This window comes from Lactococcus protaetiae, from assembly GCF_006965445.1.
GTDB lineage: Bacteria > Bacillota > Bacilli > Lactobacillales > Streptococcaceae > Lactococcus > Lactococcus protaetiae.
Window position 1 is genome coordinate 2536102 of record NZ_CP041356.1, and the last position, 57671, is coordinate 2593772.

47 protein-coding genes and 4 pseudogenes (2 of these 51 only partly in view) are annotated in these 57671 nt (G+C 38.5%); 7 read left to right on the forward strand and 44 right to left on the reverse strand.

Going from position 1 to position 57671, the window contains the following annotated elements:
* A protein-coding gene (locus FLP15_RS11995; protein WP_142767300.1) for an XRE family transcriptional regulator crosses the window boundary here: on the forward strand, window positions 1-514 show its 3' portion. 170 nt of this gene lie to the left of the window's left edge; only the last 514 of its 684 coding nucleotides appear in the window; its start codon lies off the left edge, out of view; it ends in the stop codon at window positions 512-514.
* Between the two features lie 337 nt (window positions 515-851).
* Here the strand turns inward: FLP15_RS11995 and FLP15_RS12000 are convergent, their stop codons facing one another.
* The 3 genes from FLP15_RS12000 to FLP15_RS12010 all read right to left on the reverse strand — a co-directional run bounded on the left by FLP15_RS12000 (window position 852) and on the right by FLP15_RS12010 (window position 4828).
* Window positions 852-1142: an MGMT family protein gene (locus FLP15_RS12000; protein WP_142767301.1), complete on the reverse strand. Its 291-nt coding sequence runs from the start codon at window positions 1140-1142 to the stop codon at window positions 852-854.
* Window positions 1143-1146: 4 nt separating this feature from the next.
* On the reverse strand, window positions 1147-3030 hold the full coding sequence (gene pepO, locus FLP15_RS12005) for an endopeptidase PepO (protein ID WP_142767514.1): 1884 nt from the start codon (window positions 3028-3030) through the stop codon (window positions 1147-1149).
* Window positions 3031-3154: 124 nt separating this feature from the next.
* The gene (locus FLP15_RS12010; protein WP_142767302.1) at window positions 3155-4828 is read right to left on the reverse strand and encodes a putative polysaccharide biosynthesis protein; all 1674 of its coding nucleotides are present in this window, start codon (window positions 4826-4828) and stop codon (window positions 3155-3157) included.
* 573 nt (window positions 4829-5401) lie between these two features.
* Between FLP15_RS12010 and FLP15_RS12015 the strand changes: the two are divergent.
* Window positions 5402-6852: pseudogene (locus FLP15_RS12015) on the forward strand (UDP-N-acetylmuramoyl-L-alanyl-D-glutamate--L-lysine ligase).
* A gap of 476 nt (window positions 6853-7328) precedes the next feature.
* Window positions 7329-8531 carry an MFS transporter gene (locus FLP15_RS12020; RefSeq protein ID WP_142767303.1) on the forward strand — a complete coding sequence of 401 codons (1203 nt, stop codon included), beginning with the start codon at window positions 7329-7331 and terminating at the stop codon, window positions 8529-8531.
* A gap of 32 nt (window positions 8532-8563) precedes the next feature.
* On the opposite strand, the gene FLP15_RS12025 is transcribed toward FLP15_RS12020, so the two are convergent.
* Window positions 8564-12001 carry an LPXTG cell wall anchor domain-containing protein gene (locus tag FLP15_RS12025; protein WP_142767304.1) on the reverse strand — a complete coding sequence of 1146 codons (3438 nt, stop codon included), beginning with the start codon at window positions 11999-12001 and terminating at the stop codon, window positions 8564-8566.
* A gap of 210 nt (window positions 12002-12211) precedes the next feature.
* On the opposite strand from FLP15_RS12025, the gene recQ reads away from it, so the two are divergent.
* Window positions 12212-13990, forward strand: a complete 1779-nt coding sequence (gene recQ / locus FLP15_RS12030; protein ID WP_142767305.1) for a DNA helicase RecQ — start codon at window positions 12212-12214, stop codon at window positions 13988-13990.
* Between the two features lie 208 nt (window positions 13991-14198).
* On the opposite strand, the gene yjeM is transcribed toward recQ, so the two are convergent.
* From yjeM to FLP15_RS12145, 27 genes and pseudogenes are all read right to left on the reverse strand, one after another.
* Window positions 14199-15722 (reverse strand): glutamate/gamma-aminobutyrate family transporter YjeM, encoded by a 1524-nt coding sequence (gene yjeM / locus FLP15_RS12035; RefSeq protein ID WP_142767306.1) that lies wholly within the window; start codon window positions 15720-15722, stop codon window positions 14199-14201.
* 897 nt (window positions 15723-16619) lie between these two features.
* Window positions 16620-17861 (reverse strand): peptidase T, encoded by a 1242-nt coding sequence (pepT, locus tag FLP15_RS12040; protein ID WP_142767307.1) that lies wholly within the window; start codon window positions 17859-17861, stop codon window positions 16620-16622.
* Window positions 17858-18424 (reverse strand): histidine phosphatase family protein, encoded by a 567-nt coding sequence (locus tag FLP15_RS12045; RefSeq protein WP_142767308.1) that lies wholly within the window; start codon window positions 18422-18424, stop codon window positions 17858-17860. The genes pepT and FLP15_RS12045 overlap by 4 nt, the downstream gene beginning before the upstream one ends.
* Window position 18425: 1 nt before the next feature.
* On the reverse strand, window positions 18426-19196 hold the full coding sequence (locus tag FLP15_RS12050) for a DUF1803 domain-containing protein (protein WP_142767309.1): 771 nt from the start codon (window positions 19194-19196) through the stop codon (window positions 18426-18428).
* A gap of 538 nt (window positions 19197-19734) precedes the next feature.
* Complete coding sequence (locus tag FLP15_RS12055) at window positions 19735-20679, reverse strand: manganese-dependent inorganic pyrophosphatase (protein ID WP_142767310.1); 945 nt, start codon at window positions 20677-20679, stop codon at window positions 19735-19737.
* A gap of 234 nt (window positions 20680-20913) precedes the next feature.
* Complete coding sequence (locus FLP15_RS12060; RefSeq protein ID WP_142767311.1) at window positions 20914-21225, reverse strand: ArsC/Spx/MgsR family protein; 312 nt, start codon at window positions 21223-21225, stop codon at window positions 20914-20916.
* Window positions 21226-21310: 85 nt separating this feature from the next.
* Entirely contained in the window at window positions 21311-21832 is a 522-nt protein-coding gene (locus FLP15_RS12065; RefSeq protein ID WP_190288303.1) for a helix-turn-helix domain-containing protein, read from the reverse strand.
* A gap of 51 nt (window positions 21833-21883) precedes the next feature.
* Window positions 21884-22873 (reverse strand): hypothetical protein, encoded by a 990-nt coding sequence (locus FLP15_RS12070; protein WP_142767313.1) that lies wholly within the window; start codon window positions 22871-22873, stop codon window positions 21884-21886.
* Between the two features lie 44 nt (window positions 22874-22917).
* A complete protein-coding gene (locus FLP15_RS12075; RefSeq protein ID WP_142766852.1) occupies window positions 22918-23556 on the reverse strand; it encodes a hypothetical protein in 639 nt (212 codons plus the stop codon).
* 5 nt (window positions 23557-23561) lie between these two features.
* On the reverse strand, window positions 23562-24137 hold the full coding sequence (locus FLP15_RS13340; RefSeq protein WP_223804600.1) for an Alp7A family actin-like protein: 576 nt from the start codon (window positions 24135-24137) through the stop codon (window positions 23562-23564).
* A 32-nt stretch (window positions 24138-24169) separates the two neighbouring features.
* Complete coding sequence (locus FLP15_RS13345; RefSeq protein WP_223804601.1) at window positions 24170-24781, reverse strand: ParM/StbA family protein; 612 nt, start codon at window positions 24779-24781, stop codon at window positions 24170-24172.
* A gap of 65 nt (window positions 24782-24846) precedes the next feature.
* Window positions 24847-25662 carry a coiled-coil domain-containing protein gene (locus FLP15_RS12085; protein ID WP_142766853.1) on the reverse strand — a complete coding sequence of 272 codons (816 nt, stop codon included), beginning with the start codon at window positions 25660-25662 and terminating at the stop codon, window positions 24847-24849.
* A gap of 80 nt (window positions 25663-25742) precedes the next feature.
* Window positions 25743-26924, reverse strand: coding sequence for a WxLIP family cell surface protein (locus tag FLP15_RS12090; protein ID WP_142766854.1), 1182 nt, complete (start codon window positions 26922-26924; stop codon window positions 25743-25745).
* Window positions 26925-27062: 138 nt separating this feature from the next.
* A complete protein-coding gene (locus tag FLP15_RS13350) occupies window positions 27063-28100 on the reverse strand; it encodes a hypothetical protein (protein WP_223804647.1) in 1038 nt (345 codons plus the stop codon).
* Window positions 28073-28954, reverse strand: coding sequence for a hypothetical protein (locus FLP15_RS13355; RefSeq protein WP_223804648.1), 882 nt, complete (start codon window positions 28952-28954; stop codon window positions 28073-28075). The genes FLP15_RS13350 and FLP15_RS13355 overlap by 28 nt, the downstream gene beginning before the upstream one ends.
* 56 nt (window positions 28955-29010) lie before the next feature.
* Window positions 29011-30291: a hypothetical protein gene (locus tag FLP15_RS13360; RefSeq protein ID WP_223804649.1), complete on the reverse strand. Its 1281-nt coding sequence runs from the start codon at window positions 30289-30291 to the stop codon at window positions 29011-29013.
* Entirely contained in the window at window positions 30231-31787 is a 1557-nt protein-coding gene (locus tag FLP15_RS13365; RefSeq protein ID WP_223804650.1) for an autotransporter outer membrane beta-barrel domain-containing protein, read from the reverse strand. Before FLP15_RS13365 ends, FLP15_RS13360 begins: the two co-directional genes overlap by 61 nt.
* 229 nt (window positions 31788-32016) lie before the next feature.
* The gene (locus FLP15_RS12100) at window positions 32017-32772 is read right to left on the reverse strand and encodes a WxL domain-containing protein (RefSeq protein ID WP_142766856.1); all 756 of its coding nucleotides are present in this window, start codon (window positions 32770-32772) and stop codon (window positions 32017-32019) included.
* Window positions 32773-32829: 57 nt separating this feature from the next.
* Entirely contained in the window at window positions 32830-33588 is a 759-nt protein-coding gene (locus FLP15_RS12105) for a WxL domain-containing protein (RefSeq protein WP_142766857.1), read from the reverse strand.
* Window positions 33589-33628: 40 nt separating this feature from the next.
* Complete coding sequence (locus FLP15_RS12110) at window positions 33629-34420, reverse strand: WxL domain-containing protein (protein WP_142766858.1); 792 nt, start codon at window positions 34418-34420, stop codon at window positions 33629-33631.
* Between the two features lie 45 nt (window positions 34421-34465).
* On the reverse strand, window positions 34466-35308 hold the full coding sequence (locus FLP15_RS12115; RefSeq protein WP_142766859.1) for a WxL domain-containing protein: 843 nt from the start codon (window positions 35306-35308) through the stop codon (window positions 34466-34468).
* An 85-nt stretch (window positions 35309-35393) separates the two neighbouring features.
* Window positions 35394-35705: an EF2685/EF0750 family sortase-dependent surface protein gene (locus FLP15_RS12120; protein WP_142766860.1), complete on the reverse strand. Its 312-nt coding sequence runs from the start codon at window positions 35703-35705 to the stop codon at window positions 35394-35396.
* A gap of 827 nt (window positions 35706-36532) precedes the next feature.
* Window positions 36533-36760 carry a hypothetical protein gene (locus tag FLP15_RS12125; protein WP_190288304.1) on the reverse strand — a complete coding sequence of 76 codons (228 nt, stop codon included), beginning with the start codon at window positions 36758-36760 and terminating at the stop codon, window positions 36533-36535.
* 80 nt (window positions 36761-36840) lie between these two features.
* Window positions 36841-38172, reverse strand: coding sequence for an esterase/lipase family protein (locus FLP15_RS12130; protein WP_142767315.1), 1332 nt, complete (start codon window positions 38170-38172; stop codon window positions 36841-36843).
* A 58-nt stretch (window positions 38173-38230) separates the two neighbouring features.
* Window positions 38231-39021, reverse strand: a pseudogene (gene pflA / locus FLP15_RS12135) (pyruvate formate-lyase-activating protein).
* Window positions 39022-39552: 531 nt separating this feature from the next.
* On the reverse strand, window positions 39553-40890 hold the full coding sequence (locus FLP15_RS12140; RefSeq protein WP_142767316.1) for a hemolysin family protein: 1338 nt from the start codon (window positions 40888-40890) through the stop codon (window positions 39553-39555).
* Window positions 40891-41416: 526 nt separating this feature from the next.
* Window positions 41417-42529, reverse strand: a complete 1113-nt coding sequence (locus tag FLP15_RS12145; RefSeq protein ID WP_142767317.1) for an AI-2E family transporter — start codon at window positions 42527-42529, stop codon at window positions 41417-41419.
* 433 nt (window positions 42530-42962) lie between these two features.
* Here FLP15_RS12145 and FLP15_RS12840 point away from each other — a divergent pair, with 433 nt between their 5' ends.
* Window positions 42963-43100 carry a hypothetical protein gene (locus tag FLP15_RS12840; protein ID WP_190288305.1) on the forward strand — a complete coding sequence of 46 codons (138 nt, stop codon included), beginning with the start codon at window positions 42963-42965 and terminating at the stop codon, window positions 43098-43100.
* A gap of 302 nt (window positions 43101-43402) precedes the next feature.
* The gene (locus FLP15_RS12150; RefSeq protein WP_142767318.1) at window positions 43403-43843 is read left to right on the forward strand and encodes a GNAT family N-acetyltransferase; all 441 of its coding nucleotides are present in this window, start codon (window positions 43403-43405) and stop codon (window positions 43841-43843) included.
* Between the two features lie 44 nt (window positions 43844-43887).
* Here FLP15_RS12150 and FLP15_RS12155 read toward each other — a convergent pair whose 3' ends face one another.
* The gene (locus FLP15_RS12155; protein ID WP_142767319.1) at window positions 43888-44472 is read right to left on the reverse strand and encodes a uracil-DNA glycosylase family protein; all 585 of its coding nucleotides are present in this window, start codon (window positions 44470-44472) and stop codon (window positions 43888-43890) included.
* A 336-nt stretch (window positions 44473-44808) separates the two neighbouring features.
* Window positions 44809-47631, reverse strand: coding sequence for an excinuclease ABC subunit UvrA (gene uvrA, locus FLP15_RS12160; RefSeq protein WP_142767320.1), 2823 nt, complete (start codon window positions 47629-47631; stop codon window positions 44809-44811).
* A 392-nt stretch (window positions 47632-48023) separates the two neighbouring features.
* On the opposite strand from uvrA, the gene FLP15_RS12165 reads away from it, so the two are divergent.
* Window positions 48024-48323 carry a GIY-YIG nuclease family protein gene (locus FLP15_RS12165; RefSeq protein WP_142767321.1) on the forward strand — a complete coding sequence of 100 codons (300 nt, stop codon included), beginning with the start codon at window positions 48024-48026 and terminating at the stop codon, window positions 48321-48323.
* Here FLP15_RS12165 and FLP15_RS13500 read toward each other — a convergent pair.
* The 11 genes and pseudogenes from FLP15_RS13500 to FLP15_RS12215 all read right to left on the reverse strand — a co-directional run.
* On the reverse strand, window positions 48294-48395 hold the full coding sequence (locus FLP15_RS13500) for a hypothetical protein (RefSeq protein WP_245392055.1): 102 nt from the start codon (window positions 48393-48395) through the stop codon (window positions 48294-48296). The two genes, FLP15_RS12165 and FLP15_RS13500, sit on opposite strands and share 30 nt — an antisense overlap.
* A 262-nt stretch (window positions 48396-48657) precedes the next feature.
* Window positions 48658-49990 (reverse strand): annotated as a pseudogene (locus FLP15_RS12175) (amino acid permease).
* A gap of 627 nt (window positions 49991-50617) precedes the next feature.
* On the reverse strand, window positions 50618-51541 hold the full coding sequence (locus FLP15_RS12180) for a Gfo/Idh/MocA family protein (protein WP_142767323.1): 924 nt from the start codon (window positions 51539-51541) through the stop codon (window positions 50618-50620).
* A 449-nt stretch (window positions 51542-51990) separates the two neighbouring features.
* Window positions 51991-52092 (reverse strand): hypothetical protein, encoded by a 102-nt coding sequence (locus tag FLP15_RS13890; RefSeq protein ID WP_425351496.1) that lies wholly within the window; start codon window positions 52090-52092, stop codon window positions 51991-51993.
* Window positions 52093-52115: 23 nt separating this feature from the next.
* The gene (locus FLP15_RS12185; RefSeq protein ID WP_223804651.1) at window positions 52116-52628 is read right to left on the reverse strand and encodes a thiamine diphosphokinase; all 513 of its coding nucleotides are present in this window, start codon (window positions 52626-52628) and stop codon (window positions 52116-52118) included.
* Entirely contained in the window at window positions 52585-52971 is a 387-nt protein-coding gene (locus FLP15_RS12190) for a nucleoside triphosphate pyrophosphohydrolase family protein (protein ID WP_142767324.1), read from the reverse strand. The genes FLP15_RS12185 and FLP15_RS12190 overlap by 44 nt, the downstream gene beginning before the upstream one ends.
* An 88-nt stretch (window positions 52972-53059) precedes the next feature.
* Entirely contained in the window at window positions 53060-54316 is a 1257-nt protein-coding gene (locus FLP15_RS12195; protein ID WP_190288306.1) for an LPXTG cell wall anchor domain-containing protein, read from the reverse strand.
* A gap of 533 nt (window positions 54317-54849) precedes the next feature.
* Complete coding sequence (locus FLP15_RS12200) at window positions 54850-55287, reverse strand: hypothetical protein (protein ID WP_190288307.1); 438 nt, start codon at window positions 55285-55287, stop codon at window positions 54850-54852.
* Between the two features lie 292 nt (window positions 55288-55579).
* Complete coding sequence (locus tag FLP15_RS12205; protein ID WP_142767326.1) at window positions 55580-56515, reverse strand: ROK family protein; 936 nt, start codon at window positions 56513-56515, stop codon at window positions 55580-55582.
* A 411-nt stretch (window positions 56516-56926) separates the two neighbouring features.
* A complete protein-coding gene (locus FLP15_RS12210; RefSeq protein WP_142767327.1) occupies window positions 56927-57349 on the reverse strand; it encodes a DUF1801 domain-containing protein in 423 nt (140 codons plus the stop codon).
* Window positions 57350-57671: pseudogene (locus FLP15_RS12215) on the reverse strand (6-phospho-beta-glucosidase) (it continues 1152 nt past the right edge of the window).

Genomic DNA, 57671 nt, shown 5'->3' on the forward strand with positions numbered 1-57671 from the left:
ATATCTTCTTGGAAAAGATGATGAATATAGCTACAAAAAAGCTCAATTATTATTTGATGGGCTTGATGAAGAAAGAAAACAAAAGCTATTGGAATACATTCAAGAAAGAATTGATGTGCTCAAAAGCATGGAAGAAACTTTCGTTTCTTTATCAGCTACGCGGTTTGTCTATTGTGGCAACGATACTTGGACGATACAGTCAAATGACCGTACGATTAATTTTCCTGTTAGCCAGCTTCCTGAAGATTATGATGCTGTTTTTGAACTTGTTGGTGGAGCTTTAGAGCCAACTTCCCCTAATGCAACTGGAAATCTGATATTTATCAAGTATGATGAAAATAACCAAGTGAGTGCGGTTCATACTTTTCAACTTGACCATGAACATTATGCTAAACTTCTTACTGGCGATGGCAAAGTGTTCTATCTCAATCGTTCAGATAATACTGAGTATGAAGATGTTCCTGTTACTTGTGGCAAGATTGGTAAAGTCTATCATTCCACATCACTTCTTTAAACTGATTTTTTCTCTACTGTTACCAGAGTTTGCTCTTTCATCTTTGCTAAGAGCATAGGTTTAGTTTGCCTTTAATTTCTCTGTTGACCTAGTGAAACTTGCTCACTCATTTCAAATAAAAAATCCTAGATTAAATTTAGGATTTTTTATTCTTCTTCATCATCACCAGTTATACTGGTTACACCTTAAAATCCGTCAATTCTTTATCCATTCGCTCTACCCCAGCTTCGCTGGCATTCTTGCTACAACCCAAGCGACAAGAATGAAGACTAATCGAACGAACGGAAACCAATTACAGTGCAACGTCAATCCGTTGTCGTCTTTTACGACACATTAGCTATAGTATTACTTTCCCTTGAGCAGAAACCTCTAACCCTTCTGCTCGTAAACGCGCAATTTGCTCGGTGCGTCCTGGTTCTGGTAAGCTAATTACTCCTTTGGATGATATGACACGCCACCATGGAAGCTGATATTTTTTTGACATTGAATGTAGGACACGTGAAACTTGTCTTGCACCGTTAGAAAGTCCCGCAAGTCTTCCCACATCTCTATAACTCATAACGGTTCCTTCTGGTATTTCTGTCAGTACTGACAGAATTTTTTTCGTTGTTTCTGTAAGTTCTGCCATTTAATTACCAGATTTTAACACGTTTTTCAGGAGCTCGATACATTTTATCTTCAGGTTTGATATCGAACGCTTCATAAAATTCTTCAAGATTTGTTGGTGGAATATTTGCACGAAGTTTTGCTGGAGCATGGACATCCATACTAAGTAGCATTTGTTGAAATTCAAGGCTTGCTTTCATACGCCAAATGGCCGCCCATTGACTGAAAAATGCGCCTAAGTCAACATCAGATTCATTTTTTGCTGCCGTCAGTGCCGCCGTAATACCACCCTGGTCTGCAATGTTTTCTGATACAATAAGTTTTCCGTTCGCTGGTCCTGCTTCCGTTTCTACTCCTTCAAAAAGTGCAATCATTTCTTCTTGTTTCTTTTCAAATGCAGAGTAATCTTCTTCCAACCACCATTTGTTCAGATTACCATATTTATCAAACTGCGCTCCATTATTATCAAAAGCGTGTGAAATTTCGTGAGCAATTACTGCGCCAATTCCACCGTAATTTTGTGATGAAGATTGTTCAAGCGAATAAAATGGCGCTTGCAAAATCGCAGCTGGGAAAACAATGGTATTGCTATCTGGGCTGTAGTAAGCATTGACCATATGAGCTGGCATATGCCAGAGTGTTTTATCAACATCTTCAGCGAATTTCTCATAGTGACGAGCTGTCAAAATTTCATCAAATTTGACCGCATTTTCATATAAACTTCCGTCAGTCACTTTGAGCTTTTTATAAATTTCTGGAAGTTTGTCAGGAAAACCGATAAATGGTGTAATTGCATCAAGCTTTTCAATTGCTTTTTCAGCAGTCGCTTGGCTTAACCAAGCGTTGGTACGCAAGCGTTCTTGATAAACTTTTATCATCGCTGAAACCATACGTTTCACGTCTTCTTTTGCAGTTTCACCAAAATATTTTTTACCATAGAAAATCCCAATCACTTGACTAAAATAACTTTCTGTCAAGTCAAGTTGATGTTTTTCTTGACTGCGTGGTTCTTTAACATTTGACAAAAATCGATTGTAAGCAGAACCTAGGATACGCAAGTCTTCTGTCAAAAATGATGTTGCTTTACGCGCAGTTTTCGTCAGCATCCACGCTTTGATAAGTTGCCAATTTTCTTCATTGACAAGTAGATTAAAGTGATCGTAAAAACGATTTTCAAAGACAATAATTTTCTCTGGCTGTGTCCCTACCAGATTTTCGATAAATGGTGCAAAATCAACTGTTGAAAGCCCCTTTACAAAGTTGTCAGTACTGACAGGATTGTATAATTCAGCGTATTTCGCCCATTCTTCAGAAGTATTCGCTGACGGTACTAAAAGCGCATCAAATTTTACCGCGTCAGAAGCAATACGTTCTGCATTTTCAATATCAAATGCCTCCAAAATTTCAGTTGAATTTTTTGTCCAAAAATCTAGTAATTCAGCTTTTCTTGGATGTTCGTCTGCATAATAAGTCGTGTCAGGTAAAATCAGACCTGGACCCGTGAAGCCAAGCGCATGATGCACAGCATCTTTCATATCAGGCTCTACACTAAAAGAAAAAGGCAAAGGAGCTTGTGAATGAAAAACCAAATCTGTCAGTGCTGACAGAAAGTCCTTAAAGTCTGTCAGTTTCAAAACCTTATTCAACTCAGCTTTTACGGCCGTGAAATCCGCTTGATTACGGCTGTCCCAATTTCCTGCTTTATTATAAAACTTGATTGTTTCTAACAGCTCAGCATTGTCCACCGGCAAATTTACTGACAAATCTTTCAAATCTTCTGTCAAATTTTTTTCATTTTGCAAAACCAGCTCATCAAACGCTGAAATGCGTGGCTTATCAGCTGGAATTTCAGCTTGTTCCAACCACTCCGCATTTACCGCTGCAAACAAATCATCTTGAACTCTAACCATAATTTTCTCCATTTTCTTGAATTTTCCATACAATTATATCACAAAAAATTTCTGTCAGTGTACTGACAGAAATTTATTTACTTATAACTTTAATTTCAACAAAGAAAACTACTGACAAAGTTCCTCAAAGATGTAATTTTTTCCTTAAACTTGTACCACGCACTCCAAACCATTTTTCTAGCAGTCCTAGTTTTGCAGCAAACCAAAGATAAGTATAAAAACCTGCACCACCTGCAATAACAGCGATTATCGCTGAACCCGCACGTCCCGGCACTTTACCAAAAACAAAGCCTAAAACAATTTCAACCGCGATAACAACAACAGCCATAAATACAGTTAACAAAGCCGCACCTTGAGCACCACGAATTGTATTTTTGATTGAAAAACGAGTAATCTGATGAAGTTTTCTGATAAAAAGTGAAACACCAAGCAAGAAAGATAAAGTTGTAGCCAAAAGTGGCCCATAACTATGAAAAATTAAAATCATCGGCACCTGCAAAACAACTTTTGCAATCAAAGTAATGATGAAAAATTTCATCGCCATACGTTTATGATCCATCACCGTAAGCGGAGGATAAACGAGCATATAAAGCCCCAACAAGAAACTTTGCAAAATAGCAAAAACAAACAAACTACTTTGTAAACTTGACGGTACCTGATAAAAAATCGTATAAATTGGTTTAGTTAAAAGCGCCATCCCCACAACTGCGGGAAGCATGAAACCAACATAAAGTTGAAAATTATAACCCACCAAAACAGCAAGTTCCCGCCGATTTCCCTGCACATAGTGCTCAGTAATCAATGGGTCAGAAACAGAGCCTAAAGTTAGTGCCACGCCCAGCAAGACCATCGTCAACTTATCTGTATTCGCTGAAAAGTAGCTCATCAATGCCAGTAATTCATTATGACTATAATTTGTTACCCAAGGCATCATATTCATAAATGTCGAGTTATCAATAATCTTGAAAATCTGAATCGCCGAGCCAATCACAATAAACGGAATCGCTGTATGCATTGTCGTTTTCAAAATTTCAAGTGCATTTATCTTAGATTTTGCAGGTCCTGGACGCAAAAGTCTAGTCAAATTACCAGAACGTTGTAAATAAAAGAGAAGCACAGCATAAGACCCCAACATCCCAACAAAAGCTGCTGTTGTTGACTGAGTCACGGCACTTTGCCAATCATGCGAGCCGAGTTTCATGATTGCGAAAGTTGTTGCAAGCATCCAAACAATACGGACCACTTGCTCCAAAAGTTGGCTCATTGCATAAGCCTTAACTTGATTCAATCCTTGGAAATATCCCCTAATCACTGACATTGATGGGAAGATTAAAACAGCAAGTGCAAGACTCTTCATCACTGGAATCAAATCTGCGCTATCTTTACCTCCAACCAAAGTAGAGAGTGGGCCTGAGAGAAAGAACATCAATCCTGCTGCAACAATCCCTAAAAGTGCCATCACACCTAACATCTGGCGAACAAGACGATAAGCCATATTAGGATCATCCAAAGTATTATACCTTGCAACTTCACGCGCCACTGCCGCTGGAATTCCTACTGTTGAAATAAGCAAGAAAAGTGCATAAATATTATAACCCATGCTATAAAGAGAGTTCGCCTCATTCCCGAAACGCCCCATCCATGCATACCACGGAATAATATAAACAACACCCAAAACCTTACCAATCATATCTGCACCAGTACGCCATGCAGTTCCAGAGAGCATTTGGTCTTTCGATTTTGTCGCCGTTTTTATCGGCTTACTATCTGTATCCATTGTTTGTCCTGAATTTTCCATTATTCCATTTTACCCTAAGTTGCCAGTTTTGACAACTTAGGAACCAAATCAATCTATTTCACTTTAACTTAGCAAGTGCGTGCTATCTTCGCCCTTTGGGCTCCGCTGTCCATCCTCGCTACGGTGCTACGTGCTTCGCACGCCGTTCTGAGAACGGTCTCCGCAACTTCGTTGCTCCGCTGTCCGTTTGCTTAACTGCTAAAGCAGTAAGAGCAAAAGGCAAAGCGATAAGGCGAAGTGACAAGCTCTGCTTTCGTTCTACTGCCCTAGGGTCTTGGCGCTTTAGCGATTGCGATTTGAGCTTGTTGCTTTAGCAACTTAGCGAAATCGACAGCGGAGCAAAGTGGAGATAGAGCAAATGGATAACGAAGCTTTGCTACGGTGTGACCTCATATCTTTGATGTTAAGCAGACTGTTGCAGCTTCAGCTGCGTACAGGTCGCTTAGTTGTTACACCTAGAGGTTGTGCCCTAACATTGGTGAGGGAGAAAGACTTCCCCACCAATGAAGTAATCACTTTAAAATTCCACAAATATAAATAATCAGTCACTTATTTTTCTGCTATAATAGTTCTATGATTACTTTAACACAAGTTCTAGAAATACTGAAAAAAGATGCAAATTTCCGGGAAATCTCTGCCGAAAATGAATATTATTATAATTGGAATCAAGACGTCACTTTTGACGCTTTAGCTTATGATAGCCGTAAAGTCAATGAACATACACTTTTCTTTGCCAAAGGTTTGAACTTCAAAAAAGATTATCTGCTTGACTTAAACGCAGCTTTCTACATCTCAGAATTTGACTATGAAGTCGCACTCCCAGCCATCATTGTTACTGATGTCAAACGTGCCATGAGTTTAATCGCGCAAGCTTTTTACGACTATCCACAAAACAAATTAAAGACACTCGCATTAACTGGCACAAAAGGGAAAACCACCTCTGCTTATTTCGCCAAATTCATCCTTGATGAGATGAACGGTGGAAAAACTGCACTTCTATCTACTGCTCAAACCACACTTGATGGAAAAAACTTCTTCAAATCAGAATTAACAACCCTGAAAGTCTTGACTTACTAGAAATGATGGCGAAAGCCGTTGAAAATTCCATGACTCACTTGGTCATGGAAGTCAGCTCACAAGCCTACAAAACAGAGCGAGTCTACGGCTTAACCTTTGATGTTGGTGTCTTTCTCAACATCTCACCTGATCATATCGGCCCAGTCGAACACCCAACCTTAGAAGACTATTTCTTTTGTAAACGTCAACTGTTACACAACTCACGCTACTTTGTCGCAAATGCTGAAATGAATCACTTTGGTATCATCAAAGAAGAACTTGCCGCCCTCGAACTCCCATACACCTTTTACGGAAAAGATACAGAAAATAGAATCCTCGAATCTACAGGTTTACATTTTGAAACGACCGGTAGCATAATCGGTAGCTTTTCCATTCGTCTTCTAGGGCGTTTCAATCAAGAAAATGCTTTAGCAACTGCCCTAGCAACACGCGCACTTGGCGCTTCAACCAGTCAGATTAAAGCTGGTCTTGCCAAAGCTACTGTTCCTGGACGCATGGAATTATTCACAGCAAAAAATGGCGCACACATCTATGTAGATTATGCACACAATGGCATCTCACTTGAAAATCTTGTCAAAGTTGTCGAAGAACACCATAATGGTAAGCTTATCCTTATACTTGGTTCAACAGGTAACAAAGGCGAAAGTCGCCGTCACGATTTTGGAAAAGTTATTGAAAATCACAAACGCCTCGAAGTCATACTAACAACTGATGACTCCAACCGAGAAGACCCCAAAATAATCGCAGAAGAAATCGCAAAACCTGTAACTCGCCCTCTTGATTTTGAGCTTGACCGTGAAACAGCTATAAAACAGGCGATTCAACGCACAAATTCTCCATCAGATGCCGTGATTATTGCAGGAAAAGGAGCTGACAAATTCCAACTCTTAAATGGTAAGCGCGAACCTTACATCGGAGATGCCGAAGCTGCCCAAAAATACATATAATCCTACCAAAAGTTTACAAAGTGATAAGCTCCTGCTTATCGCTTTTTTATCGAAGCAAGTGTATGCTATCTCCGCCCTTCGGGCTGCGCGATAAACATTTGTCCGTTTTCTCTAGTCACTATCTTCGCTTCACCCCGCTGTCCGTTTGATTGCCATTTGGCGTTGCCTCTATTCTTGTCACTTTAGTGACTTAGAGATAGAGGACAAATGTTCATCGGCAATTTAGTGCCTTACAGTCAATGCCTTTTGCTTAGCTGCTTTAGCAGCTAAGCAAAAGGACAGCGAAGCAACGAAGTTTCGTAGACCGTCCGTAGAACGGCGTGTGAAGCATGTAGCATCGACAGCCTTTTTATCGACGCTTCAGCGGCTAGATAAAACGGACAAATGTTTTACGAAACTCCCACTGAATAAGTCTTGACTTCATTGCAAAATGAAACACCTTTCTCACAAAAAAAACAGCCGAACTTCGATTTTTTATGTATAATAAACCCATGACCTCAAAAGCAAAATTTCTCCTCGCAGTTGCCATGCTTTTCTCAGCAGGAAATAGTGTCGCTTCTACCTTTATTAATGTCTTTCTCATGCGAACAACGGACAATAGCATTACCCTTGTCATCTGGCAAAGCATTCTCAACTATCTTATTCTTCTGATTGCTTTTGTTAGTGGCACACGGCTCCTGTCAAAACTCTCTATTACCAAAATATTTCGACTGGGTATTATTGCCCAAGCTCTCTATTATGTCATCATCCTTGTCATGCGCAACAATCTATTACCTTTCATTGTACCTTTGGGCATTTTTTCAGGTCTTGGTCAGGGACTCTACTGGTTCTCACTTAATCTCCTGATTGGTGATATTGTTACCGAAGACAATCAAGCAAAGTTCTTTAGCTACCAGCAGATGATGGGATTTATCTTTGGTATCCTCGTTCCTGCGTTATCAGGCTTTCTGATTGTTCGTATGGGTGGGCTCTCAGGATACTATGTCCTCTTTGCCATTTCTATTTTTCTCTTTTTGTTTGGTATTTTCCTCATCAAAAACATTTCAGGTTTTAAAACTGAAAATAAAATGAATATCTTGGGTGTACTTACACTGAGGGGCAATCGTTACTGGGATTCCAATGCAATTTTAAGTTTTTCGATGGGTTTCAAAGGAGTTCTGAACAGTCTCATCTTTGTCCTCTTTGCCTATCTTATTTTCAAAAACGAAAGCACGATGGGCAACCTCGGTTCATTTCAAGCGATTTTAAGTGCAATCAGTTCACTAATTTTTGCACATATTTTTCAAAAAAGCCATACACGCGCGATGTATTTTATCACGTGCAGTTTAAGTTTTCTAACTTTCGTGCTACTCGCACTTTTTGCCAATCCCATTATGATGATTGCAGGCTACATCATATTTGGTATCATCCAAAGTTGGGGAAGTGCGATTGCTAACGCGATGAACTATAGACTCTCAACCCGTGGCGGAAACGGTTTTTCTCAACGTGAGTATATTGTTGCTAGTGAATTTCCTATTGCCCTTGGACGTGTCTTAGGATTGCTCCTTGCCCTACTACTGACTCAGATTCTACCATCGGCGTTAACCGCTTATCGCTTTCTTTTTATCGCAACGGGTCTCATGTGGATGCTTGAGTTTATCATCATTGATTACAAGGTCAAGTGGTTAAAAAACGACTAAAAAGAGAGAAGAATCTTCTCTCTTTTTTTAGTTTATTTACCTGAATTACGACGTTTTTTAAGCCATGCAGTCAAACCACTAAGTCCAAGTAAAGCCGCACCGAACAGACCTGCTGTTGATGCCATCTCACCAGTTGAGGGAAGATTTTTACCTGTTCCAGTATCAACATTATCACCACCAGTTACGATAGTATCATCATCGCCATTAGTAGTTTCATCATCGACCTCATCATCTCCAGTATCTCCTGATAATTCATCAGCAGTTACGGCAACTGTCATTGTGCCATTACCAGGTAACTGACTTGTTGAAGCGCGAGTTGGAGTTATCTCAACTTCATCTGGACCGAAGTAGAACGCTACATCAAGCCCCTCATGAGCTGTGTCTAAAGCTAAGAGTTCTTCTGTATCAAACTCAAGTGCAGGATTTTCTACTTCTTCAAGCATCCTAGGAGTCTCTCCGTTCCCTGCAAACCGTGATACAGGAGTAGTAATATCAACTGCTTGAATCACACGAGTCACAGAGTCAGCTAAAGTTTCATCAATCGTTTCCTCATCAATATCTGTAAGAGCTAGTGTCGGATCGTTAGAGACTGCGAAATGTCGGAGGTCATCGGACATAGCAAGTCTACCACCGTCTGTATCAATGATTGTTACAGCATTTTCCATATTGATATATTTCGATTCTTTCTCACCTTCAATTTTAACTTCAAAGATCGCATTATATACTCCCTCTTCACCATCGAAAAACGGAACTGTGACATTGATAATCTCAGCATTCAAGTCTGTGTAACCTTTTATCGCTATAGGTGTCGCAGTTGCAAACACATCATTCCAGTCTGCATCTACTGCTTCATCAAGGCTCATTGCAACGCGCTCTGCATCAACATCACTGAACATTGACGAATTAATCGTGACTTTCGCTTCTTTATCGATAACTTTAGACCCTGCATCTTCATCGTTAGGATCTGCAAAAACTGTATACCTAACCGTTACGTCAAACTGCTCATCAAGTTGGAGTTCTTCCATACTAAATCCTGCTGGAAGTTCTAGTTCAAAGTCTCCAGTTGCTTCATGCTCTTCCCATTCTCCCACTCCATCTGTGTCGTGGTATTTACGTTCAACTTGAGGTTGGATGAGTTCTAAAAGTTGTGCTTTAAAGTCTGTGTCATTATCAGCAACTTCATTCTGATTAATATCTACCTCTTCCTCTGTTAAAGTCAATCTATAATCATAGCCTGATACTGTAACTGGAATTTGACCATCCACATCACTTTCAGCGAAGTTTGTAATTCCAAAAGTTCCTGTCAGCGCACTCTGATTCAAACGATAACCAATATCGTAGGTTCCACCAAAGAAGCGGTTAGTATTCATAAACATCTCTAAATCATCGCCATCCAACTCAATCATATCAAGCAAATCTCCTCCTTCGATTTCCTCTACTTCCCCATTGGCAGCAACAATAAAGAGTCTAAAGCCAGAGCTGTAAAGGATCTCTTCAATTACATCTTCCTGACTCATATCCGACAAGTCCTCATGAGATATTGCTGTTGGGTTAAAGCTGATGATAGCAGCAGCCCCATCTTCACCTACTGGGATAACTTGTTGGATAGTATCATCAGAGTCATCAGTTGTTGTTGCAAATTCAAGGGTACGGAAAATTGTAGTGGTCTTTAGACCATTGTAGCTGAAAGTTACTTCATGGTCCGTGCGTATTACACCTGACTCTTCATTCTCTTCCCCTTCTACAACTCTAACTTTGACATCAGCTTCAGATATTCCACTAACGACAAGTCCTGCCGCTTCTTTTAGGGCACTATCATCACTAGAAATAGCATCGAACGCTTCCGCTGTCATAGGAACTACTGCCTCTGAACTAATATCAACGATTGCTATCTCAATTTCTAACTCGCCAGCAGCTGCGTGTGAAGCCCTCATGCCATCTGTCATAAAGCTACGGTCAACATCATACAGAAGATGATTATTTTGATTCAGAATAGAAACTTTAACCTTTCCATCTTCGATATCAGAAGTATCAACATTCAAGCTTCCTTTATCACGACCTTCGTACTCATCTCTACCACCAACTTCGTCTAAATCAAACCTGTTCCACGTTGGTACAAAGTTTGGGTTAAAACTGATTCCTTGATTGTCTGCTGGCTTTAGCTCTGCCCACTCACCATAAACATTGGCACGCTCTAAAATCAATGCTTGGAGTTCTTCAGCATCCATTTCTAGTTCACCTTGTGTTAGCAGAACTCTATTATTTGTTCCATTGAGACGGAAAACAGAAGTCCATGATTGATCCCAATCTCCCCAGTTTTCTGGATTACGTTGATCTTCAAGTGTTTCCCATCCTTGCAAAGGACTCACTGGCCATTCTGCTACAATACGCAATGGAATTGTTTTTTCAGCACCACCAACATTAAATGTTACGTCAATTGCTTCACCGATGTTGCGCTCTCCCGCTTCCCAAGTCGCCCCAAAATCTTTATCAGTCAAAGGTACTGGCGTTCCATCAGCACCAGTAAATTGGAGACGGGCCATATCAGCAATTTGCGCAGCTGTCAATGTTGATGCCTCTGCTGGTGTTATATGAAGTGTATTACCTGGATTCCAGTCTTGGGTAATTTCACCGACAGAAACTGCAACTTCAACCATAGCAGGTGCTGCCTGTAAATTTGGCCTTTCTGGATGAGCAAGGAAATCATTTGTTGTGTCCCATAACATTACTTCATTAGCACTATTTACAAGTTTAATTGTTGCAGTTCCCTCTGTAGCAATATGAGTTGTGTCAACGACAACTTGCGCATTTTCACGGTTATCCACAGATGAATCTACTCCAATATTTACCCAAGATGGATTCCAGTTTTCATCATTCGGTCCAATGCCTGCCCATGTATTTGCTCCCTGCGCTGTAAGCCCTGATGCTGCAAAAATAAGTTCTTCTAACTCTTGTGTGTCGCCAGTGAGTTGTGCGGGAGTGATATCGATTGTTTCTGGTTGATCACCTGCAAATCTGTAAATTGTACCCCAACTTTGACTTGGAGTTGGGAACATCGGATTTTCCGTACTAATCACGCGCCATTGCTGTGTAGGACTTCCCTCACGAGAAAATATAGGAAATTCAGTCGCTGTCATAATCGACTTTTCGTCATTAAACTCCGTACTCACACTCGGCAAGACTAGATTACTCGCAGACATTTCATCAGTTGAGTTTTCTATTTTATTTTCTTCCGAACTATTTTCTGTTGATTCCTCCATTGTTTCTGGAAGTCCAATCTCCTCTGGAAGCTCTGTTTCGGGAGCTTCTACAACTTGTTCAGTGTTGATTTCTGCTTCATTTGTTGTGATAGTATCAGCAACAGCATTCATTGCTGGTGCAAGTGGACTTACCAGTAACGAGGTCGTCGCAGCGGTTGCTGCAAATTTACGGAAAATAGCTTTTTTGTTTCTGCGTTGTTTGTTTGACATAAGTCTTCCTTTCAAAATATGAGAATTGTTTAATTATAGTTTACTTTTTCTCATTTATTTATAATGTAAATTATAACAAAATTAAAAAAAAAAAAAAAACGATATGATTTTAGCCATTATATAACCGTTTTATTGATTTTATTTTTCTCATTTTTTATTTATTTTTATTAAAGTGATTTTTTTATTTTTTTTACGTATAATAGAATGAGTATGAATTTAGAAGAAAAACTCAAAGAAATCTTTGGATATGACAATTTCCGAAAAGGACAAAAACAAATTATTGAGCAGGTGCTTTCCAAACAGGATACGCTTGGTATTTTGCCAACGGGTGCTGGGAAGTCAATTTGCTATCAACTGCCTGCAGTGATACAGTCTGGCGTGACTTTAGTCATCTCGCCTTTGATTAGCTTGATGAAAGACCAAGTAGACCAGCTCAATGTTGCAGGTATTCCAGCGACTTTTATCAATTCAACGATTGACGATTTTGAGTCTAATTTTAGAATGCAACAAGTCGAAAATGGTGCAATCAAATTACTTTTTGTTGCACCTGAACGATTTGGTTTAGACTATTTTAATCATTTTTTACAACATTTACCTATTGACCTTGTGGCTATTGATGAAGCCCACTGTATTTCACAATGGGGACATGATTTTAGACCAAGTTATGTTGAATTTGCCCAGCATTTGCAAGATTTACCCACTCATCCAACGATTTTAGCATTAACAGCCACCGCCACCCCAAGGGTTACCGAAGACATTCAAAATCTCCTCTCTATCACTCCTTACAATACTGTGAAGACTGGATTTCTTCGTAAAAATTTAAGATTTGAAGTGGTTAAAGGTGTCGATAAACGTACTTTCCTAAAAAATTATCTCAAAAATCGAGAAAAGGGTGAGTCGGGTATTATCTATGCCAGTACCAGAAAAGAGGTTGAAGAAATCTGTGAGTGGCTCAATCGCAATAACTTTAAGGCAAGTCGTTATCATGCAGGTCTTAGTGAAAATGAACGAAAAACCAATCAGGAACAATTCATTTATGATGAAATTCCGATTATGGTTGCAACCAATGCGTTTGGAATGGGGATTAATAAGTCCAATGTCCGCTTTGTCATTCATTACAGTATCCCTGCAACGATAGAAAGTTATTATCAAGAGGCAGGACGCGCTGGACGGGACGGTCTTGAATCCGATGCAATCCTCCTTTTTTCACCTAATGATGTCCGAATTCGCAATTTTTTGATTGAGAGAAGTGAAGGTGATGACTCTCATAAAGAGCACGAATATGAGAAACTGCGTCAGATGCAGGCATATACTAGCTCTGAAACTTGTTTACAACGATATATTTTGGAGTATTTTGGCGATGAAGGGCAAGCTTGTGGAAAATGTAGTAATTGTTTAGACGAGCGTGAGGATGTAGATATTACTGTTGAAACTCAAAAAGTGCTCTCTTGTGTGATTCGGATGGGCGAGCGATTTGGGAAAACTGCTGTGGCACAAGTGCTTGTCGGCTCTAAAAATAAAAATCTTGCTAAATGGAATTTTGAAAAATTATCTACTTTTGGTATTATGAAAAACTTCTCTCAAAAAGCTGTGGGTGAGTTGATTGACTTTTTAGCTGCTGAGGGCTTTCTCAATGTGACTGCTGGAAAATTTCCAACACTTATCGTTTCAAATAGGGGAGCAAAGGTGCTTAAAGGTCAGGAAAAAGTTCATCGTCGTGCGACTTTGATTGCAGAAAAGACTGTCATTCATTCTGAAGCGTTTGATGCTGAACTATTTGAGGATTTACGTGTTCTACGATTGGAAATTGCAAAGCGTGAGTCTGTGCCACCATTTATGATTTTTTCTGATGCTAGTTTAAAAGATATGGCTAGACTTCAGCCTATTGATGATACAAACTTTCTTCAAATAAGCGGAGTGGGACCTGTTAAACTTGAAAAATATGGTTTTTTATTTATCAATAAGATTAAAGAATATAAAAAAAGCTGAGGAATTTCTCAGCTTTTTGCTTTTTATCAATTTTTGAAGTGATTACTTCATTGGTGGGGGAATTAGCACGCACTTGCTAAGTTAAATCCAAGCACCAAGGTTTCTTGATATACGCACTAAAAGTGCAAATGATGATGATTGTTGTCTTCCAAAATCTTTCTATAGTTAGTTTAATATGAAAATTTGCAACAAGATGAACACTCAAAGATTATTTACTTATTTTTTTATAACGTTGCATCATGAAGTAAGCAATAATACTGAAAATCACTGGACCACCAACCATTGAAACTACTGAGGTAAGCATATCTGTTAACGCTTTTGAGGTGTGTCTTGCTGCTGGAAGTTCAATGTAATTCACGATAGGTTGAACGATTGTAAAGAAGTTTGCACCAATGACCACAATCAAGACAAGGATTGTTAAAGCTGTTGCAACAAGATGTGATTTGAAAAACTCAATGGGTTTGTGAATCGCTTTATTTTTCTTAAAGAACCAGTAAGCAATTACAATGAGAATGTAAGGCAAGGTCATTGAAACGTTTGCCATGTAGGTCAAAACTTCGAAAAATTTGCTCGCGCCTCCTTGAGAAGTGAGGAAATTTAGTACAACGATTAATGTCACAATGGCAAATTGAACCCACATCGCAAATTTTGGCATTCCATCATCTGAGAGTTTACCAAGCTTGCCAGGCCAGAGCTTTTCTGGTGTTCCTGTAATGATTTGTTTGATTGGGCTATAAGTCAGAGTAAAGAAAGCTCCCATATATGCTAACAACATTGATAAACCAATGTATCGTGCAAAGATGCCACCAAGAATATCTGCGCCTGAGTGAGATAAACCGATCGCTTGCCCGACTGCTTCTCCAAGGCTTTGAAGAAGCATATAGGGTACTGTTCCGAGATTCATGGTTTGCGCCTTGATAGCTGGAAGCCACTGTGAGTAATCCACAAAGAACCCAACGCTAAGAATTGCTACGGAATAGCCAATTGCTATAATAAGTGCTGAAATAATGATGCCTCGAGGGAAATTTTTCTCTGGTTTATCCGTTTGGTCAACCAAGCCTGCAACGGATTCAACTCCACCATAAGCAAAGATTGCAAAAACCAAAAAGGCAATAAATGCAACACTGCTTCCGTCAAATGTAGGGTTGGGTGATGATGTGAAAGAATGAAGGTTAATTGGTGTCGCTGGGTGGCCGTTTGCGATGAGAACAATCACCGCTCCTAAAATCAAAATAACATTCAACGAGAGGACGGCAATTCCCGCGATTGATGTAAATTTCTTTATGGTATCAACCCCTTTTGAAACCATAAATGTGATAAGTGCCATCCAAACAACTGCTGCAATTGAAATCCATAATGGTGATGGGGTATGGGTAGAATTACCAAAAATCAAATTGACAATTGGAATTAATATTTTATTGGCTACTGTTACCATCCAAATAACATAAGAGGCATACCACATAAATGTTCCTACAAATGCAAAGGTAGGGTTGACCGATTCACTCATCCATGAGTAAATCCCTCCCTTTTCATCTTTAAAAGCCGAGCCCATCTCTGTAACCATGAATGCAAACGGCAGGAAAAAAAGCAAGGCTCCAATAATGTACCACGGAATGGCACCATACCCCATTTGGTAGAAAGCAACAGGAATATTCCCGAAGCCGAAAACAGTTGTAAAAATCATCAATGAGAGACCTACAAGTGAGAGTTTACCTTTTGTATCTTTTGACATAAATTTTCCTTTCTTTTTGGACGCTATAGCGTTAGTTTTTTCGTTTGTTATGATACTGACAAGGCTTTTGAAGTGAGTACTTCATTGGTGAAGAATTCTTTTTCCTTCACCAATGTTAGGGCAAAATCTATAGGTGTAATAACTATCTTCGCTTTGCTACGCTGTCGATTTCACTAAGCCACTAAAGTGGCAAGTTCAAATCGCAATCGACCTGTACGCAGCTAAAGCTGCAACAGTCTGCTTAACCTCAAAGATATGAGGTCACATCTCCGTTTCGCTTCGTTATCCATTCGCTCTATCTCCGACCTAAGAGGTCGGGGTATTGCGATTGCGACTAGCCACTTTATAGGATAGCCGTTTGCGCTTCAGCGCTTACGGATATGCTAGTTGTTACATCTAGTGGCGTAGCGAGCATCGACAGCGTAGCCGTAAGGCGGAGATAGCACGCACTTGTTTTGATAAAAAGGACAAATGTTTATCGTGCAGCCCAAAGAGCGGAGATAGCACGAACTTGCTAAGTTAAATTTCTGTCAGTAAATTTTTCGATAGATTTAGTCTGTCAGCACGGTTCTCTAATTAGAACGAATAGATATAATAATTATAGACAGTTACAGAACTATACCAATTTTAGAGATTAGTCTGAAAATTTCACACTAACAACAAAGCAAGCCGCTCAATATGAACTCTCAATTGAGCGCATATTGGGCGACTTGTTGATTGATTAATGTCAGCATTTCCTAGAAATTACTGCTTACAAAGTGCTGTAAGCAGGGATATATTAGTATTCTGACCATTTTAAAATAGAGATAGTACCATGAGCTAATCACGGCGACCACGACTTCATTCACTGACAGCTTTCTGTCAGCATTTTTTTGACTTACAAAAGTCTGTCAGTAATTATTTTACAACTTCGTTATTCAAACGAATGATTTCAAGGAGTGTGTCAACTGCTTTTTCCATTGTTTGAACAGAAACAAATTCAAAACGACCGTGCATATTTTCGCCACCAGCAAAAAGATTTGGTGTTGGCAACCCCATAAATGAGATTTTAGAACCATCTGTTCCACCACGGATAGGTTCAATGATTGGTACAATATCAAGATTTTCCATTGCTTGTTTCGCAATATCAATGATTGACATATCTTTCTCAATCACTTGAGCCATGTTGTAATATTGGTCTTTAATTGTTGGTTTAACACGATTTTGTCCAAGCTCTTTATTCATTTTATCTGCAATTCCTTGCATTAAAGCTTTACGATCATTGAACTTGTCTTCTGCATGGTCACGGATAATATATTGTGCCCGCGCTTCTTCTGGTGTACCATCAAGTTTCAAAAGATGGAAGAAACCTTCACGACCTTCTGTCTTTTCAGGACGATCGTTTTCTGGCAGAGCATTATGGAAGTCAATAGCGAGCTGCAAGGCATTAATCATCGTATTTTTTGCTGTACCAGGGTGAACATTTTTCCCTTGAAACTCAATCACTGCACCCGCTGCCGAGAATGTTTCATACTGAAGTTCACCAAGTGGTCCACCATCAACAGTATAAGCAAAATCAACATTAAAGTCTGGCACGTCAAACTTATCTGCACCAACACCAATCTCTTCATCGGGTCCAAATCCGATACGAATTTCCCCATGTTCAAAATCTGGATTGATATTAATCAAATAATCAGCCAAAGTCATGATTTCAGCAACACCAGATTTATCATCTGAACCTAGAAGTGTTGTTCCGTCTGTGTGAACTAACGTTTGTCCCTTATAGTTTTTCAGGTTTGGAAAATCTTTTGGGTCAAGTGTGAACTGAGTAGCCCCAAGCTTAATCACAGACTCCCCATCATAATTTTCAAGAATTTGTGGATTAACACCTTCAGCATTGAAATCAGCCGTATCCAAATGGGCTAAAAGTCCGATTTTGCGTACTTTTTTATCTGTATTTGCTGGGATAGTCCCTATGATATAACCATTTGACTCAAGATAATGAACATCTTGAACACCAATCGCTTTCATCTCTTCACCCATCTTGTGCGCAAAAGCGACAAGAGCTTGTGTTGAGGGCGTTGTCTCACTGTTTTCGTCTGAACGTGTGTTCACTTTCACGTACTCAATAAAACGTGGTAAAAGTTTTTCGTATTTCATATTGTCGAAATTTTCTCCTTAAATTCTAATTTTTTTGTTTCTTCATTGTAAGTGAAATGAATCATGTCAAGATTATGAATTCCTCCAAGCTCTACTGGACGACGACCCAACAGTCGAATCAGAAGAGACCAAGTACTCGCACCATGACTGACACAAAATATATTTTGCGTATCATCTTGCTGACAAATTTCTATCAGTGCTGACAGCATCCTGTCAGCAACTTCTTCAAAACTTTCTCCTCCGAATTGCTTGAAGAATGTACTTTTATCGCGTACCTCAAGATATTGTGGATGACCCTCAAACTGACCAAAATTCAATTCTTTCAGTCCTTTCAGACGTTCATATTGAACTTTTGGAAACACTAATTCTAATGTATCCGAAGCTCGTTCTTGTGTTGACGTGTAAAAATGATCAAAATTGACAGGAAAATTTGTCATAAAAATTCCCGCTTTTTTTGCGTCAGCACTTCCTTTTTCTGTCAGTGGCGAATCACACCACCCCTGAGTTCTTCCTTGCACATTAAACAAAGTTTCCCCATGGCGCATCATGTAAATATTTTTCACATTAATCTCCCAACGAGATAAAGTTTTCTATCGGAGTTTTTTGTTGGATTTGAGCTTCAATAAAACTTTCAGCATCATCAAAAACAATTTCCGAAATCTCATATTCAACAAAATTCAACAAGCATCTATATTCGCGCTCACCAACTTTTTCAATCATTTCGAATTTCTCAAGTACTTGAACAAAAATATCCTCTTTTGTCTTAACGACATCTTTTCGCATAAATTTTAAAAGAAATGTCGTCATATATTTGAGCGCATATTCTAAATCTACATCACCCATTATCTGATAGATTTCTTTTTCAAAATCCGTCAACGACAATTGCTCAGCCACTTTATAAAAGTAATTTGCCAATGTTGCTGTTTGTAGATTATAACGACTCGCAAAATTCAATTTTACCTTATTAGTCCTGTTTGATAGTGTCTGAATTTGCCATGACAACTCCAGTTTTGTTGCAATTTCACTATCAGATTCTACAAAAAATGGAGCCGTAAACACATTTCTTACTGACAAAGTTTCTTTCAAAACTGACAGATTTCTGTCAGTAAAATCCTTGTCTGAAAACACATGAAAGCCTAGATAATAACGTTTGTCAGCACGTACAATCAATCCAGCATCAATAAAAGTGTCCAACTGTCTATCCAAATTCTTCACGTCAGTAAAATCTTTATGAATCTGACGCAAAGTCGTTTCCTCATGATGTGCTAAATATTCAATCAGAGCTTTAAAAAATGGGCGACGTGTCATCCGATTTTCATTGTAAATTTTTATCATAAAATAGCAAAATACTTCCTAATACTGTTTAACTTTTAACCAAGCAAGTGTCTGCTAAATCCCCACCTCTTTTAGGTGGAGGGATAAGCAACACTAAGCTTTGCTTTCGTTCTACTGCCCTAGGGTCTTGGCGCTTTAGCGCTTAGACTTCAGGGACAGGGTGACCTCATATCTTTGATGTGAGGTTGTGCCCTAACATCAGCGGGAGAGAAAGAATCTCCCACTGATGAAGTAATCACTTCAAACCTAAGGTTTAAAAATTACTTCGCTGCGCTACATTGCCAATGCTCGCTATGCGACTAAAGTCGCTAGTCGCAATCGCAACCTTTGTGTTTCACACAAACCACTTTCTGGGCTTACCATTTCGCCTTGATACTTTAGCAGATTGCGATTTGAACTTGCCACTTTATAGGAGCTAAAGCAGCAACGGATATGCTAGTTGTTACACCTAGGTAAGGGTGTTAGCACGCACTTACTTCGATAAAATAAGCAAACTGATTTTAAAGCGGTTCCAGTATAACGCAGTATAAAACTTCTATTAGGCATTAAAACTTTCAGTCAATTGAGGAACCACTTGTTTCTTACGTGACACTGCACCTTCAAGAAAGGCATGGTCATCCTCTAAAGTAAAGTGGAAAGCAGCTTCAATCTTATCAGCATGAGCGCCCAATTCCACAATTTCTGAATTAGAATTTACAATATCCGTAATCATAAAGACAAAGTCATCATAACCATTTGCTTCCATTGCTGATTTGATTGCTGATTTAAGGTCAACCAAACGAGCCAAAACCTCAGGAATATCAACAGTATTCACTTGAGCAATACGAACCTTAGAACCATTTAGCTCAAAAGTTTTCGCATCGATGTCAATCAATTCTTCTGCAGATTTATTTGCAAGATTTGTTCCAGCTTTAAGCATTGCAAGACCATATTCTTCAAGATTAACACCAGCAATTTTCGCCAATTCTTCTGCAACTTTATGGTCTGTTATATGAGTTGTAGGTGATTTCAAAAGCAAAGTATCAGAAATCAAACCTGAAAGCAAAAGTCCAGCAACCTCTTTAGGAATTTCAACACCAGCCTCAAGGAATTTACGATAAACAATAGATGATGCAGAACCAACAGGCTCAACCGTCATAAACAAAGGCGCTGCTGTATTAAAGTTTGCAACACGGTGATGGTCAACAACACCAAATATTGTCACATCCTCAATATCAGAAATAGACTGTTGGAATTCATTATGGTCAGTCAAAATAACTGTATCCACGCCTTCTTCCTTTGCCGAATTTACCACACGTGGTGCTTCAACACCAAAGTAATCCAAAACAAATTGAGTTTCTTCATTAGGCGTACCAAGAGCAACAACTTCAGTGTTAAGTGTGCCATTTGGACGATGATTACTCAAATATGAGAAACCATAAGATGAACCGATAGCATCAGTATCAGGTTTTTGATGACCAAAAACAAGAATTTTGTCAGACATTTTTCTACCTCATTTTAAAAAATTTTTCCCAAACCACTCCTCCTTATCTCTACCTCCTCATAATGAATGTAGAAATAAATTCTAGTGCTTCAGTTTACCCGAATCAATCAGGCAATATTCCCTTAAATTATACCAAAAATATAACTATTTTGCTCTACTTGCCCTTGTTATTCTCAAAATAAAAAATCAGAGTAAAGCCTCTGATTTTCCATATCACAATTCCCATTTTCCCTCTTACACCTTGATATGTGGCAAAAAAACTCGAATATCATCTTTATGGTAACCAACCAAAATTTTTTTGTCATCAAATATAATAGGTGCTCTCAAAAATTCCGTATGATTTAGGATGAAACGAATAATATCAGATGTCGTAAGTTGCTTAACATGGAAATAATTTCTTGCTGCATTATATGGCTTCATTGACTTTTTAGCTGAGACAATAATTTCATTAAAGCCCCCATCAAAAAGTGATAATATATGCTTTATTATAGCCTCTGAAAGTTCATTCTTTGAAATACTCTCAAACTCAAGTTTATATTTTTCCAACCAAGCAATAGCTTATTTATAGGAGTTTTACCCCACGTTTCCACGCTAAACCTTCATCATGTTTCACTTCCCCATGGTCTCCCGCCTAACCCCTTAACAACCAATCTAAAGTCACCTCTCCCAAATCCGCAATCTGGATAAGGTGTTCCAACGAAGGGACAAATTGATTCCCCTCTATCTCTCTGATAAATCGAGGAGAAACAACGGGCGATAAGGCCACTCCAAACGCAACCTCCGAGAGATTAAGGCGAGTTCTTATCCCCTTAATCTTCCCGCCCAGTTCATTCAAAAGCTCAGGATATGCACAACTTAAAGAAGGATAGGATTGACTCAACGTTTCCAAAGGTAAGGTCGAGCCAGTCCCTCTCGGTTTAGCCGTTCTGACCTCCTCCTTATCCTGAATGGAACCCTTCAAAGCTTCCTCTATCTTCCTTAACAACATAATATCTGGTTTCTTTCTCAAGAATAAAATATCCGATAATAATGCTGCTGGATAACCTATCTCCTCTGAAAGCTTCAAGATAGGAATTCTATAACGACGCATCTCTGCTTTAAAATTCTTTATTCGTTCATTAACTTCTGTTTGTTCCATTATAGTTCCACTCATAACTATCCTTTCTAACGCCCTCTCCTGATCAACACAGCCTTCTCAACTTTTCTACTTCACTGAGTCGGACAACATTTCCTCATAAACGCTTTGAGCAATTTCTTTTGCTTGCTCAAGTCGAGCCAGTGCTTCAAACTGATTTTTCTCCGCAAAGTCCAGAGCGTACTCACTCTTCTTCTTTTCTTCTGACCAACGTTCGATTTTTTCAGCGATAATGACGTAATTTTCTCTATATTCCCTTAGTGCTGCCCTCTTTTGAACCTCCATTTGTTCAAGTTGTTTTATTCTCACCTGCCACTTTTTCATTCCTTCACTAAGATTAGTAGTTTCAGCTTTCAGGTAGACCAGTTCTTTTTGGAGTCCTGGTTGACTATTACTACATTTTTCTTGAAGAAGCGCTTTTTTCTGTAATAGCTTCACATTATGATCTTTTAAGTGTCCATTTTCCTCTTTTAGCTGACTAAGAAGTGTTTTTTGATGGCCGAGCTCCTTCTTTGCTTGATTTAAAGCCAAATGCAAGGAAGAGGTCATTTTTTGATAGCCTTCCAGTGTCGCCCTTGCTTCAACCTTTAGCTGACTTCCGCTCCGTCCACTAAAAATAAGTAGACCTAAAAAGACAAAGAGGACAATAACAAAATCAAAAACAAAAATAAAATCTCCAACATGAAGCAGCGCGAAAAAATTGTGTTGTCCCTCACTCACGCTACCCGCAGTCGCAATCTTTCTCGGAAAAAAGATAAAATGTGTCTGAAGCCGATAATACATTAACCCCATAAAGAGCAAGCTACTTCCAATCAGGCTAATACCCGTAGAAATACAGTAGTAAAGCCATTGTTTACGGATAAATGAAGCAAATCCCATCAATATTGCAGTAAATAATGCAGGAGTTAAAATTGTTAGCACAAAGCCTTGTAACACATAGTCCAAGTAAAAAATACTTTTTATTTCCAGATAGATATAAATGACTTTCAAAAAGAGAGCAACAATCAATAGCCAGTAAAATAAGCCTCTAGATTTTAGAACATTCTTATTTTTCCTCAATACCTCACTCCTCATCTATTTATTCTTTTACTCCCTTCGCATGCTTAGGGCGTTCTTCTCGCTGCTTTCATTCTTTTTGCATGACGAAACAAATCCGCAAGCTGTGCTTTCTCTTCCAGCGCTGACTCTGTAAGACGATCATATTCTTTCTCAATTTGAGTTTTTTCTCTTATGAGTTGCTCTAAAACCTGCTCTTGTTTTTTTCTGTCCTGTTTTAATTTTTGGATTTCTCGCTCAAGCGCAGATACCACTGTCGTTTTTACGCTTGTTTCTTCTTTTACCTTTTTGAAATTATCGACTAACACTGCTTTTTCTTCTGACAGTCGTTTAAGCTCAAGCTCCGTTTCTTGCTTATTTTTAGCAAAATTTTGAGTATTTACAGCGATTTTCGACTCTAATCCTTTATTCGTTGCCTTTAAAAGAGCATTTTCCTTCTCAATTTTATCCAACACCCTAGTATTAGCGATTACTGCCTCTGTTGAAAGCAGATATTCTTTTTCAAGTTGCGCCAATCCCTCCCGCAAAGAAGTATAATCCCCGTTCTTCCTAGCAAGTTGTTGAGCAAAAACTTTATTAAAGTTTAAAGTAACCTTTTTTACTTCCATTAATAAGCTTTCTCGCTCAGTTTCCATTCTTGCAGGCATAGAATTATCCTTTGATTCCTCAACTAATTTATCATCCATAGCAACTAAATCTCTTGTTCAATTTCTTCTCTTAAGCGATTTAACTTTGTTTGCACTTGTTTTAATTGCTCAGAATAGACTGGGTGAGGAGTTTCTTCAGCAGTAGACACGCTAGAAATTGTTCTCACTTCTTCCATTTTCTCTGGTTCTCGAACCTCTCTTGAGCCATTCCAAATGAGAAAAGCATATTTATAAAATCCTCGAACATTCGCTAACTCGGAAGCTTCAATAAAAATTAAACGATTAAAGTATTCCTGACCAATTTCATCCAGTAGAGCCGTTTTATCTACAATATTTGCCCCACCCCCAGTCATGATAATGAAGTCAATGTCTTCAATATCAGGGAAATTTTCTGTTACCAAAGGGGCTACAGTAAATCGGGTATAATCCTCTATTGATTTTTTTACAATAAAGGAGATATCTTTTGAATCGGAGACATTACGATTTGGGCGATAAATATAAGTTCCACTAGAGCTTCCCTCACGAAGGAGTTGCTCAATCGTAAACAGCTTCGTTGAATTAATTTTTCCAGCAATTATTTTAATTAATGTCTGAATCCCCTCAAAGCGTTCAGCCCCCATTGGTGCTGGGTTCAGGCGATTTGATGTATTAATCAGTATAGTGCCGCCCCGATATCTAAAACACCCATACGTCCGTTGACATATTCATCTACAGGATGCATTCCTTCATCATAAGCCAATTCAAACGCAGTTCCCATGTATTGAGGAATAACCAAGATAGAGTCCTCAGAAGGAATTTCAATGATTAACTCTTCCCCATCCACCCGAATATAGTGTCGTCCAATCATCAACTCTTTCAAAATTTGAATTGTTCTACTCTCTTCATGCAGATCTGTAATCGGTACGCCCAATACCAGCTGGACAACAAGTGGCTTAGTACGGGCTTCTTTGTAATCTAAAGCTAGACGTCCCAAAGCAAATTCTAAAATACGCTGTGTTTTTTTCTGTTCAATCCGACCCGAACGAGCATAAGTATCAATCATTTTTTCAGAGAGATGATAAGCCTCTAACTCTGTTCCCCAAACAAATCGATTTTCTCCTGTTTTATCTATAGAATAAACTTGATTTCCTTTTAGTTTCCAGCCTCCCAGTACACCTCGGGTTACATTTTCTGCTGTCAAATAAGAGGCAGGATAGACATATTCCCCTCGGTCACTTTTCATCTTAATTCGTTTATTTCCTAAATCAATAGCAAAAATATTCATCCTTTTTCTCCTTTAGTTCTGAGTCCTTTTCAAAGACTCAAAACTCCTTTACCTGATACAAATTTTTATAAATGACTGACACTTCTCAAGAGAAGATCAATGGTTTGAGCTGCTTCATTGATTTGAGCCGAATAATACTCTATCCGCTCTTTAAGTTGGCTAAGTTTCACTCTAGATTGGGCTTCCTGAGTAGCCGCTTCCTCTTCTGCTTTACTAATCATCTGTAAGGCTTCTGCCTTTGCTTCTTCTAGTAGCTTATCCGCTTCATTTTGAGTTGTAAGTGTGATTTTTTCCCATTCTTCAAGCTGCTTGTTTCTCTGTAATTCCTGCTTATTTTTTTCTTGAGCTATTAATTCACGTTCACTTTCTAGCAAAGCCGTCTTGTAAGCAAAGTGTTCTTGGAGTTCTAATAAAACGTCCGAAACTTCTGATTTAATCTCTAGTTTTTCTCTTGTTAACCGCCTAATCTCAGAGTCTTTTTCTGCAATTTTCTCATCAAAAGTCTTAGAAAGATTGACTTGCTCATCTTTTTCTGCAAGAACCTTTGTTTCAAGGGTTTCTATTTGCTTCTTTTTACCTGTTAATTCATGCTCTAGAGAGGCAACTTGCTGTTTATATTTTAGAAGCTGCTCATTTAAAACTTTTTCAGACTGCGTGTTCTTTTGAGACTGCATTGATTTATTATCTTGCAATTTCACTTGCTTCAATGTTTCATATTGGACCTTAATATCTTCTTTTTCTTGTTCAACTCTTTTTATTTTTTGTTTTAAGGATGTTACCTGTTGAGCAATTTCAGAAATTTGTTGAGTAGTAACTGATGTCCCTCCCTCTGAAGCTTTAGATCCTATCTTTCTTTGAAAAAAACCTTTTTTCTCCACCATTCTCTCCTCTGATATCCATCGTTTTAACCCTAGTAAACTCAAGACTGTGTTCCACAGTCTTGGTTTTTCAAGTTAGTTCATCACTCATCTTTTTCAGAAGCTTCTTTGCTTTCTTCATTCAATTGTGCTTTAATCGCTTCAAGTTGAGCTTGGAGTTCTTCTTTTTCGGAGGGGTGTTCTTCATCGTCTTCATCATCTTTACGGCGTTTCCATAAGAGGAAGAATAGGAAAAGTAGTGCCAAAAGAATCAGGAGAATTCCCAGCCAAATCAACCAGTTTTTATACCAAGGTTCTGGTTTAACCGTGACATCCTTAGCATTTAATTTTCTTGCCGTTTCTCCAGAAATTGTAAAGTCTCGCGTAAATTGCCAGCGATAATCAAATTTCTGCGCTTTACCCGCCGCATCTTTATATGAATATTTTCCATTCGCATCTTTTTGACCATAGACCGTCATGGTTAAACGATACTTCCCTGCCTCAAGACGCTTTCCTTCGCCAATCGCAATAGGATAATCAAAATTAGTATTAGGAGCCATCTGCATCATTTCTTTATTTGCAGTATAGGACAAACTCGTATTACTCAATCCCTTAATCGTTGCTTGCGCATACATTTGATTAAGGTATCCTGCATTTGGATTTTGTAGATTAGCATTAATGACATTTCTATAGTTCACTTGGCCTGGAGCCACAGCGTTCATTTTTAAATCTGGTGCAACCCCTGTTTTATCTTGTTGCATCAAAAGTGCAACGACATACGCATATTTATTTTGAATACTCAAACCTTTAGATTTGGAGTCTGTTGTGCCAGAATCTTTTTCTTTAAACGTAATCCCACCTGCGATAACCCCTTTAAAAGTTTCATCAGGCATCTTAACATTAATTTTTACCTGTTGTGATGATTTTGGAGTAAGGGTAATTTCTTTGGGCATCGTCGCATAGTCTGCAAGATTGTACTTTAAAGTGCGATCTGGCTTAATCTTATTTGGAGAATATTCGATGACGCCATTAATATTCGTTGTGGCACTTGCGATTGCTTCTTCAACAATTACCGTTTTCTCTGTTGAGTTTTTGAGTGTAACGGTCAAAGTCTGAGATTGACCAGGGGTCATTTCTAAATTGAAATACCCACTTTGACCGATTTGATTTTCTGGGAGAACGGGGTTCACCGAGAAGTTAAACTCGTTGGCATAAGCCACTTTACTAATTGCTCCAAGAGTAAAGATTGTCGCAATTAATAACAAAATTTTTCTATAATTTTTCATTATTCCCTCTTTCTAAAAATGTAGCGATACATTCTATTAGTCAATCGTTGTCTTACTATAAATATAAAATAAGTCCGTTGTTCTAAATGGAAATTGCTTTCCATTTAGAACAAAAATACAAATTAACCAATCCTTCTATTAATTGGTGGGTACATCATTGAGAGACCAAGTCAATTGTCCTTCGTAAGTTCCTTTTTCTTGACTCTGTACAGGGATATTCAGTTGAATACCTTGTCCAGTGCCTGAATTCCAATTTTGATTCAAATTGAATGTACCGGTTGTTGGTGCTGTATTTGCGTAAATTTGCATAGCAGCACTTGTAATTTGTTGGCTTCCTGTTCCATTCTTGAAGATAAGATATGGAGCAAGATTATTTCCATTTGTGACCCCTTGCAAATCTTGGGTTTGTGCAACAGTAACGTCCCAAGGTTTAAGCCCTGTTCCTGTGCGAGTATCTGTGACGGTCACATCACTTGAAGGACTTTGTGCCCAAGCAACCAAAGGTTTTGGACTAACATTTAATGTTCCAAAGTCATACATCGTAGGAGTGGTTAAACTAATTGATCCAAAGCTTAAATTAATAGTGATCTCTTTTGATACACCATTGTAAGTATAAGTTACAGGATGGATATTTCCATTTTCATCAATGATTGGATTATCAGCCGTAATGGTTTGTAAAGTACCGACTAAACCTACCGGAGTAGAAATTGTCGGATCTTCTATTGTGCCATCTGCTTTGAAGCCCAAAGCATAAGTCCAATTTCCATCTAAATCGGCTTGATTTTTAAGCGCATTAGCCTCATCCCCTGTCATACTTGTATCATAAGCATTCACAGCAGTCTGATGGTCTGATGAAATAACCGCAGCTTGTGGAACAACAACAATATTACTTTTAGCCGTACTACTGCCCAGTGTCCAAGTCATTGGAACTTCTGCATAAGACTGACCTTGAGCGTTTGTCTCTGAGGAAGTAGGGTCTTGAATCGTCGTACCTGCATTGTTAATTGTTGATAAAGTCCCATCACTCACAGTAATATCGGACATTACTCCTACCCCTTTCAAACCAACAATTTGTTGGAGTTGAGTCTGAGTTAATGAGGAGGCATTTGTTCCTGAACTGGTATTAGGTAGGATATAATTTCCTGCACTCAACGAAGTTGTATTATCTGTGACCACATTTTGAATAATATAACTCCCAAAAGTAGTTTGGTCATTCGAGCCGTTTTGTTGGTTCCCTGTGAAGTAATCTCCCGTAGCAAAATTACGTGTGGCTCCTGTGGTCCCCGCACTGACATCGAAATTAGGATTTGTTTGGGGTAGTTGTTCAAAACATTTCCGTTGTAACCCGATGCCGAACGAGATTTTATATATCCAGGAGCATCAGAATTGAAAGAAAATGGTTGATTATTAGCCACACTACTTAAATCTGGATTATAGTTCATGACATATTTCAATTCAAAACTTGATGTTGGTGTATTTGGATTCACAGATGCCCACGCTTGCATAGCTGTTCCTGGTGTTGGAGTTCCTGTAGTTACACCTGGTAGATTATATTGCCAATTACCTGTTGAACTGTTTAAACCTGTGGTATTGAAAACACGTATCTGTCCAGGAACAACATAACCAATCCAAGTAGGATTCGTTGGACTAGTTCCTGAATTTAATGTGTAATCTCCGAGAAAAGCATAATTATTTTTAGAATCAACGCCTTGGAAATTACCCGGTGTGATATTAAATGCACCTGAACCTGTCGAGGCATTGCCACCATTAAAAGTCAGAACTGGAAAGCCCTTTTGTGATCCCCAATAAGCTCCTGAATAAGTTGTGCTTGGAGAAATTACAGTTCCCGTAGGAATCCATGATAAACTTGCTCCACTTTCACTCATATCCAAATCAGAGAAATTCATCAAACCAGGAGTATTTATATATGGACTAGAAAGTTGTACATTTTTCCCCACAATGAGTTTGGCTCCTGAAATGACAGATGATGTGGAAGTAACCCCAAGTGTAGAGTTATCACTAAGCGTCAAATTGCCCGATGTTGCATAAGTAGAGGCATGATTAGTTGCTGTTGCATTCGCTCCATTTAATAGTCCCCTGATACAGTTGTATTAACTCCTGGCATAACACTAGCGGAACTAAAGTTTACAACTTTCCCAGTAATCATAATTGGGTTCGCAACATTTCCTGACCCATCACCAAATTGAATCGTAGAAACATTACTGCCAGCATTAGCATAAACAGAGGTCAAATTATCGCTTGAAGCACTATTATATATGCTACCAGCAATTGTGGTTCCTTCTCCAATTTTTGTAGTAACATTACGAGCCAATCCACTTGATAAAACGATTGAACGATTTGATGCATAGACATTACCAACTGTAGCACTATCAGCATCAATTAACATATTGATAGTTCCAGCTTTAATATTTGTTGAGTTAGAACCATCTCCATAGATTGTCGCACTAGATAGTTTCGTTGCAGTATTAGCATTCGCTTTAATAGTTAGATTAATCGTATTCGTTGCATCTGTACCACTTTGAACACCTGTTTTGTTATAACCTGGTCCCGCTGAAAGATACGTATTTTGTGACGGAAATTGGAATGTATTACCATTTGGTCCTGTCAAATCAAGTGTCAGTGAGCTATTACCATAAACAACTGAATTACCAGAGTTGAAATTACCGCCACATACTGTTTTAGGACCATCCTGACGTGGAGCATTTGAGAAATCGCCACCATAGATATATACGCTAGAATTTCCAACTGTAACATTATTCCCAGCAAGTGCATAGTTTCCACCTGTATTAGCAGGAATTACGCCATTGTTTACTACCGTTGTCATATTCCCAGAAATATATCTACCGTTCCAAGCTCCTCCTGATAAAAACCAGTCCGTCTGTCCATTATTGAATTGGGCACTAGTATTTCCGTATACAGTACCACCACTGCCATACATGCCTCCTTCAAGTGTATCGGTTACAGCTCCATTATTGAAGTTATAGGAATTACCTATTTGGTTTCCCGACCATCCCGCTCCATATGTCCAACGAGCTGCAGAATTATTTTGTATAAGGTATGAGTCGCCAACTTGCCAATAATTTGAACCATTACCAGCATCGTTACCTCCACCCCCAACAATATCATTAAGATAGTATGAGTTGGCAATATTTGTATTACTGCCATTGTAGTTCACTCCATTTGCTGCTTCAGTAGAGGCAAGAGAGCCATCCCCTTGATCCCCTATTACAACAAATCCTGAACCACCGATACCCGTACGATTTGAGGACGAACGACTACCATCGTCTACTCCGTTCTCACCAGTTGTATTACCTCCTGGTGCAGTTGAACCATCTCCAACTTCCATGATTGTATTGCCTTTGATGAAGCCATATCCACCACCAAGTACAATATTATAATCATAACCTGCGCCAACCAGTCCTGAACGAAGCCAAGTATAAGCGTTGCCGTAAAGTTTCTCTGAAGCGGAAGATTCAGCAGTGGCTGCTGCTGCCGTTGGATTAGCATCATTAGCCGTACCAGATACAGGCATTCTTGTATTATAAAGATAATCTGCACCATAAGCGCCTGCAGCCCCACCCATAAAGGCAGTGCCACTTGTGCCATATCCTGTTTTCGTATAGTTGATGACGTTACCATACACAGTAACAGCATTACTATTACTTCCCCAGCATTATTAGCCCCAGCTATTCCAGCAAAATTGGCATAACCACCAGTAAATTTTGAGGTATCATAATCATTTACAATTGCGGAATTTGTGCTGCCAGATACCCCAACGGTACCATTTTGAACCCCACCATTATACATTTCTTCGCCATTGTATGATCCTAAACCCTTAAAAGTATTGTAGATTGTACCCTTAATTGTTCCGTAACCTGCACCACCATAGTAAGTCCCGTTATAACTTGCACCAGAAATCGTAGAATTCCAATTGTTGTAAACGTCACCATTCACAGTAACAGGATTAGCACTTGTACCAACTCCTGCTCCATACATGTTTGCAATATTACCAGTAAATCCTGTTACCGAGACATTGGTATCTCCACTAATTGTCCCACCAGAAGCATTACCTCCTGTAACAGTCCCCAAACCAGAAGCATTTGTTATAGATACATGAGTACTACCTGAAATATTTCCTCCAGCGTTATTGCCGCCGTAGAAACTCATTGTTCCTGTACCAGTTGAACCTACATAAATATTGGTATCTCCTGTTACACTTGAAGTACCATCTGTACCACCATAAACTGATATACCTGTTCCTGTAAAGTTTGAACCAGGCATAAATGCAATGGGATTTCCTTGAGCATAAAAATTATGATTTCCCGCTGCAACATTGACATTACGAAAAGCGGTTGATGCACCAAAATAGTTATTGGTTGGCGTTGTAATTGTGAAACTTCCCACTGCTGCGACGTTTGGAGAGCTTACCAAGCTATCTGTAGTATTCGCAATAATCGTAATAGATTTTACTTTACCATTCAGACTAGCAAACGTTCCGCCTGTCGTTGTATTTCCCATCGTAGTTGCACTAAGTGTAACGTTACCACCAATGAAAAGCACAAAGTCACTTGAATTATCCGCATTGGAATAAATATATTGTAATGCAGCTTGTACATTAGAATCAGTTACACTTGTATAATTTTGAACAGAAACACCATTTTTTATAACTTCAATCTGCCCTGCAGTAACCCCCGTAAGACCAGCTATACTACTTTGATATCCAAAGCTGGTTCCATTTATCGCCTCTGTTGGCAATTTTATATTTAAAGCTGGGCGACTAGGCTGAGGGATTGTAGTACCTTCAAAATCAGTACTACTAGTGGGAACAACGCTTTTAAGCATGGTACTCATACTAGTATTTGACGTTGTCGCTCCTACTTCTTGAGGTGATAACATCTTCCCAAGAGATGTTGGCGTAACACGTCCGCTACTAAAAGCTTGAGGAATTGCCCCAAGTTCATAGATGGGACCAATGCCAGCAACATTGCAAAAGTCACAAGTTTAAATTTGTTTTTTCTTTGCATGAAATCTCCCTTACTTGTTTCTCACCACTAAACATATTATTAAAAAATTAGTTAGCAGGTGTGTCATCAAGGGTCCATGTAAGGTCTGCTGTATATTTAGCTGCACCCGCTACACCTGCAGGAACTGCGAGTGTTACGGCTGTATCTTTGGTTGCACCATCTTTGCCACCAAAGTCAAGCAAGCTGTTACCTGAACCATGTCCTGCTGTTGCTCCAAGGATTGTGTCTGATTGAACACCTGGTGTCAATACTGTTGACGCTGCTGAAATATCAGCTGGATTTGCTGTACCAGCACCTTGAATTTCTGCATCTCCAAGTGTAACTGTTGCGCCTGTAAGTGTTCCATGACCATTAGCAACAAGTCCTGCATCTGAAGTAGTGAAGTCAGTCATTTGAACTTTTAAGTTCCATCCAGAGAAGGTCCCACGGTTATCCGCTACTTGAACATAGTTTGTACGTGTGGTATCATCATCCAATTTTTGTGCTGCTGCGTTATAAACTTCTGCTTTATTGCTTACTGGATGACTACCAAAATCAAAGCTTGAGGCATAAACAATCGTCAAACCGCTATCTGGCATTGTTGGCCCTCCAGGGTTAACACCATCTGGTTCTGTAGGATTTACAGGAACAGTTGGGTCTTGTGGGTCAACTGGTCCTGTTGTATCAGTACCAGGTGTGAATGTGACTTCACCTTGTGAATTGTAGACTTGTGTTGTTGCAGCACTAGCAATTTGTGGCGCAATAGAAGCTGCCAAAAGTCCAAGTGTGGCTAATGAAATATATTTTACTGCTGATTTAGACATGAAATTGTCCTGCCTTTCTGATATATAAATAAGTTTTTATAGCTTACTCCTCTTGTATTAAGTGGGAGTATTAGTTGGTAAATCAGATAAAATCCAATTTAGTGTTGTTGTATAAGCTGCTGCATCTTTTGGTGTCGTACCGGGGACAAATAGTGTTACATCTGGAGTGAGTCCATCCTTCGTAATACTGGTTTGACTTCCCCAACGAATCACCCAAGTCCCTGCACCTTCACCAGATGTAGCAAGTGCGACTTGCGTTTCTACACCTGGAATTAAGCGGAGTACTTCTTGAGCTTTGGGAGCAGATGTTCCATTTGTAGATGCTGGAACTGGATTTCTCAAAGAAATCGCAGAGCCGTTAAGCGTTTTATATTTCTGAGGACCTGTAGCAACTTGCGTAAATTGAGAAGTTTCTACAACTTTTAAAGCCCAACCCGAAAATGTGCCACGTCTATCTGTTACTTGGACGTAATTGGGCGTTAAAGTATCTGAATTAAAATACTTTTGAGCTTTCGCAAGGTAAGTTTGGTCTTCATTTGAGATATCGTGAGTTCCAAAATCAAAGCTTGATGCAAAATCGATTGTAAGTGGGCCATCACCGCCAGGAGTAGGTTTTGAACCGTCTGGATTCTGTGGATCTACAGGAAGTGTAGGATCAGGTGTATTAGGATCTACAGGAGGTTGAACCCCACTTCCTGTACTAAATCCAACAATTCCTTGTGAATCATAGGTCTGAGTTGTGGCGGCGTAAGCTTTATGAGCTAAACCCAATGAAATCAGGATGAGAGGCACGCTTAACAATGTTATTTTTTTCACAGTACCCTCCTTTTCATGTTATTAAGGTTAAGCAAATGGCTTAGTTCCCTGGAGCATTTGTTAATGACCAATTAAGTTGAGTTGTGTAAGCTGTTGCTTTATTGGTTCCTGCAATAACTTTAAGAGTAATTGGTGATGCTGTTGATACTGCATCATTATCAAGATGTGGTCCTCCGTTTTCTTGGTAGTCTGCGTTGCCACCAAGACCATAAACCCAAGTTCCCATTCCTTGATTAGTGCCTGCACCTAAAATCTTAGTTGCTGCTGTCCCTACTGTAAAGCTGTCGGTATTAACATAACCTGGTGTTGCTGCTGTGGTACCATCCGTATAGCCTTTGCTGAAAGATAGTTCTGCTCCAGTCAACTTATCTCCATCTGAATTTTGGAATTGGTCACTTTCGGCAACAGTTAGAGTCCAACCATCCCATGTTCCGCGTGTGTCTGTTACTTGGACATAGTTAGGACGGGTAATATCAACATCGTTTCCATCTTTATCTTTGCTAATCCATTGAGCATGGGCATAATAAGTTGCATCATTAGATGAAATCTTCTGTGTACCAAAGCTCAAACTTGAGGCAAAGTCAATAGAAAGTGCGCCACCTGTCCCTGGTGCTGGGTCTGTACCATCAGGATTTGTTGGTCCTACTGGAACTGTCGGATTTAATGGGTCAACTGGGCTAATCCCTGTATTATCCCCTTCTTCAAAATTAACATAGCCATTAGACGTGTAATCTCCGCCTGTACTTGCAGCACTTACAGTACCAGCAATCATAGGTCCCACTACAAGACATGTGGTCAATACTGAAGCTGATTTCAGTAACATTTTATTCATTAGTTGTCTCCTTTTAAATAATCATATTTTTAATACAGTATGATTTTATTGAGTTACTGCAGATGTGTTACCTGACCAATCATTGCCTGGTACTGCTTGGAGACTCCAATATAAATCTGTTGTATAAGGCGCTGCTTTTTCTACCAAACCTGCTGGAACTGTTAAACTAATTGCTGATTTTGTCGCAACTTTAGATTGATCTGACGTGTTTGCAGTATCTACTGATGCTGCATCATATGCATCTACATCACCAAAGTTGTAAAGCCAGGTTCCTGCCCCTTCATTTTCAGCTGCTGAAACAAGTTTAGTCGCTACACCTGGTGTGAGTGAGCCTGAGCTTACAACATCACTTGGTGTACCTGCGGTAATTCCATTCCCACCTACAATTGTTCCACCGTTGAAGTTAATTTGTGCTCCAGTAAGTGCATAGCCTGCATCTGAAGAACTACCAGATGTCAAGTGAAGATCTGAGGCTTGAGTCAAGGTCAGAGTCCATCCAGCCAAATCTCCTGATTGGTCAGTCACTTGCGCATAGTTGGGTACAATTTTAGTAACGTCGTCTTTATCTACTACCATGTCAGGGTGAGCATAATAAGTTTGTGCTTGTGTAGAGATTGATTGTGTACCGAAGTAAAGGGTTGAACCATAGTCAACTGTCAAGTTACCTGATGCTCCTGGGGTTCCTGGATCTACGGGAGTCACTGGATTGGTTGGATCAGTGGGATCAAGAGGGTCTACTGGACCTGTTCCTGCTTGCAAAGTAAGGTTGGCACTAGAAGTATAGTCACCACCAGTAGTCGTTGCTGCACCTGCGGTAGAAATAAGCACTGGTCCTGCAATTAAAAGTGTTGCTAATAGTGCTGAAGATTTTAATACTAATTTGTTCATTAAATGTTTCTCCTTAAATGTTAATCCATTAGAAATAAACTATTTTTCAAATGGTGAGTAATAAAACTTTGGGTTTAGTATTTTCCTATATGGCTTCCCTCCTTCTATACTTTTTATAAACTGTAATGAGGAATAAAAGAATCATTCCTGCAAAACTCGTTATAACTGAAGAATTTGTTGCATCTCCCGTTTTTGGAAGAATACTTTGCTCCTTAGGAAGAGTGGGTTTAGATTCCGCAGGAGGAACATTCTCACCACTAGATGACGGGGGCGTTTTCCAAACACCTGTAAACCCTACACGGCCTTGCGTGTTATACTTTGTTTCGGCTGCGTGAGCGTAAACTGTAGGCATCATTAAAAGCAACACAAGCAAAGCAAATAAATTTTTTTTGTTCATGGTTTCTCCTAATTTTTCTCTAGATTGAGAAAGTGATACTCTGTTTTTCTAGGCAAGTGATATTACCTATGTTAAACAACTAATTTTTAAAGTTTCATCCCTCCTTTTTTAAAAACACTTTCCTAATTATGAGCATAACGTCTAGAGATACTATTTCAGAAAAATCATAATTTTTCTGATATTTAGTTTTTCATAGTATAATATAGTAAATGAATATCTCTATAAATAGATAATTATTTTTAAATTTTTAATCTGATTCGATTCTATGTTGTACTGAGATTACCTAAAATGGAAGTTGTTATATAAAATAATCTTCACGAAAGGGTTGAAAAGATTACGATATTTTTATATAATATTCTTGTAACTAATTAATGCTTTTCTATTTTGTTGCATAATTTCTAGTTGTTTTTATACTCGCTTTCAAACTTTTCTTTCAGAAAAATTATGATTTTTCTGAAACTCACATTATAGCTAAACCTTATGGTTAAGCCTTTTTTATTTTTATTACTCTAAAAAAATAATTAGTTAAAATGTCCTGATTCAAACAAAACGTTTATTACAAAATCTTTTTACTTACTACTTTTTAGCTCCAAAGCTCTTATGATTACGTTAAGAAAAAAGTCTATTTCTTCATTTAAGAGATTTTACCTTAAAATTTGGTTCTTTTTTTAAATTTTTAATGCAATAGCTACTCTTATTCCTATTAAAAAATTAAATTTTTTGTAACATTAGATATAATTAATTCGCTATAAGTGTTCATTAAAATAAAAAAAGCGTAAAATCTACGCTTTTGATGTATTACCTTTCTGTCAGTACTGACAGATTTTTTATTTATTCCCCTTCATTGTTCGATTGAAACGATGATGCGAACGACCATAGCGGCTAATCCTCCGATGAGGTTTATGAGCTGGAACTCCATTTTCCTCAAAGTCTTCTAACTGCTCATCTTCTTCTCTACCACTCAGAATTTCGTGAAGTTTAAGTAATTCTTCGCGTTGTTTCTCTAACATTTTTTCACCCTCACTTATCTCTATAAGTCCTTTCTTCTTTCTCATCTTAATATCATTATCTCATTTTTATCTTATTCATCAAAATAATACACAACTGACAAAAAAGGTTACTGACAGTTTTTCTGTCAGTAACCTTTTTCTTTTAATTCTGAAAGCATCTGAACATAAAATTCCATTACATCAAATCCTTTAATATTTTTACGGCTCAAGTCAATCATATCACTATGCGAGATTCCTATTTTTCCTTTTGGTCTTAATATACCTAGAAAATTTCCCCATTGCATTGACTTCGTTGCAACAAGCCCATCATTATCACCAGCGATCGGTTTAATAAGTGCATAGCCGAGATTTAATGGAAAAGATGCTGACCGCCTTGATTTCAGCGATGAGCCAACGCTTTGATAATAGACATCTGGTGAATCTGTCATTTTTCTATTTAACTGTCCACAGCGTTCAGGGGTCAGCTCTTTGATTGACTCAACAAAATCACACTGAGTATCTCCCAATCTCATAAATATATTCGAATACTTATTGCCTATTTTTGTCACAATTTTTTCTGGCGTCATGGATAATACTCTCCCTGCTAAATCCGAACCATAGTGTGGACTATTGATTGTCGTAAGACTTGCCACATAAGGAGCGAGCCCTAACACAGATATAGCATACCGACTATCAATTCCCCCTTTTGAATGTGCGATGATATTCACTTTGTTTGCGCCAGTCTGAGCAAGTATACTCAAAATTTTATCTCTAATTTGTATCGCAGCTTGCTCAACAGGAATGGATGATTCATGTTCTCCATAAAATATTTGCGCTCCGTTATCTTCAAGCGCCTCAGGGATTCTTCCCCAATAATTAAATATTTCCCAATCTCTAAAAAATATTCCATGTACCATAACAATTGGATACTTTGTTTTGCAAACTTGTTTTTCTTTGCGCTTTTGATTGAGGACATATTTTTGATTATCAAATATGAGTTCCTGTTTTATTTTCACAGCTGCAAAGGTCGAAAAGATACTGTTAAAAAATGGCATCCACCAAAAAGACAATAAAGCAATTCTGAGCAAAAGACCAATTTGTCGTGATATTGTAAAACTTCTTATCAAGCCGTTAATAACTAAAAAGTAGCACAATAAAAGACTCACAGCAAAATTAGTTAAAAATATCACCCAGTGTATTGGATAGATTGTTATTATAGAGAGGTATATTAAAGCTTGAACCGAAAAGACTACTGCAGATGCTTGCAAAATATCATAGCAAGCACTTAATTTAGTTAATTTTTCTGCTGGATATTCCGTGGTTCGAGGATTAAAATTATAAAAAAAGTAAAATAAGGTTAGCACAATTCCTATTAAACCTTTAACATAAAAAGCTCCATTGAATCTTGTTAAAATGATGACTTGATTGACTGATAAAATTAGAAGAAACCAAAATAATATTTTTTTGAGTATTATCATACTTTAACTATAACAAAAACAAAGTAAAAAATCCCTGATAATCAGGAATTTTCTAATATTATCTAATTCTTTGTAAATAGTCTTGGTAGGACTCCGTATCCATCACTTCTTTAGCATTGTGAACACGATCTTTTGTTGGTGGTTTTACACCTTCTAAAGGATATTTCCAGCCCAATTCTCGCCATTTGAATTCACCCATTGTATGGTAAGGAAGTATTTCAAATTTCAAAACATTTTTGAGTGTTTTGACAAACTCACCAAGCTTTATCAAGTCTTCATCATAGTCTGTTTCTCCTGGAACGAGGACATGACGAATCCACATTGCTTGCCCACGGTCTGAAAGATATTGAGCAAAGTCAAGAATGTTATCTACTTTATTTGCAGTTAAATCTTTGTGACGTTCAGGATTAATCTCTTTCAAATCTAACAAAACAAGGTCAGTATAATCTAATAACTCTGCGATATGTTCCGTCACATAGTCATCTGTCATATAGGGTTGCCCTGCGGTATCTAGTGTTGTATGAACTCCAAGAGACTTCGCTACTTTGAAAAGAGCAGTCACAAAATCAATTTGAAGGAGCGCCTCACCACCTGATACAGTAATTCCGCCCTTTTCCCCCAAAAACCTCTGAACCGTAAAGCTTCGTCCATGACATCGCCCACTGTTCTCACAGTAGCTTTGTCAGATTTCATCGCCCAAGTGTCTGGATTATGGCAGTATTTGCAACGCATCCGACAACCTTGAACAAAGACAATGAAACGCACACCAGGTCCGTCAACTGAACCAAAAGATTCGGTGGAGTGGATTAACCCTGTCACTTGTTTAAGCTCTTCTATATTTTCAGACATACTCTTCTCCTTTAGATATAAGAAAGGTCCCTCCAGAAATTACGAAAGCAAAGAAAACTAAAGCAGCGCTCAATTATCTGAGCTTCAGTCGTTAGTCATTTGTATCGCTTCTTTTTTCGAAATTTCTAACCTTTTCTCACCCAATTGACTAATATACTATTTAACTTCCAAAAGACACTTTTTATACTAGTTCATCTACCGAATCTGCTGCCTTGCGACGAAAGAGAAAAGCGTAGCTTTTCTTATTCGCAACCTTGACGCATTGCGTCAAGCACAAGAGATGGTTTGCGTGAAACGAAACCTTTAATTTCTAAACCGTTTAGAAATTAAACAGTATTAGAAATTAAAATTTGCGTCTTGCTTTGCACCCATATTTAGTAATAAAGATAACCTCAGTATCATTATTATAAAGATATTGGAGTGGACAGACTCACTCATTCGGAAGTCATTTATACCTTATATCATACCGCATTCGGCGATATTTGGCAAATTAAATCATAAAAGCTCCTAGCAATCTAGGAGCTTTTATTATTATTCTTCAATTTCTTCTGGGATAACATCAAATTCAACACGAAGTTTAACAATCCGCTTTCCATCAACTTCTAAACTCGTCAATGAGAAATGGTCTTCTTCATTATCTACTTTGAAAACAATTTGTTGACCTTTTTCTGGAATTTTTCCTGTTGTTGCCAAGAAATATCCTGCAATCGTATCAACATCATTGCTCTCCAAGTGAGTGCCGAATTCTTCATTGAAATCATTCAAAGTCATTTTTCCTTGAACGACATAGAGATTTTCACCGATTTTGAACACTTCTTTTTCGGCGATATCTGTTTCATCATCAATTTCTCCGACGATTTCTTCAAGCAAATCTTCTAGAGTCACGATTCCTTCGACACCACCATATTCATTGAGTAGGATTGCCATTTGGTTCTGAGTCTTTCTCATTTGACGCATCAAGTCATCAACAAAGATTGTTTCTGGGACAAAAAGAGGTTCTTGAAGTATATCTCTAATGTTTAATTTATCAAAGCCATGTTCAAAACTGGCTCTCAAAAGTTTCTTCACATGAAGAATACCTAATATATTGTCTTTATCATCATCATATACTGGAACACGAGAAAATGATTCCCCAAGAATAGATGTAATATTTTCATGTGTATCATCGTTGATGTCAATCATAAAGGCATCTGTCCTAGGCACCATAATTTCACGCGCTACAAGCTCGTCCAGACTAAATACACCTGTAATCATTTCGCGCTCTGTGTCATCTAGAGCATCATCATTTGTATTTAAAAGATATTCAATCTCATCTCTGGTCATGCTTTCATCGGCATCATCAAATTTCATGGGTGTCAATCGACTCAATAAGTTAGTGGAACTTGCTAAAAACCAAACAAATGGTTTCATTACTGCTCCGAGAAATTGAATCGGCGGTGCAACTCGCAAAGCCAACTTTTCTTTTAGGTTTTGTGCGATTCTCTTTGGATAAAGCTCACCAAATACCAATGAAACATAGGTTAGGATAGCCAAAATGATAATCTGTGAAAGTGTGCGCGCTAAAGCTGTTCCACCCAAAAGAGGAGTCAAACGTGAGGCTAAAGCATCGGCTAGACTTGCCCCAGCCAAGATATTAATCAGGGTAATCCCTATCTGAATTGTTGATAAAAAATTACTTGGTTGGTCAAGAATTTTGACTAGGTTAATATACTTTTTGTCACCTTCACTCGCCTTTTGTTCGACCTTTGTCCGACTCAGGCTGACCATTGCCATTTCACTGGCTGAGAAAAATGCGTTTAAAATCGTCAAGAAAATAAGTAATAAAATCTGCAAGAGTATCGATACACTCTCGGGATCAGGGTTTGACATTGTTGCTCCTTGAAATAAGATGTGAGTCCGACTGTTTTGAACGGTTGAAAAATAAGAAAGCTAGAGGTTCTGTCACAGACAGATTCATAGTTTTATCTTTTTTCATACCTTTCAAGGAGGACGAACTCAGTTATAAGATGTGAGGGACGCTTGCCCAAAAGCGTAGCGATTTAGAAAAATGTGACTCTGTGCAAAGCACAGGTTCCATTTTATCTAATCACCTAGCTTTTAGCGTTCCGAACTCAATTTAAGTAAGATGTGGGGAAGGTTCGTACAGCACCTTTGAAAAATAGGGAAATTTTGGTTCTTCGTTAGCGCAGGTTCAAAATTTCATCTTTTTTTACAAGTTTCTAGCCTTCCGAACTTAATTAAACTAAGATATAAGGTTATCCCTTGCAATCAGGGTGAATCCCCATTAAATAAACTTTAACTTTATTGCTATGCTACTTTTTAATCTGGAAAACAACTGGATAATTTTCTAGGTTAAAAGATGTTAGATAAGATTTATTATATCATATTTTTGTTATTATTTTGAAAGAATTCTGCGTTGTTCTTTGTGATTTTGATAGAGACTATTAAGGAATTTTACAATTTCTTTGACCAGACAGTAGGCTGGCACTGCAATAATCATGCCGATAATTCCATATAAGCTTCCTGAAATCAGCATGAGTACCATCACTGTGACTGGGTGAACTTTAACTGCTGACCCAACAATTTTAGGATAGACGAGATTTCCATCAAGTTGTTGGAGAATCAAAACGTATGCAACGGCAATTAATGCTGTCCACGGATGATTGAAAGCAACAGTGAAGACCATTGGTAGAACACCGATATATGGTCCTGCATATGGAATCAAGTTGGTAATTCCTGCGAAAAGTGCAAAGAGGAATGCGTAAGGAATACCCATAATCAAATATCCGATAAAAACGAAAATGAAAACTAAAAGTGCGTCAAGTGCGACACCCGAAATATATCGTGAAATGGTCCGGTTCATATTTTCAAGTAATTCAAAAATATTGAGTTTGTCTTCTTTCAAGACATTTTTGCGTAAAAACGGAAGAATTTTTTCTCCATCTTTTAACATGTAAAAAAGTAAGATTGGCACCAAAATCATAACCATAACAATGCTTGTAATAATGCTTACCAGACTTCCGACACTTATTGTAATGCTATTTAAAAGGTTATGGAGAATGTCTGTGTAAGAGATATTCAGGCGATCAACCAAGCTATTAACGTCAATTTGTTGGTAAAGTTGAGAAAATCTTGGATTATGTTGAAGATTTTCAATCCATGTTCTCACTTCTGGATAAATCCGTGTACTTGCGTTGATAAGCCCTGTTAGTTGCGCTACAATGCTTGGAATAACTGAGGCAATAGCATAAAAAATCATTGCTGCAATGAGAATAAGTACGATAAAAATCCCAAAGACTTTTCTGATTTTTAACTTTTTCTCCATGAATATTACGACAGGATTGAAGACATAGTATAAGAAACCTGAAATAATAAATGGGATAAATAATAGTGCTAATAAGGTTTTAATCGGTTGAAAGACGAATTGGATTTGGGTCAGTAGAAAAATTAATAAGGCTACAGCCAAAATCTCAATTGTCCAAAAAAATAATTTACTATTTTTAAACATAAATTCCTATATTTTCTTTGTTTGGACGAGTGATAGTGGTGAGATAAAGGTGAATAATTTTGTCAGCATACTGACAGAATTTTTATTCGTCAATTTCATGCTCGCGTGAGCCACGTGAAACTGTCAGTATGCTGACAAGTTTCTTATATTAGTTCATCTCTAAACAATACAGTTATTTAGTAGTTGAACTGCAAATATACTGCCTTTTGCTGCCGTAGAGTCTAGTTGCTTCAGCAACTAGACTTCTCGGACAGGGTGAGCTCATATCTTTGATGTTAAGCAGACTGTTCGTACAGGTCGCTTAGTTGTTACACCTAGAGGTTGTACCCTCTTACAAATTTCGCTTGTTAAGCAAACAACCACTTCGCCTTGCTGCTTTAGCAGATTGCGATTTGAGCTTGCTCCCTTAATAGGATCTAAAGCAGCAACGGATATGCTAGTTGTTTCACCTAGTGTCTTAGGTGAAATCGGAAGCGGAGATAGAGCGAATGCCTCTATCGTTGTCAGCTCTGCTGACTTACGAATAGAGGACAAATGTTCTACGGATACCCGTGGTGCATCGACAACGTAGCGGAGTAATTTCTAAAAACATTTTAGAAATTAAACAGTACTAGAACAATTTTCAAGCTATTTATATTATAATAAATCAAAGACTATTAAGCAATCTTTGATTTTTATGCTAAGACGTTAAATGAGAAAAGTATTGCTTTTTCCAATCGTCGCAAGGCAGTATAACTACCGTTCACGTAGCTAAATGACTAAAATCGTTTAGAAATTAACTTGTATAAAAATGATGAGGTCAATTCTGTTTTTGAGAAATTGAGCTGACTTCATGCTAATGTTATAAATTATTAGAAAGCTCTCCCTAAATTTATGGAAATTAAAATCACTCGTGATACAATGTCTGACATTTATTTTGATGCGTTACGTATTCGAAATCAGGTTTTTGTCAAAGAACAAGGTGTTCCTTATGAGTTAGAAGTTGAAAACCCTGTTGAGGAGGCTTCTGCTGTCCACTTTGTGCTTTATATTGATGGCAAAGCCTATGGTACGGTTAGACTCCTTGCTGACTTGGACAAAAAATCGGGACTAATTCAACGCATGGCGATTCTTAAAGAAGGACGTGGCAAGGGATACGCTAATGTTTTACTATGTCAACTTACAGAATTTGCAAAGTCTTCAAACATTGATATACTTGAATTGCACGCACAACTCTCCGCTCGTGGTCTCTATGCTAAACATGGTTTTTCTGAGGTGGGACAAGTTTTTGAAGAGGCAGGTATTCAGCATATTACTATGGAAAAAGCGCTCTGATGAGTGCTTCTTGACTTCTAAAAACTCTGTCAGCACTGACAGAATCACTTTGTCATAATTTCTTGAACAATTCTCCTCAACTCTGGTAAAACTTCGGGTTCAAACCAATCATTCTTAGCCATCCAAATATTATTACGTGGGCTGGGATGAACAAGCGGAAAGTATTGAGGAAGATAAGATTTAAAATTGCGGATAACATCCGTTGTTTTTTCTTTTGAAGACAAATGCAAATAATATTTTTGGGCATAAGAACCAATCAAGACTAAAAGCTCCATCTCAGGCATTTCATCCAATAATAGTTGATGCCATTTTTCAGCAAAGCCCTTGCGTGGTGGTAAGTCGCCTGATTTTCCTTTACCTGGAAAGTAAAAATCCATCGGAATAATCGCAAGTTTATTGGAATGATAAAAAGTTTCACGATCAATTCCCGTCCATTCGCGCAAACGGTCTCCAGAAGGGTCATTCCAATACATCCCGCTTTCCTGAGCCCGTATGCCTGGTGCTTGACCTATCAGGCAAATCCGTGCTTCTTTATGGATCGAATAAAGTGGTTCAATCCCGTTTGCCGTATATTCCGCATTTTGTGGATCTGCTTTTATTGCCTCAAAAATTTCTTGAAATTTATCCATTTCCCACCTTTTTCTCTGCAAATCATCCTTTTATCAAAGCTGTCAGTACGTTGACAGCTTTATACGATTCACACAAACATGAAATCAACTGATAAAACTTCTGTCAGTATACTGACAAACTTATCAAAGCAAGTCCCTAGAAGATAAAGCAGTACTATCTCCGCTTCGCTACAGTGTGACCTCATATCGAAGAATGTTGCGTACAGGTCGCTTAGTTGTTACATCTAGAGGTTGTGCCCTAAATTCAGTGGTGAGTTGCTCTTTTCTCTAGTCGCTGAAGCGACTAGAGAAAATGGACAAATGTTTTACGAAACTCCCACTGAATAAGTCTTGACTTCATTTCTCTAATTTTGCTTTCAAATAGTGTCCTGTATAACTGTTAGCAACTTCGGCAACTTCTTCTGGCGTTCCTTTAGCAAGAATGGTTCCACCACCAGAGCCTCCTTCAGGTCCGAGATCAATGATATAATCTGCTGTCTTAATTACATCAAGATTATGCTCAATGACAACAATCGTATTTCCTTGGTCAACCAAACGGTCTAAAACTTTAATCAAAGTTGCAATATCTTCTGAATGAAGTCCCGTTGTCGGTTCGTCCAAAATATAAAAAGATTTACCTGTGCTTCGTTTTTGTAATTCAGATGCCAATTTCATCCGCTGCGCTTCACCACCTGAAAGCGTCGTTGCAGGCTGTCCGAGTGTAACATAGCCCAATCCGACATCAACAATCGTTTGCAATTTACGTTCAATTTTTGGAATATGGCGGAAGAAATCTAACGCATCAGACACACGCATATCCAATACTTCCGAGATATTTTTCCCTTTATAATGTACTTCTAAAGTTTCAGAATTATAACGTTTTCCATGACAAACTTCACAGGGCACATAGACATCCGGCAAAAAGTGCATTTCAATCTTGATAATTCCGTCACCTGAGCAAGCCTCGCAACGTCCGCCCTTGACATTAAAAGAGAAACGTCCTTTTTTATAACCACGAATTTTTGCTTCATTCGTATTGGCAAACAAATCACGAATATCATCAAAAGTTGAAGTATAAGTCGCAGGATTTGACCGTGGTGTCCGTCCAATCGGAGATTGGTCAATATCGATCAAGCGCTCGATACCTTCATAACCTGTCAATTTCTTGTGCTTCCCTGGTTTTTCAGAATTATGATTCAATTTTTGAGCTAAAGCTTTCTTCAAAATACTGTTGACTAACGTCGATTTTCCAGAACCAGAAACCCCTGTGACTACCGTCATCAATCCAAGAGGAAATTCAGCATCAATATTCTGTAAATTATTTTCGCCAGCACCAAACACTTTGACCATTTTCTTATTATCAATTGCACGTCGTTTTTCAGGTACTGGAATACTGCGTTTACCTGCCAAATACTGCCCTGTCAGTGATTTTTTATTTTTCATCACTTGTTTTGGTGTTCCAGAGGCAATGATTTCTCCGCCTAAGTCCCCCGCACCAGGTCCAACATCAATCAACCAGTCCGCCGCCATCATCGTATCCTCATCATGCTCCACCACAATCAAAGTATTTCCCAAATCACGCATCTTTTGCAAAGATTCAATCAATCGGTCGTTATCTCTTTGGTGAAGCCCAATCGAGGGTTCATCTAAAATATACAAAACTCCTGACAAATTTGACCCAATCTGTGTCGCAAGTCTTATCCGTTGCGACTCACCACCCGATAAAGTCCCACTAGAGCGTGATAAGGTCAGATAATCTAGCCCTACATTTTTCAAGAAAGTCAAACGGTCTTTAATCTCTTTCAAAATCGGTTTTGCAATAATTTCATTGTTTTCAGATAAATGAAGCGTCCCTACATAGTCAAGCGTATCTCCAATTGACAAAATAGAAAATTCTGCAATATTTTTTTCGCCAACTTTGACAGACAACGCTTGATCATTCAAGCGATAGCCATGACAAGTTGTACAAGTCAACTCTGTCATGTAAGCTCGCGCCATTTCACGTGCTGACTCTGTCATTCCAGACTGAAAACGACGCCATAGATTAGGAATCACACCAACAAAAGTCATATCTTGGTCACGTAGTCCAAAATCACCTTCATGATAAAAATGAAATAAACGTTCCCCAGAACCATGCAAGACAAGATTTTGATCTTTCTCCGATAATTCCTCCCAAGGTGTATCTAAATCTACACCAAATTGTGTCATTGCTTGTTCTAAAAGTGCTGGATAATAAGTAGACGCTTTACCATACCAATAAACAATCGCACCTTCACGCAAAGTTTTTGTCCCATCTGGAATAATCAAATCCACATCAGGCTCTAACTTAAGCCCCAAACCATCACAGTCAGGGCAAGAACCAAATGGTGCATTGAATGAGAACAAACGCGGTTCCAGCTCGGGCACCGTAAACCCACAAACTGGGCAAGCATAAAACTCACTAAATAAAAGTTCTTCACCATCCATTTTATCCACAATCACATAACCTTCTGCTTGGTGAAGTGCTGCTTCAACAGAGTCAAATAGACGTGAACGAATACCTTCTTTGACTACAATACGGTCAATGACGATTTCAATATTATGTTTTTTATTTTTATCTAACTCTGGTGCATCAGAAACATCATAAACCTCGCCATTAACACGAACACGAACGTACCCATCTTTTTGGATACGCTCAAACATCTTGACATGCGTTCCTTTTTTACCTCTTACAACAGGAGCAAGGATTTGTAGCCGTGTTTTTTCTGGTAATTCAAGGATTTGTTCGACAATTTCCTCAACAGATTGAGCAGAAATTTTTCCATGTCCATTGATACAATAAGGCGTACCAACACGAGCATACAAAAGGCGCAGATAATCATTGATTTCCGTCACTGTGCCCACCGTTGAACGTGGATTTTTACTGGTTGTTTTTTGGTCAATGGAAATTGCAGGCGACAAACCGTCAATACTATCTACATCAGGTTTATCCATATTACCTAAAAACTGTCTGGCATAAGCAGACAATGACTCAACATAACGACGTTGCCCTTCTGCATACAAAGTTTCAAAGGCAAGTGAGGACTTCCCAGAACCCGAAACACCTGTGACAACGACAAGTTTGTCTCGAGGAATTTCAACATCAATATTTTTTAGATTATGTTCACGCGCTCCGTGAATGATGATTTTATCTTGTGGCATATTTAGTATACAAAATTGACCTATTAATACTTTGGAAAAGAGACTAATACTGCTTAATTTCTAAAATACTTTTTAGAAATTGCTCCGCTAAAGTGGCAAGTTCAAATCGCAATCTGCTAAAGCAGCAAGGCAAAATGGTAAGAGCAAAAGGCAGTATATTTGCAATTCAACTACTAAACAAGTCTGTCGTTTAGAGGTGAACTAGTATAAAAAGTTATTTATTCAGTCAGGCAACTATTGTCTAACCAACTTTTATAGCTCTTTTCTGAAGTCTGGTCAAATTTGCCATCCTTCCTGATATTCTTATAAATTACAAATGAATTAAATCTATTATACCACGAAAACAAAGTCAATTCTTAACTTTGAGCACCTGAAATGGTATAATCTGACTTATGACGAAAAATTATTATGTCTATGTTCTACAGTGCGCCGATAATACACTCTACTGTGGCTATACAGATGATGTAAAAAAACGCGTAGCTACACACAATTCTGGAAAAGGAGCAAAATATACCAAACCAAGATTACCAGTCAAACTCTTGACTTCTATTGAGTTTGACAATAAATCCGAAGCTACTAAGTGCGAATGGTGGTTCAAGCACACGTTAAATCGCAAACAAAAGTTAACTCTAATTAAAAACAAGCAACTTAAAACTGCCTTCTTAAACAATCAAAACTCTCGTCAAAATTGACGAGAGTTTTTTACTCTTAATCATCATTCCTAGAGCCAATAGAGCTATACCAGAAATCCCAAGTAAACTCATTGTTTCTCCAGTGCTGGGAAACTTTCTTCGGTAATTTGAGTCAATTTTCCCTTTGCAATATCCTCCAGTAGTTGTTCTCCGAAATTTTTTCTCCATCTTCTGCTATTTCTTTTTCGGTTTCTCGCATAAGAAATTTAATTTTATCCTGATGTATTTGCTTTTTACTTGTTATATTATAATAAACAAAAAGGATTAGAATTTTCTAATCCTTTTAGAGGTTTCAAGTAATAATAAGAAGATACTTTTCTTAAGGAGACGATTGTTATTCTTTTGCCTTATGATAAGAAAGCAGACTTGCTAAACAGATTACAATTGCGAAAACAGTGAGTCCCAAGGATTTGAAGTCACTGTGAAATAGCCAATCACAAGTAATACAACTAAGGTCAAAACGGAGATGATTTTGATAAAGGCTGAACCATATCCACCTTTAAAATAGAAAATCAAACTTGAGATTAAAAGCATAATCCAAACAATCAAAATCGTATATGAGATTGAACCTGCAAGATAATTGAAAAGATTTGCTCCAAAGATATAAGACAAGATAACACCAATAAATAGCAGTCCAGAACAAAAAGCAATGGCGTGTAAAGGTGCATTCTTCTCAGAAAGTGCGCTTAACCAGCGTGCTGCCCCAAGTTTTGAATCTTTTGTCCGTGAATAAAGCGAGCGTGATGTTGCATAGATTGCTGAATTAATCACTGAAAAAAGCGCTAAAATGATAATAAAGTTGATGATATGTGCCGCCCCGGGAATTCCAAATTTATCAAAAATGAGTGCAAATGGGCTTTCTTTTGTTGTGCTTAAAAACTTCCAAGAGTAGAGTTCAATAAAAAGAAACATCGGAATGAAATAAAATGCAACAATACGAGTCATTACTCCACGAATTGCTTTAGGAATCGCTGTCTTCGGGTCTTCCACTTCTGAAACAGTAATAGCCACTAACTCAGAACCGCCATAGGAGTAAATTACCATCAGCATGGCGTTGAAAAAGCCTTTCATCCCATGGGGTGCAAAACCACCATAGGCATTCATCCGTCCCAATCCATCTGCTACTCCCATATGAAGGACTTGAGCAAAGAGAAACCAAATTCCTAAGACAATCAAAACAATAATAACTGCAATCTTTGCTATCGCAAGCCAGTACTCTGTTTCAGCAAATGCTCGTACTGAGTAAAGGTTAATTCCCAAAGTAATCAACGCTACAATGAGTACAAAAATCCAATCTGGAACTTTAGGCCACCATACACTCAAAAATTGAGCGATAGCAGATGCTTCTGCTACTGTGACACACATCCATGTTGACCAGTAAACCCAGTCGGTAAAGTGTGCAAAACGCTTGCCCACATACGGTTCAATCAATCCCGCCATACCTACAGATCGTGTTTTTTGGTGAAGTACAATCTGTCCAACACCATGCATCACGACAAATAAAATAAGTCCAGCAATTAAGTAGGTAAAAATAACAGATGGACCAGCTGCAGCTATCGCCGAGCCTGAACCTGCAAAAAGACCTGCACCAATCGCTCCCCAAGTGAGAGCATAACAACGTGTCGAGTTTTGAGTGAAGACTTCAACACTTTTTTAGAATTTTCCATGAAATTCTCCATTTCTTTAAAATATGAGTAGAATTTACTTTTAAATGTGAAAAATAGAAAACCATAATAAGATAATGTAACTTCCTAGTAAGTTTTGGCTTTTTCACAGATTTCAAGCATTCTGTCTCAATTAACTGTGGTCAAATCACGTAAAACCCTGCTTGGAGTCGTTTGCGATTAGTTTTACTTTAATCAGAAATTTCATCATTTCCTAAAATCTGCCACAATTTTTTAAATCCAAAAAGAAAGACCGAATAGCACTTTACTATCCGGTCTTCCTGAGAATCGCAGGCAGCAGAATTTTGAGTATACTCAAAAGTTGTATCTACGCCTCTGCATAAACACAAACTATCCGCGCCAAAAGTAAAAGACTGTGAATTGTTGTGAATACATCTGGTTCTCCTTATCCTGAATTTTCTATAATTATACTGTCTTTTTGAACAAATTGCAAGAATCAACTGAATTTTGCGCTATTTTTATCTGACAAGATTCTGTCAGTATGCTGCGGCTCGACTTGCGACTTCAGTCACCTAGCGAGAACGGACATTCGAGCATTAGCGTGTGGAGATGACAAAACTTTTGACACAACTTTCCGAAATGGTGCAAACTGTCAGCATACTGACAGGATTACTTTTGTTCTAACATTTTAGAAATGATTTCGTGTGACTTGAATATATTATCTTGTTTAAGCGTTTTCAAGAGTTCTAACCGATTTTTGCCATCAAAATTTTTTACAGCTTCAACCATTCCTTGTACTAAATGGTCGAAACCACGATTGTAGGTTGCTGATTGCCAGCCATTGATACCAAAGTGCTGACAGTCAAGTCCTACAAATTTTTCAAGTTCTGTCAGTTCTGACAGACGTAATGTTTCTGTTTGTGACTCTACTGTAAATTCTTCCATAAAGGCACCTGACATGAGATTCATTGTCGCAATCCCTGTAGTTGTCGCTGTTTCAAGCATGACAGCCGCACGTACTAATTTCCCCTCTTCATCAAAATTGATGGAAGTATGCGTGTCCAAAATTTCATCATCTAACAGATAAATCAATGTGTCCAATGGATGAATGAAAATATCATACATTGAAAATTGCACATTACTGCTTGCCTGATGCGCAAGATTTTTGCTGACTTTTACCATATTTTTATGTGGCACAGCTTTGAGCTTTTCTGTTTGTGGTGCAAAACGACGATTGAAACCAACAACGAAAAGGACATTATTTTCCTCTGCAAGTCGTTGTAACTCCTGAACTTCTGCTAGATTTTCTGACACAGGTTTATCCATTAATACTGGAACTCCTGCTGTTAAATAGCGTTTTGCTAGTCCAAAATGCTGGCTTGTTGCTGCATGAATAATGAGCAAATCCAATGTTTCGAGTGAAGCTAAGTCTTCTGTAGCGTACTCAAACTTGTATTGTTGACGTACTTTTTCAGCTTTTTCCCATTCACGAGAATACAAAACAAAGCGATGTTCAGCCTGCATTTTTGCATAAACTGGTAAATAAGCTTTACTTGCAATATTTGATGTTGCTCCGATTACTCCGATAATCATTTTTTAGATGTGAGTTCCAATACGAAAATTGCCGTTGGCACGTTATAATCAGCGCTCCTGCTAGATTGGACAAGAAATCTGGAACTCAATTCCTTTCATTTTAAGATGTGAGGGGCGCTCGATCAAAAGCGTAGCGATTTAGGGAATTGGATGGTTCGTGCGAACGCACGGTTCTCCAATTTATCTAATCGCCTAGCTTTTAGCGCCCCGAACTCAATTTAAGATGTGAGCCCGCCTGCTCTGAAAGGTTGAAAAATAGGAAAATGTGGAAATGGACGAAGTCCATTGGAACATTTTATCTTTTTTCACGCCTTTCAAGGAGGACAAACTCAATTACAAGATGTGAGGAACGCTCGCCCAAAAGCATAGTGATTTAGGAAAATATGGTTCTGTGCGAGGCACAGGTTCCATTTTATCTAATCGCCTAGCTTTTAGCGTTCCGAACTCAATTAATTTATCTCTTTTCTATCCCTAGAATAAATGACAATGACCATTCCCTGCTCAAGTGATACGGTCATTTTATTGCTGATAAATTCATTGCTTGCATAAATTTGACTAAAATTTTCTTCTGCTTTTAAAGGGTATTTTGCCCTTCAATCGCAAGCGTATCCGCACTTTCTACTTGCATAAAACCAATGTAGCGATAAGGTTCCATCTGATATAAAATATGGCGCCCAGGTAATAAATAACGCACTAGATTTTGTTGATCGATTACTGTTATTTTTTCAGCTAAAGCCTGATACTGAGGTCGTGTCGGTAAAAAAACATTGGTCAGCAAATGATCTAAACGCCCGCCAAGACTTCCAATAATTGTAAGTTCTGCTTCTGGAAATTTTTCCAATATCCAATCCAAAGCAACTTCTAAATCAGTTTTATCTTTTTCAGCAGGCAATTTGACAATTTCTTTACTACTGACAGAAATTTTTTCAAATTCGTCAGCACTGACAGAGTCAAAATCTCCTACCGCAAGGTCAGGCTCTTGCCCGTTTTCTATCAAAAACAAACTTCCACGGTCTACGCCGATTTTTCTGTCAAAACTTTCGCTAGGAAGGACTTTCGCTAGACCTGCGACAATCAAAATTTTCATCGATTATCACCTGCCCTGAAATTTTTCCTCGCTCGAGACGACTTTCAAGCTTACTCAAATTTGTCCCAGCTACATCTGTTAATGACAGCCCTAAGTACCTAGCAGTAGTTGCGACATACCATAGGACATCTCCTAGCTCTTTACTTAGGGCAAGCTTATCTTCTTTTCTTATCCGGCCTTCTTGGTCACGAATTATTTTTTTTACTTTGTCAGCAACTTCTCCAGACTCCCCTGACAACCCTAAAACTTTATCCAAAAAAGCAAAATCAATTTTGTCTATATTTCGGATATCTCCGTTCATATCAAACTTCACAATTGCTTCTTGGTATTCATTTAAATCCATATATTCTCCGCTCTAATCCTCTTTCTCAATTATAGCATATCATCAAAAATATAAAACTTGCCGTATCTTTTTACGACAAGTTTGTAAGTTAATTTTTGATAATTTTTCTATAAAATTCAAAAGTTGCTAAAGTTGCGAGAAGGCTTATTCCAACAAAACTAAGGGTTCTTCCTGATGTATCATTTGTTTTTGGAAGTTCTGCCTTTTCTTTCGATTTTGGTTCATTATTTGTCGAATGAGTTGGCGAAATTACCGTTTCTGTTGAGCTCGGAGCAGCTTTGGATGGTGCTGTTGTTGAGCTTGGAGGAGTTGGTTGGGAGCTGGAAGGAGTTGGCTCTACAATCCAGTTAACGAAAACATTTGCCGTCGCACTTTCACCGTCATCATCTATAAAATTCACTGTTTCTGAAGCATTTCTTGTGAAAACTTTTGTAAAAACTTTGTTGCTACTATCTGTCGCTGTCCAACCCGCAGCACGATTTTTGATGGTAATCGCTTTATTGGCTCTCAAAGTCGCTGTAACGGCTTTTTCTGTTTTTGTTGTCGTTGAGTAAGTAATACTTGCAATCAAAGGAGCAGGAATTTCTCCAGAAACGACTTTTTCTGCAATATCAATCTTCCCTGCTGTATCATAAGAAGGTAATTCTGTAAAGAAGGTATCCATTGGGTTTGTTGCAAAGCTTAAAGTTGCACCATTACTCTCATCCATCACCAATGCAGCTCCAGTAGCCACCTTCATACCATCATCAAAACTTAAATTCATTGTATTTGCAGTTTTAGGTGAATAATCAATAAAAGCTCCTGCTCCAGCAGCCGTGATTCCGCTCAAATCAACATCGCTCACAGCTTTGAGATTCATCGTTGCTTGTAAGTTTTGAGCAGCGCTCATATCAAGCGTGACATTTGATAAAGTCAAATCATCAGTCGAAATAACATTCAGCACAGGCAGAGCTGTTGCGCCACCTTCTGAAACGAGATTCACATTGGAAATCGTGATTTTATTTGGAGAAATAGCTCCATATGAATTATTGGCATAAGAGTCGTCCACCAACAAACCGTAATTATTTGGTGCAACCTTGATTGTTTTTCCTTTACCGTCAAAATCTTTTGTTAATTGGATTCCTGAACCGCGTCCTCCGATTTGATAGGTACCAGAAATTTCTATATTTTGTACTGACGAATCATCAATAGCTGCTACGAGTTGCTCCTCATTTGAAACTACCACGGGTGAACTTGTATCAGCAAAAACTGTCAGCACTGACAGGTGACTAAAATTTGTCAAAAAAATATTTCCAAGTAGAATAACTGAAATTATTATTAAGAGTTGTAAAATCCTTTTTCTCATAAAATACCCCTTTTCTAATTTTACTTTCATATCATAACACAAGCTTATATACTGGTTCAATAGTATATCGCCTAATATTTATAACGTTTTCAAAACTTAACGATTTCATTATTTTTTCATAATATTAAAGAAAATCGAGAATTAAATGATACAAAATTTAGAATTTATTCATAATTGACCCAAAACTAAAAAAATGTTCTCCGATATTGGAGAACATTTTTAACTTAGCAAGTGCGTGCTATCTCCGCCTTTGGGCTACGCTGTCGATGCTCGCTACGGTGCTGAAGCACCTAGTCGCAATCGCAATTCCCCCACCTCTTAAAGGTGGCGGGATAAGCAGCACTATCTCCGCTTCGCTACGCTGTCCATTCGCTCTAAATCGCTAAAGCGATAAGGCGAAATGGCAAGCTCTGCTTTCGTTCTACTAACATTGGTGGGGAGAAAGAATCCCCACCAATGAAGTAATCACTTTAATTTTTTTAAAACACTGTTAATGTTTGGATTTTATTTTTAACTTGAACTTAACATCTAATTTAGATTAGTTTCTGACTATAGATATCCGCCAAAATCCCAAGCAGCATTTGCTTATACTCAAAATCATCCACAAGCACCCCTCGCAAACAACCTTGTTCATAGTAAAGGTCGCATAACTGACCAAACAGCCGATGATATTGCACTGCTTCATTAGGAACGCCTCGCATATTCTCACTTGCCAGGTTGACAAATAAAATCAGCATACTTTCTTCATCAAGATGCTCTGGTTTAATCCAATAATTTGCGTAAGCAGAAATCACAAATTCAGCAATAAAATCTGATATAAACTGTGGTTTAAAGTAATCATATTTATAAAGCTCATACGTCACCACCGCGCGCTCCGCCATTCGTTCAGCCAATTGGCGTGTCGCCAAATCCACCATTGGCTCATATTTAGAATCCGCCTGTTTCAAGCGGAAATCATCTTCATTTTTCATAATTTTATTATACCAAGATGCGAGTACGATTGGCAAGAAATGATGAAAATTGCCACTTAGCTCTTTGTGCTTCAGCATATAAGCCAATGGACAGCGGAGTGCTGAAAGCACGTAGATAGGAAAAGACGGAAATGCGCTTTGCCCATTGGAAACGTTTGTCTATTTTCCTGAGTTTTAAGCAGTCGAACTCAATTACAAGATGTGAGTATGATTAGCAAAAAATGATAAAAAAATATGGGTAACACCAGAAATTCTCTGTGATAGTTGACCTATTCATAACCTCAAAAAGCTATCATGATTTCAATTTCATCTTAATCGTGTATGCTGCACCTAACATTCCTGCATCATTTTGCAGACCAGCAGGTTTGATTTCTGTCAGAAGACCTTGATTTTTTATCCGACTCAGTCCAAAATGTCGCTCAATCAACTCACTCCATTTTGCTTGAAGCCTCTTGATGAAGTAGTCATTTGCCGAGATTCCACCGCCAATCAAGATGACCTCTGGGTCAAAACAAGCCGTCAAATTCATTAGATTGACCGTAAGGTCACACAAAAATTGCTCAAAGACAATGCCTGCGACTTTATCGCCTGATTCCGCCAAATCTACGACTTCTTTTGCCTCAAGTAGTGGTGTGAAATTGTTATGCGTGATGGACTTTTGCGCTTCGTTGTAAGTCCGTAAAAGTCCCATGACAGCTGCTGCTTTGAAGTTTTGTGAAACATCTTCAAGCTCACCAACCGCTGTGATACCGCTTGTCAGTGCCCAACCAAATTCGCCTGCAATGCCATGCCCGCCACGATAAATCTGGTTATTGATGACAATGCCGCCACCAATACCTGTACCAAGCGCCATCACCATGTAATCAGAATAATTCTTCCCAGCACCAAGCCACTTTTCAGCAATGGCAGCTGCATTCGCGTCATTTTCCACCACTACGGGTAAGTCTGTCAGTGCTGACAGCTTTTTACGCAAAGGCAGACCATACATTTTGGTCAGTCCACCAAAATTGACCATGACTCCGTCTTTATTGGGCGTGCCTGGCGCTGAAACACCGATGCCCGCAAGTTCAAACCGTGCTGACAGACTTTTTGTTGTTTCTGTCAGTGCTGACAGAAACGGTTTTTCTTCATCAGGCGTCGGAAATTTTCCTTTTTCCAAGATTTCGCCGTCATCAGCGACCACGCCATATTTGACAAAAGTTCCGCCGATGTCAAATGCTAAATACATCTTTTCTTCTCCTTTTCAGATGTGAGTGGCGCTCGTCCAAAAGCGTAACGATTTAGGAAAATGTGGTTCTGTGTGAGACACAGGTTCCATTTTATCTAATCACCTAGCTTTTAGCGCACCGAACTCAATTTTCAGATGTGAGCCCAACTGCTTTGAAAGGTTGAAAAATGCCACTTGGCTCTTTGTGCGAAAGCAGTATAGCTTCGCATGACCCTAGGACATTTGTCCGTTTGCTTAGGGACTAAAGTCCCAAGAGCAAAAGGCATTGGCTGTAAGCTGCTAAAGTAGCCACGCCAAATGGCAATCCAATGGACAGCGTAGTAGTCACACTACGGAGATAAGATAATGTGGAAATGGTTATCGTCCATTGAAACATTTTATCTTTTTTCACTCCTTTCAACGAGAGCGAACTCATTTTTTGTAATATTTTTCGACTTCTAGCAACAACTTTCTGAGTTCATCAAGCTTTAAATCTGAAAAATTCCGAAAGCTAAAGTTATTTTTCTTGCCAACTTTGCATTCTCCAAGCTTACCAATATAATCGTCAATCGGCACCTCGCTCCAAATGTAAACACTGATATAGTTTTTTTGAAGCGCCACCCCAATCATTGGCCACTCAACTTTTCTAGCTTTCCGGTCTAGATAAAAAGTCTCACCATAGCCAAGCAATTTCACACGCATTCCACTTGCGCCGATAGGTGTCCCAGCGTGAAAATAAGCATTCAAATCTGGTGCGACCTCCTTGATAAGCTGGTCAAATTGCAATAAATCTGACTTCCGTTGAAGGTCAAAGTTAAAATAATCTTCGCTAGAATTTACCTCGACTTTGAACACTTATACTGCTTTCTCCATTCCAAGATGTAAGTCTGAACTCAATTCCAAGCCATTATGTTCAATTATATCATGATACCAAACAAAAGAATCTTTCTTGCTGCGCGCAAGCGTGCCATTGCCCTGATTGTCCTTGTCCACATAAATCATGCCGTAGCGCTTTTCCATCTCGCCAGATCCAAAGCTGACAAGGTCAATGATTCCCCAAGGCGTATAGCCCATCAGTTCAACGCCATCCTCATTAATGGCTTTCTCCATCTGCTCAATATGCGCTCGCAGATAGTCAATCCGGTAATCATCATGCACACTACCGTCTGATTCTTTC

What these genes read in the sequence shown, in the direction of transcription:
- FLP15_RS12000 (WP_142767301.1), bottom strand. Translation starts at nt 1,142, where the DNA reads ATGGCAGAACTTACAGAAACAACGAAAAAAATTCTGTCAGTACTGACA.
- pepO (WP_142767514.1), bottom strand. Translation starts at nt 3,030, where the DNA reads ATGGTTAGAGTTCAAGATGATTTGTTTGCAGCGGTAAATGCGGAGTGG.
- FLP15_RS12010 (WP_142767302.1), bottom strand. Translation starts at nt 4,828, where the DNA reads ATGGAAAATTCAGGACAAACAATGGATACAGATAGTAAGCCGATAAAA.
- FLP15_RS12020 (WP_142767303.1), top strand. Translation starts at nt 7,329, where the DNA reads ATGTATAATAAACCCATGACCTCAAAAGCAAAATTTCTCCTCGCAGTT.
- FLP15_RS12025 (WP_142767304.1), bottom strand. Translation starts at nt 12,001, where the DNA reads ATGTCAAACAAACAACGCAGAAACAAAAAAGCTATTTTCCGTAAATTT.
- recQ (WP_142767305.1), top strand. Translation starts at nt 12,212, where the DNA reads ATGAATTTAGAAGAAAAACTCAAAGAAATCTTTGGATATGACAATTTC.
- yjeM (WP_142767306.1), bottom strand. Translation starts at nt 15,722, where the DNA reads ATGTCAAAAGATACAAAAGGTAAACTCTCACTTGTAGGTCTCTCATTG.
- pepT (WP_142767307.1), bottom strand. Translation starts at nt 17,861, where the DNA reads ATGAAATACGAAAAACTTTTACCACGTTTTATTGAGTACGTGAAAGTG.
- FLP15_RS12050 (WP_142767309.1), bottom strand. Translation starts at nt 19,196, where the DNA reads ATGATAAAAATTTACAATGAAAATCGGATGACACGTCGCCCATTTTTT.
- FLP15_RS12055 (WP_142767310.1), bottom strand. Translation starts at nt 20,679, where the DNA reads ATGTCTGACAAAATTCTTGTTTTTGGTCATCAAAAACCTGATACTGAT.
- FLP15_RS12065 (WP_190288303.1), bottom strand. Translation starts at nt 21,832, where the DNA reads ATGAGTGGAACTATAATGGAACAAACAGAAGTTAATGAACGAATAAAG.
- FLP15_RS12075 (WP_142766852.1), bottom strand. Translation starts at nt 23,556, where the DNA reads ATGGATGATAAATTAGTTGAGGAATCAAAGGATAATTCTATGCCTGCA.
- FLP15_RS13340 (WP_223804600.1), bottom strand. Translation starts at nt 24,137, where the DNA reads ATGGGGGCTGAACGCTTTGAGGGGATTCAGACATTAATTAAAATAATT.
- FLP15_RS13345 (WP_223804601.1), bottom strand. Translation starts at nt 24,781, where the DNA reads ATGAATATTTTTGCTATTGATTTAGGAAATAAACGAATTAAGATGAAA.
- FLP15_RS12085 (WP_142766853.1), bottom strand. Translation starts at nt 25,662, where the DNA reads ATGGTGGAGAAAAAAGGTTTTTTTCAAAGAAAGATAGGATCTAAAGCT.
- FLP15_RS12090 (WP_142766854.1), bottom strand. Translation starts at nt 26,924, where the DNA reads ATGAAAAATTATAGAAAAATTTTGTTATTAATTGCGACAATCTTTACT.
- FLP15_RS13360 (WP_223804649.1), bottom strand. Translation starts at nt 30,291, where the DNA reads ATGGAAGTTGGAGATGGTTCAACTGCACCAGGAGGTAATACAACTGGT.
- FLP15_RS13365 (WP_223804650.1), bottom strand. Translation starts at nt 31,787, where the DNA reads ATGCTTAAAAGCGTTGTTCCCACTAGTAGTACTGATTTTGAAGGTACT.
- FLP15_RS12100 (WP_142766856.1), bottom strand. Translation starts at nt 32,772, where the DNA reads ATGTCTAAATCAGCAGTAAAATATATTTCATTAGCCACACTTGGACTT.
- FLP15_RS12110 (WP_142766858.1), bottom strand. Translation starts at nt 34,420, where the DNA reads ATGAATAAAATGTTACTGAAATCAGCTTCAGTATTGACCACATGTCTT.
- FLP15_RS12115 (WP_142766859.1), bottom strand. Translation starts at nt 35,308, where the DNA reads ATGAACAAATTAGTATTAAAATCTTCAGCACTATTAGCAACACTTTTA.
- FLP15_RS12120 (WP_142766860.1), bottom strand. Translation starts at nt 35,705, where the DNA reads ATGAACAAAAAAAATTTATTTGCTTTGCTTGTGTTGCTTTTAATGATG.
- FLP15_RS12125 (WP_190288304.1), bottom strand. Translation starts at nt 36,760, where the DNA reads ATGAGAAAGAAGAAAGGACTTATAGAGATAAGTGAGGGTGAAAAAATG.
- FLP15_RS12130 (WP_142767315.1), bottom strand. Translation starts at nt 38,172, where the DNA reads ATGATAATACTCAAAAAAATATTATTTTGGTTTCTTCTAATTTTATCA.
- FLP15_RS12140 (WP_142767316.1), bottom strand. Translation starts at nt 40,890, where the DNA reads ATGTCAAACCCTGATCCCGAGAGTGTATCGATACTCTTGCAGATTTTA.
- FLP15_RS12145 (WP_142767317.1), bottom strand. Translation starts at nt 42,529, where the DNA reads ATGTTTAAAAATAGTAAATTATTTTTTTGGACAATTGAGATTTTGGCT.
- FLP15_RS12840 (WP_190288305.1), top strand. Translation starts at nt 42,963, where the DNA reads ATGCTAGTTGTTTCACCTAGTGTCTTAGGTGAAATCGGAAGCGGAGAT.
- FLP15_RS12150 (WP_142767318.1), top strand. Translation starts at nt 43,403, where the DNA reads ATGGAAATTAAAATCACTCGTGATACAATGTCTGACATTTATTTTGAT.
- FLP15_RS12155 (WP_142767319.1), bottom strand. Translation starts at nt 44,472, where the DNA reads ATGGATAAATTTCAAGAAATTTTTGAGGCAATAAAAGCAGATCCACAA.
- uvrA (WP_142767320.1), bottom strand. Translation starts at nt 47,631, where the DNA reads ATGCCACAAGATAAAATCATCATTCACGGAGCGCGTGAACATAATCTA.
- FLP15_RS12165 (WP_142767321.1), top strand. Translation starts at nt 48,024, where the DNA reads ATGACGAAAAATTATTATGTCTATGTTCTACAGTGCGCCGATAATACA.
- FLP15_RS13500 (WP_245392055.1), bottom strand. Translation starts at nt 48,395, where the DNA reads ATGAGTTTACTTGGGATTTCTGGTATAGCTCTATTGGCTCTAGGAATG.
- FLP15_RS12180 (WP_142767323.1), bottom strand. Translation starts at nt 51,541, where the DNA reads ATGATTATCGGAGTAATCGGAGCAACATCAAATATTGCAAGTAAAGCT.
- FLP15_RS12185 (WP_223804651.1), bottom strand. Translation starts at nt 52,628, where the DNA reads ATGAAAATTTTGATTGTCGCAGGTCTAGCGAAAGTCCTTCCTAGCGAA.
- FLP15_RS12190 (WP_142767324.1), bottom strand. Translation starts at nt 52,971, where the DNA reads ATGGATTTAAATGAATACCAAGAAGCAATTGTGAAGTTTGATATGAAC.
- FLP15_RS12195 (WP_190288306.1), bottom strand. Translation starts at nt 54,316, where the DNA reads ATGAGAAAAAGGATTTTACAACTCTTAATAATAATTTCAGTTATTCTA.
- FLP15_RS12200 (WP_190288307.1), bottom strand. Translation starts at nt 55,287, where the DNA reads ATGAAAAATGAAGATGATTTCCGCTTGAAACAGGCGGATTCTAAATAT.
- FLP15_RS12205 (WP_142767326.1), bottom strand. Translation starts at nt 56,515, where the DNA reads ATGTATTTAGCATTTGACATCGGCGGAACTTTTGTCAAATATGGCGTG.